This is a genomic window from Paenibacillus campinasensis (assembly GCF_002272015.1).
Taxonomy (GTDB): domain Bacteria; phylum Bacillota; class Bacilli; order Paenibacillales; family Paenibacillaceae; genus Paenibacillus_AQ; species Paenibacillus_AQ campinasensis.
Genome location: NZ_NPBY01000079.1, coordinates 1 through 52,212, shown reverse-complemented (window position 1 = coordinate 52,212; position 52,212 = coordinate 1). Strand labels below are relative to the sequence as shown.

The 52,212-nt window shown below is 51.3% G+C and carries 82 protein-coding genes (1 of these 82 only partly in view); 7 read left to right on the top strand and 75 right to left on the bottom strand.

Translation table 11 applies throughout. From position 1 onward, the window contains the following. The 12 genes from CHH67_RS22675 to CHH67_RS22625 form a co-directional block, all read right to left on the bottom strand. Positions 1 to 651: the 5' portion of a phage portal protein gene (locus CHH67_RS22675; protein ID WP_244908306.1), read on the bottom strand. 912 nt of this gene lie to the left of the window's left edge; the window shows 651 of its 1,563 coding nt (coding positions 1–651); it begins with the start codon at positions 649 to 651; the stop codon falls past the left edge of the window. A gap of 20 nt (positions 652 to 671) precedes the next feature. Further along, positions 672 to 2,402 (bottom strand): phage terminase large subunit, encoded by a 1,731-nt coding sequence (terL, locus tag CHH67_RS22670; RefSeq protein ID WP_244908305.1) that lies wholly within the window; start codon positions 2,400 to 2,402, stop codon positions 672 to 674. 1,096 nt (positions 2,403 to 3,498) lie between these two features. Then, the gene (locus CHH67_RS22665; RefSeq protein WP_095267641.1) at positions 3,499 to 3,891 is read right to left on the bottom strand and encodes a phBC6A51 family helix-turn-helix protein; all 393 of its coding nucleotides are present in this window, start codon (positions 3,889 to 3,891) and stop codon (positions 3,499 to 3,501) included. Positions 3,892 to 4,251: 360 nt separating this feature from the next. Continuing rightward, a complete protein-coding gene (locus CHH67_RS22660; protein ID WP_095267640.1) occupies positions 4,252 to 4,698 on the bottom strand; it encodes a hypothetical protein in 447 nt (148 codons plus the stop codon). A 34-nt stretch (positions 4,699 to 4,732) separates the two neighbouring features. After that, on the bottom strand, positions 4,733 to 4,906 hold the full coding sequence (locus CHH67_RS26355; RefSeq protein WP_179292207.1) for a hypothetical protein: 174 nt from the start codon (positions 4,904 to 4,906) through the stop codon (positions 4,733 to 4,735). Then, positions 4,899 to 5,399 carry a hypothetical protein gene (locus tag CHH67_RS22655; protein ID WP_144029310.1) on the bottom strand — a complete coding sequence of 167 codons (501 nt, stop codon included), beginning with the start codon at positions 5,397 to 5,399 and terminating at the stop codon, positions 4,899 to 4,901. The genes CHH67_RS26355 and CHH67_RS22655 overlap by 8 nt, the downstream gene beginning before the upstream one ends. After that, on the bottom strand, positions 5,353 to 5,565 hold the full coding sequence (locus CHH67_RS22650; protein WP_095267638.1) for a hypothetical protein: 213 nt from the start codon (positions 5,563 to 5,565) through the stop codon (positions 5,353 to 5,355). The genes CHH67_RS22655 and CHH67_RS22650 overlap by 47 nt, the downstream gene beginning before the upstream one ends. A gap of 132 nt (positions 5,566 to 5,697) precedes the next feature. After that, positions 5,698 to 5,886 carry a hypothetical protein gene (locus CHH67_RS22645; RefSeq protein WP_095267637.1) on the bottom strand — a complete coding sequence of 63 codons (189 nt, stop codon included), beginning with the start codon at positions 5,884 to 5,886 and terminating at the stop codon, positions 5,698 to 5,700. Beyond that, entirely contained in the window at positions 5,883 to 6,098 is a 216-nt protein-coding gene (locus CHH67_RS22640) for a hypothetical protein (protein ID WP_095267636.1), read from the bottom strand. The genes CHH67_RS22645 and CHH67_RS22640 overlap by 4 nt, the downstream gene beginning before the upstream one ends. A 281-nt stretch (positions 6,099 to 6,379) precedes the next feature. Further along, on the bottom strand, positions 6,380 to 7,045 hold the full coding sequence (locus tag CHH67_RS22630; protein WP_095267634.1) for a hypothetical protein: 666 nt from the start codon (positions 7,043 to 7,045) through the stop codon (positions 6,380 to 6,382). A gap of 18 nt (positions 7,046 to 7,063) precedes the next feature. Next, positions 7,064 to 7,228 carry a helix-turn-helix domain-containing protein gene (locus CHH67_RS26035; protein WP_144029309.1) on the bottom strand — a complete coding sequence of 55 codons (165 nt, stop codon included), beginning with the start codon at positions 7,226 to 7,228 and terminating at the stop codon, positions 7,064 to 7,066. Between the two features lie 12 nt (positions 7,229 to 7,240). Then, positions 7,241 to 7,645: a hypothetical protein gene (locus CHH67_RS22625; protein WP_095267633.1), complete on the bottom strand. Its 405-nt coding sequence runs from the start codon at positions 7,643 to 7,645 to the stop codon at positions 7,241 to 7,243. Positions 7,646 to 8,024: 379 nt separating this feature from the next. On the opposite strand from CHH67_RS22625, the gene CHH67_RS22620 reads away from it, so the two are divergent. From CHH67_RS22620 to CHH67_RS22610, 3 genes are all read left to right on the top strand, one after another. Continuing rightward, positions 8,025 to 8,309: a hypothetical protein gene (locus tag CHH67_RS22620; protein ID WP_095267632.1), complete on the top strand. Its 285-nt coding sequence runs from the start codon at positions 8,025 to 8,027 to the stop codon at positions 8,307 to 8,309. A gap of 215 nt (positions 8,310 to 8,524) precedes the next feature. Then, complete coding sequence (locus CHH67_RS22615) at positions 8,525 to 8,833, top strand: hypothetical protein (RefSeq protein WP_095267631.1); 309 nt, start codon at positions 8,525 to 8,527, stop codon at positions 8,831 to 8,833. A gap of 155 nt (positions 8,834 to 8,988) precedes the next feature. Continuing rightward, positions 8,989 to 9,618 (top strand): pentapeptide repeat-containing protein, encoded by a 630-nt coding sequence (locus CHH67_RS22610; RefSeq protein ID WP_179292206.1) that lies wholly within the window; start codon positions 8,989 to 8,991, stop codon positions 9,616 to 9,618. Between the two features lie 136 nt (positions 9,619 to 9,754). On the opposite strand, the gene CHH67_RS22605 is transcribed toward CHH67_RS22610, so the two are convergent. The 4 genes from CHH67_RS22605 to CHH67_RS22590 are packed head-to-tail and all read right to left on the bottom strand — an operon-like array spanning position 9,755 to position 12,478. Continuing rightward, positions 9,755 to 10,270 (bottom strand): hypothetical protein, encoded by a 516-nt coding sequence (locus CHH67_RS22605; protein ID WP_095267629.1) that lies wholly within the window; start codon positions 10,268 to 10,270, stop codon positions 9,755 to 9,757. After that, the gene (locus CHH67_RS22600) at positions 10,267 to 10,983 is read right to left on the bottom strand and encodes a DNA-methyltransferase (protein ID WP_095267628.1); all 717 of its coding nucleotides are present in this window, start codon (positions 10,981 to 10,983) and stop codon (positions 10,267 to 10,269) included. The genes CHH67_RS22605 and CHH67_RS22600 overlap by 4 nt, the downstream gene beginning before the upstream one ends. Beyond that, positions 10,983 to 11,387, bottom strand: a complete 405-nt coding sequence (locus CHH67_RS22595) for a sigma factor-like helix-turn-helix DNA-binding protein (protein WP_095267627.1) — start codon at positions 11,385 to 11,387, stop codon at positions 10,983 to 10,985. Before CHH67_RS22595 ends, CHH67_RS22600 begins: the two co-directional genes overlap by 1 nt. After that, entirely contained in the window at positions 11,387 to 12,478 is a 1,092-nt protein-coding gene (locus CHH67_RS22590) for a DNA-methyltransferase (protein ID WP_179292205.1), read from the bottom strand. The genes CHH67_RS22595 and CHH67_RS22590 overlap by 1 nt, the downstream gene beginning before the upstream one ends. A gap of 81 nt (positions 12,479 to 12,559) precedes the next feature. Here CHH67_RS22590 and CHH67_RS22585 point away from each other — a divergent pair, with 81 nt between their 5' ends. After that, the gene (locus tag CHH67_RS22585; protein ID WP_095267625.1) at positions 12,560 to 12,892 is read left to right on the top strand and encodes a hypothetical protein; all 333 of its coding nucleotides are present in this window, start codon (positions 12,560 to 12,562) and stop codon (positions 12,890 to 12,892) included. Here CHH67_RS22585 and CHH67_RS22580 read toward each other — a convergent pair. The 21 genes from CHH67_RS22580 to CHH67_RS22490 all read right to left on the bottom strand — a co-directional run bounded on the left by CHH67_RS22580 (position 12,889) and on the right by CHH67_RS22490 (position 28,502). Then, entirely contained in the window at positions 12,889 to 14,043 is a 1,155-nt protein-coding gene (locus tag CHH67_RS22580) for a phosphoadenosine phosphosulfate reductase family protein (protein ID WP_179292204.1), read from the bottom strand. The two genes, CHH67_RS22585 and CHH67_RS22580, sit on opposite strands and share 4 nt — an antisense overlap. A 201-nt stretch (positions 14,044 to 14,244) precedes the next feature. Continuing rightward, a complete protein-coding gene (locus CHH67_RS22570) occupies positions 14,245 to 14,817 on the bottom strand; it encodes a nucleoside/nucleotide kinase family protein (protein ID WP_095267622.1) in 573 nt (190 codons plus the stop codon). Further along, positions 14,814 to 15,026: a hypothetical protein gene (locus CHH67_RS26925; protein ID WP_095267621.1), complete on the bottom strand. Its 213-nt coding sequence runs from the start codon at positions 15,024 to 15,026 to the stop codon at positions 14,814 to 14,816. The genes CHH67_RS22570 and CHH67_RS26925 overlap by 4 nt, the downstream gene beginning before the upstream one ends. Beyond that, positions 15,026 to 15,403 (bottom strand): hypothetical protein, encoded by a 378-nt coding sequence (locus CHH67_RS22560; RefSeq protein WP_144029307.1) that lies wholly within the window; start codon positions 15,401 to 15,403, stop codon positions 15,026 to 15,028. Before CHH67_RS22560 ends, CHH67_RS26925 begins: the two co-directional genes overlap by 1 nt. A gap of 30 nt (positions 15,404 to 15,433) precedes the next feature. Further along, positions 15,434 to 15,889, bottom strand: a complete 456-nt coding sequence (locus tag CHH67_RS22555; protein WP_244908304.1) for a 3D domain-containing protein — start codon at positions 15,887 to 15,889, stop codon at positions 15,434 to 15,436. A gap of 2 nt (positions 15,890 to 15,891) precedes the next feature. Then, positions 15,892 to 16,695 carry an FAD-dependent thymidylate synthase gene (thyX, locus tag CHH67_RS22550; protein WP_095267618.1) on the bottom strand — a complete coding sequence of 268 codons (804 nt, stop codon included), beginning with the start codon at positions 16,693 to 16,695 and terminating at the stop codon, positions 15,892 to 15,894. A gap of 69 nt (positions 16,696 to 16,764) precedes the next feature. Next, positions 16,765 to 19,080, bottom strand: a complete 2,316-nt coding sequence (locus CHH67_RS22545; RefSeq protein WP_095267617.1) for a ribonucleoside-diphosphate reductase subunit alpha — start codon at positions 19,078 to 19,080, stop codon at positions 16,765 to 16,767. 3 nt (positions 19,081 to 19,083) lie between these two features. After that, complete coding sequence (locus CHH67_RS26350; protein WP_179292203.1) at positions 19,084 to 19,233, bottom strand: hypothetical protein; 150 nt, start codon at positions 19,231 to 19,233, stop codon at positions 19,084 to 19,086. After that, positions 19,230 to 19,454, bottom strand: coding sequence for a hypothetical protein (locus CHH67_RS22540; protein WP_095267616.1), 225 nt, complete (start codon positions 19,452 to 19,454; stop codon positions 19,230 to 19,232). The genes CHH67_RS26350 and CHH67_RS22540 overlap by 4 nt, the downstream gene beginning before the upstream one ends. Continuing rightward, positions 19,447 to 19,989, bottom strand: a complete 543-nt coding sequence (locus tag CHH67_RS22535) for a crossover junction endodeoxyribonuclease RuvC (RefSeq protein ID WP_095267615.1) — start codon at positions 19,987 to 19,989, stop codon at positions 19,447 to 19,449. Before CHH67_RS22535 ends, CHH67_RS22540 begins: the two co-directional genes overlap by 8 nt. Continuing rightward, a complete protein-coding gene (locus CHH67_RS22530) occupies positions 19,967 to 20,188 on the bottom strand; it encodes a hypothetical protein (RefSeq protein WP_095267614.1) in 222 nt (73 codons plus the stop codon). Before CHH67_RS22530 ends, CHH67_RS22535 begins: the two co-directional genes overlap by 23 nt. Continuing rightward, on the bottom strand, positions 20,188 to 20,973 hold the full coding sequence (locus CHH67_RS22525; RefSeq protein ID WP_244908302.1) for a hypothetical protein: 786 nt from the start codon (positions 20,971 to 20,973) through the stop codon (positions 20,188 to 20,190). The genes CHH67_RS22530 and CHH67_RS22525 overlap by 1 nt, the downstream gene beginning before the upstream one ends. Positions 20,974 to 21,383: 410 nt before the next feature. Then, positions 21,384 to 21,518 carry a hypothetical protein gene (locus tag CHH67_RS27135; protein WP_280523066.1) on the bottom strand — a complete coding sequence of 45 codons (135 nt, stop codon included), beginning with the start codon at positions 21,516 to 21,518 and terminating at the stop codon, positions 21,384 to 21,386. Beyond that, the gene (locus CHH67_RS22520) at positions 21,518 to 23,644 is read right to left on the bottom strand and encodes a DNA polymerase (RefSeq protein WP_095267612.1); all 2,127 of its coding nucleotides are present in this window, start codon (positions 23,642 to 23,644) and stop codon (positions 21,518 to 21,520) included. Before CHH67_RS22520 ends, CHH67_RS27135 begins: the two co-directional genes overlap by 1 nt. Before the next feature lie 128 nt (positions 23,645 to 23,772). Then, positions 23,773 to 25,143: a hypothetical protein gene (locus CHH67_RS22515; protein WP_095267611.1), complete on the bottom strand. Its 1,371-nt coding sequence runs from the start codon at positions 25,141 to 25,143 to the stop codon at positions 23,773 to 23,775. 2 nt (positions 25,144 to 25,145) lie between these two features. Continuing rightward, positions 25,146 to 25,391 (bottom strand): hypothetical protein, encoded by a 246-nt coding sequence (locus CHH67_RS22510; RefSeq protein ID WP_095267610.1) that lies wholly within the window; start codon positions 25,389 to 25,391, stop codon positions 25,146 to 25,148. Continuing rightward, a complete protein-coding gene (locus CHH67_RS22505; protein WP_095267609.1) occupies positions 25,391 to 25,816 on the bottom strand; it encodes a hypothetical protein in 426 nt (141 codons plus the stop codon). Before CHH67_RS22505 ends, CHH67_RS22510 begins: the two co-directional genes overlap by 1 nt. Positions 25,817 to 25,861: 45 nt before the next feature. After that, entirely contained in the window at positions 25,862 to 26,635 is a 774-nt protein-coding gene (locus CHH67_RS22500) for a single-stranded DNA-binding protein (protein ID WP_095267608.1), read from the bottom strand. 320 nt (positions 26,636 to 26,955) lie between these two features. Further along, positions 26,956 to 27,480 carry a hypothetical protein gene (locus tag CHH67_RS22495; protein WP_095267607.1) on the bottom strand — a complete coding sequence of 175 codons (525 nt, stop codon included), beginning with the start codon at positions 27,478 to 27,480 and terminating at the stop codon, positions 26,956 to 26,958. Beyond that, positions 27,477 to 27,650, bottom strand: coding sequence for a hypothetical protein (locus CHH67_RS26345; protein ID WP_179292202.1), 174 nt, complete (start codon positions 27,648 to 27,650; stop codon positions 27,477 to 27,479). Before CHH67_RS26345 ends, CHH67_RS22495 begins: the two co-directional genes overlap by 4 nt. 189 nt (positions 27,651 to 27,839) lie before the next feature. Then, the gene (locus tag CHH67_RS22490; protein ID WP_095267606.1) at positions 27,840 to 28,502 is read right to left on the bottom strand and encodes a sigma-70 RNA polymerase sigma factor region 4 domain-containing protein; all 663 of its coding nucleotides are present in this window, start codon (positions 28,500 to 28,502) and stop codon (positions 27,840 to 27,842) included. Positions 28,503 to 28,577: 75 nt separating this feature from the next. On the opposite strand from CHH67_RS22490, the gene CHH67_RS27240 reads away from it, so the two are divergent. Continuing rightward, on the top strand, positions 28,578 to 28,847 hold the full coding sequence (locus CHH67_RS27240) for a helix-turn-helix domain-containing protein (protein WP_095267605.1): 270 nt from the start codon (positions 28,578 to 28,580) through the stop codon (positions 28,845 to 28,847). 66 nt (positions 28,848 to 28,913) lie between these two features. Here the strand turns inward: CHH67_RS27240 and CHH67_RS22480 are convergent, their stop codons facing one another. The 7 genes from CHH67_RS22480 to CHH67_RS27130 all read right to left on the bottom strand — a co-directional run bounded on the left by CHH67_RS22480 (position 28,914) and on the right by CHH67_RS27130 (position 32,943). Beyond that, positions 28,914 to 29,888: a toprim domain-containing protein gene (locus CHH67_RS22480; RefSeq protein ID WP_179292201.1), complete on the bottom strand. Its 975-nt coding sequence runs from the start codon at positions 29,886 to 29,888 to the stop codon at positions 28,914 to 28,916. Continuing rightward, positions 29,878 to 30,039: a hypothetical protein gene (locus CHH67_RS26340; RefSeq protein ID WP_179292200.1), complete on the bottom strand. Its 162-nt coding sequence runs from the start codon at positions 30,037 to 30,039 to the stop codon at positions 29,878 to 29,880. Before CHH67_RS26340 ends, CHH67_RS22480 begins: the two co-directional genes overlap by 11 nt. Before the next feature lie 49 nt (positions 30,040 to 30,088). After that, a complete protein-coding gene (locus CHH67_RS22475; RefSeq protein ID WP_095267603.1) occupies positions 30,089 to 31,423 on the bottom strand; it encodes an AAA family ATPase in 1,335 nt (444 codons plus the stop codon). A gap of 3 nt (positions 31,424 to 31,426) precedes the next feature. Further along, complete coding sequence (locus tag CHH67_RS22470; protein WP_095267655.1) at positions 31,427 to 32,113, bottom strand: ATP-binding protein; 687 nt, start codon at positions 32,111 to 32,113, stop codon at positions 31,427 to 31,429. A 74-nt stretch (positions 32,114 to 32,187) separates the two neighbouring features. Beyond that, entirely contained in the window at positions 32,188 to 32,679 is a 492-nt protein-coding gene (locus tag CHH67_RS22465; RefSeq protein ID WP_095267602.1) for a YopX family protein, read from the bottom strand. Continuing rightward, positions 32,666 to 32,812, bottom strand: coding sequence for a hypothetical protein (locus tag CHH67_RS26335; RefSeq protein ID WP_179292199.1), 147 nt, complete (start codon positions 32,810 to 32,812; stop codon positions 32,666 to 32,668). The genes CHH67_RS22465 and CHH67_RS26335 overlap by 14 nt, the downstream gene beginning before the upstream one ends. Further along, positions 32,809 to 32,943 carry a hypothetical protein gene (locus CHH67_RS27130; protein WP_280523065.1) on the bottom strand — a complete coding sequence of 45 codons (135 nt, stop codon included), beginning with the start codon at positions 32,941 to 32,943 and terminating at the stop codon, positions 32,809 to 32,811. The genes CHH67_RS26335 and CHH67_RS27130 overlap by 4 nt, the downstream gene beginning before the upstream one ends. Positions 32,944 to 33,249: 306 nt before the next feature. On the opposite strand from CHH67_RS27130, the gene CHH67_RS22460 reads away from it, so the two are divergent. Next, positions 33,250 to 33,465 carry a helix-turn-helix domain-containing protein gene (locus tag CHH67_RS22460; RefSeq protein WP_095267601.1) on the top strand — a complete coding sequence of 72 codons (216 nt, stop codon included), beginning with the start codon at positions 33,250 to 33,252 and terminating at the stop codon, positions 33,463 to 33,465. 172 nt (positions 33,466 to 33,637) lie between these two features. Here CHH67_RS22460 and CHH67_RS22455 read toward each other — a convergent pair whose 3' ends face one another. From CHH67_RS22455 to CHH67_RS22380, 17 genes are all read right to left on the bottom strand, one after another. Further along, complete coding sequence (locus CHH67_RS22455) at positions 33,638 to 34,045, bottom strand: hypothetical protein (RefSeq protein WP_095267600.1); 408 nt, start codon at positions 34,043 to 34,045, stop codon at positions 33,638 to 33,640. Then, positions 34,008 to 34,436 (bottom strand): hypothetical protein, encoded by a 429-nt coding sequence (locus tag CHH67_RS22450; protein ID WP_095267599.1) that lies wholly within the window; start codon positions 34,434 to 34,436, stop codon positions 34,008 to 34,010. Before CHH67_RS22450 ends, CHH67_RS22455 begins: the two co-directional genes overlap by 38 nt. Beyond that, on the bottom strand, positions 34,429 to 34,827 hold the full coding sequence (locus CHH67_RS22445) for a hypothetical protein (RefSeq protein ID WP_095267598.1): 399 nt from the start codon (positions 34,825 to 34,827) through the stop codon (positions 34,429 to 34,431). The genes CHH67_RS22450 and CHH67_RS22445 overlap by 8 nt, the downstream gene beginning before the upstream one ends. A 5-nt stretch (positions 34,828 to 34,832) precedes the next feature. Then, on the bottom strand, positions 34,833 to 34,967 hold the full coding sequence (locus CHH67_RS27125; RefSeq protein WP_280523064.1) for a hypothetical protein: 135 nt from the start codon (positions 34,965 to 34,967) through the stop codon (positions 34,833 to 34,835). A gap of 23 nt (positions 34,968 to 34,990) precedes the next feature. Beyond that, positions 34,991 to 35,224 carry a hypothetical protein gene (locus CHH67_RS26605; RefSeq protein ID WP_218832078.1) on the bottom strand — a complete coding sequence of 78 codons (234 nt, stop codon included), beginning with the start codon at positions 35,222 to 35,224 and terminating at the stop codon, positions 34,991 to 34,993. Beyond that, entirely contained in the window at positions 35,188 to 35,355 is a 168-nt protein-coding gene (locus CHH67_RS26600) for a hypothetical protein (protein ID WP_218832077.1), read from the bottom strand. Before CHH67_RS26600 ends, CHH67_RS26605 begins: the two co-directional genes overlap by 37 nt. A gap of 173 nt (positions 35,356 to 35,528) precedes the next feature. Beyond that, positions 35,529 to 35,837, bottom strand: a complete 309-nt coding sequence (locus CHH67_RS22430) for a hypothetical protein (RefSeq protein WP_095267595.1) — start codon at positions 35,835 to 35,837, stop codon at positions 35,529 to 35,531. After that, on the bottom strand, positions 35,834 to 36,151 hold the full coding sequence (locus CHH67_RS22425) for a hypothetical protein (protein WP_095267594.1): 318 nt from the start codon (positions 36,149 to 36,151) through the stop codon (positions 35,834 to 35,836). The genes CHH67_RS22430 and CHH67_RS22425 overlap by 4 nt, the downstream gene beginning before the upstream one ends. Positions 36,152 to 36,201: 50 nt before the next feature. Continuing rightward, positions 36,202 to 36,828, bottom strand: coding sequence for a GIY-YIG nuclease family protein (locus CHH67_RS22420; RefSeq protein ID WP_095267593.1), 627 nt, complete (start codon positions 36,826 to 36,828; stop codon positions 36,202 to 36,204). A 66-nt stretch (positions 36,829 to 36,894) separates the two neighbouring features. Then, positions 36,895 to 37,284, bottom strand: coding sequence for a hypothetical protein (locus tag CHH67_RS22415; protein ID WP_095267592.1), 390 nt, complete (start codon positions 37,282 to 37,284; stop codon positions 36,895 to 36,897). Beyond that, entirely contained in the window at positions 37,284 to 37,658 is a 375-nt protein-coding gene (locus CHH67_RS22410; RefSeq protein WP_095267591.1) for a hypothetical protein, read from the bottom strand. The genes CHH67_RS22415 and CHH67_RS22410 overlap by 1 nt, the downstream gene beginning before the upstream one ends. Next, positions 37,655 to 38,095: a hypothetical protein gene (locus CHH67_RS22405; protein ID WP_095267590.1), complete on the bottom strand. Its 441-nt coding sequence runs from the start codon at positions 38,093 to 38,095 to the stop codon at positions 37,655 to 37,657. Before CHH67_RS22405 ends, CHH67_RS22410 begins: the two co-directional genes overlap by 4 nt. A gap of 592 nt (positions 38,096 to 38,687) precedes the next feature. Continuing rightward, a complete protein-coding gene (locus CHH67_RS22400; RefSeq protein ID WP_095267589.1) occupies positions 38,688 to 39,218 on the bottom strand; it encodes a hypothetical protein in 531 nt (176 codons plus the stop codon). A gap of 21 nt (positions 39,219 to 39,239) precedes the next feature. Beyond that, positions 39,240 to 40,097, bottom strand: coding sequence for a DUF3102 domain-containing protein (locus CHH67_RS26920; protein ID WP_244908301.1), 858 nt, complete (start codon positions 40,095 to 40,097; stop codon positions 39,240 to 39,242). Positions 40,098 to 40,333: 236 nt separating this feature from the next. Next, positions 40,334 to 40,684 (bottom strand): hypothetical protein, encoded by a 351-nt coding sequence (locus CHH67_RS22390; protein WP_095267588.1) that lies wholly within the window; start codon positions 40,682 to 40,684, stop codon positions 40,334 to 40,336. Beyond that, positions 40,671 to 41,450, bottom strand: a complete 780-nt coding sequence (locus CHH67_RS22385; RefSeq protein WP_095267587.1) for a ParA family protein — start codon at positions 41,448 to 41,450, stop codon at positions 40,671 to 40,673. Before CHH67_RS22385 ends, CHH67_RS22390 begins: the two co-directional genes overlap by 14 nt. Positions 41,451 to 41,543: 93 nt before the next feature. Next, positions 41,544 to 42,458 carry a helix-turn-helix domain-containing protein gene (locus CHH67_RS22380; RefSeq protein ID WP_095267586.1) on the bottom strand — a complete coding sequence of 305 codons (915 nt, stop codon included), beginning with the start codon at positions 42,456 to 42,458 and terminating at the stop codon, positions 41,544 to 41,546. Between the two features lie 420 nt (positions 42,459 to 42,878). Here CHH67_RS22380 and CHH67_RS22375 point away from each other — a divergent pair, with 420 nt between their 5' ends. Next, positions 42,879 to 43,262 (top strand): YhjD family protein, encoded by a 384-nt coding sequence (locus tag CHH67_RS22375; RefSeq protein WP_095267585.1) that lies wholly within the window; start codon positions 42,879 to 42,881, stop codon positions 43,260 to 43,262. Between the two features lie 14 nt (positions 43,263 to 43,276). Here CHH67_RS22375 and CHH67_RS22370 read toward each other — a convergent pair whose 3' ends face one another. The 14 genes from CHH67_RS22370 to CHH67_RS22305 form a co-directional block, all read right to left on the bottom strand. After that, complete coding sequence (locus CHH67_RS22370) at positions 43,277 to 43,765, bottom strand: DUF4352 domain-containing protein (RefSeq protein WP_179292198.1); 489 nt, start codon at positions 43,763 to 43,765, stop codon at positions 43,277 to 43,279. Between the two features lie 103 nt (positions 43,766 to 43,868). Continuing rightward, complete coding sequence (locus CHH67_RS22365; RefSeq protein ID WP_095267583.1) at positions 43,869 to 44,084, bottom strand: phage holin family protein; 216 nt, start codon at positions 44,082 to 44,084, stop codon at positions 43,869 to 43,871. 1 nt (position 44,085) lies between these two features. After that, positions 44,086 to 44,775 carry an N-acetylmuramoyl-L-alanine amidase gene (locus tag CHH67_RS22360; protein ID WP_179292197.1) on the bottom strand — a complete coding sequence of 230 codons (690 nt, stop codon included), beginning with the start codon at positions 44,773 to 44,775 and terminating at the stop codon, positions 44,086 to 44,088. Between the two features lie 4 nt (positions 44,776 to 44,779). After that, entirely contained in the window at positions 44,780 to 44,977 is a 198-nt protein-coding gene (locus CHH67_RS22355; protein ID WP_095267654.1) for a BhlA/UviB family holin-like peptide, read from the bottom strand. Beyond that, on the bottom strand, positions 44,964 to 45,203 hold the full coding sequence (locus tag CHH67_RS22350) for a hypothetical protein (protein WP_095267582.1): 240 nt from the start codon (positions 45,201 to 45,203) through the stop codon (positions 44,964 to 44,966). The genes CHH67_RS22355 and CHH67_RS22350 overlap by 14 nt, the downstream gene beginning before the upstream one ends. Beyond that, the gene (locus tag CHH67_RS22345; RefSeq protein ID WP_095267581.1) at positions 45,203 to 45,604 is read right to left on the bottom strand and encodes a hypothetical protein; all 402 of its coding nucleotides are present in this window, start codon (positions 45,602 to 45,604) and stop codon (positions 45,203 to 45,205) included. The genes CHH67_RS22350 and CHH67_RS22345 overlap by 1 nt, the downstream gene beginning before the upstream one ends. Positions 45,605 to 45,616: 12 nt before the next feature. Next, positions 45,617 to 46,717, bottom strand: a complete 1,101-nt coding sequence (locus tag CHH67_RS26595) for a pyocin knob domain-containing protein (protein ID WP_218832076.1) — start codon at positions 46,715 to 46,717, stop codon at positions 45,617 to 45,619. Between the two features lie 3 nt (positions 46,718 to 46,720). After that, positions 46,721 to 47,284 carry a putative phage tail protein gene (locus tag CHH67_RS22335; protein ID WP_095267580.1) on the bottom strand — a complete coding sequence of 188 codons (564 nt, stop codon included), beginning with the start codon at positions 47,282 to 47,284 and terminating at the stop codon, positions 46,721 to 46,723. After that, positions 47,281 to 48,363, bottom strand: a complete 1,083-nt coding sequence (locus CHH67_RS22330; protein WP_095267579.1) for a baseplate J/gp47 family protein — start codon at positions 48,361 to 48,363, stop codon at positions 47,281 to 47,283. Before CHH67_RS22330 ends, CHH67_RS22335 begins: the two co-directional genes overlap by 4 nt. After that, positions 48,363 to 48,776 carry a DUF2634 domain-containing protein gene (locus CHH67_RS22325; RefSeq protein WP_095267578.1) on the bottom strand — a complete coding sequence of 138 codons (414 nt, stop codon included), beginning with the start codon at positions 48,774 to 48,776 and terminating at the stop codon, positions 48,363 to 48,365. The genes CHH67_RS22330 and CHH67_RS22325 overlap by 1 nt, the downstream gene beginning before the upstream one ends. 1 nt (position 48,777) lies before the next feature. Then, entirely contained in the window at positions 48,778 to 49,152 is a 375-nt protein-coding gene (locus CHH67_RS22320; protein WP_095267577.1) for a DUF2577 domain-containing protein, read from the bottom strand. Positions 49,153 to 49,166: 14 nt separating this feature from the next. Next, positions 49,167 to 50,282 (bottom strand): XkdQ/YqbQ family protein, encoded by a 1,116-nt coding sequence (locus tag CHH67_RS22315; RefSeq protein ID WP_179292196.1) that lies wholly within the window; start codon positions 50,280 to 50,282, stop codon positions 49,167 to 49,169. Further along, entirely contained in the window at positions 50,282 to 50,953 is a 672-nt protein-coding gene (locus CHH67_RS22310; protein WP_095267576.1) for a LysM peptidoglycan-binding domain-containing protein, read from the bottom strand. Before CHH67_RS22310 ends, CHH67_RS22315 begins: the two co-directional genes overlap by 1 nt. Before the next feature lie 12 nt (positions 50,954 to 50,965). Continuing rightward, the coding region (locus CHH67_RS22305) for a phage tail tape measure protein (protein ID WP_095267575.1) at positions 50,966 to 52,212 on the bottom strand (1,247 nt) is incomplete at its 5' end.

Here is a 52,212-nt window from a genome sequence, read left to right as displayed (position 1 = left end):
AACGATATATCCCGGCACATAGCGCTCAACGTGAAGATATGGCGTGGCGTTGACGTGCTTGCCGAAAAACCAGCGCTTTATTTTGCCGCCAGGCTCTTCGACCCACTCGACCCACGCAACGTTCACCGCTTTGTATTTCTTGCGCGATCCGATGGACAGCTCCGGAAAGACGATATTCGCTGGCACCGCCTCGATAATCGGTTCAGGCGGAGGAGTTGGCGCATCAAGTCCGAGCGCTAGCGTCTCACTCACATCGGCCCGCGGCGCATAGTACGATTTAATCCACGAGTCACCGCGATAACCGCCGCCGATAACTAATTCGTGGACCATTTGCGTAAGATCGTTTTCCTCAACGATCGAGTCGAGGCGTTCTTGTTCGCGCGTTCCTGGTCCGGTGCCGGCTTCGTACGTTGGCGGCTCGCCCGTTAGCAAATCAGCCGGCTTCGTGAGCAAAATGTCCATCAAGTTAACCGCAATAAATAGCGTCTCAAGCTGTGAGGCGTGCGGCGTGTCTTTGAGCAATGACGTTGCGCGTTCGTAAATTTCCGCATGGCGCCCGTCGAAGATGATGCGGCCGCGTTTGTACTTCGCTAATCGCGGAAGATCCTTGGCGGGCGGGTATTGCTGCCCGGTATCAAACAGTTTCGTCAATTCGCGCACCTCCTTCGTTATTAATAGGCCCACGCGGGCTTTTTCCGTATTTTCTTTCGTCCAGTCTTCGCGATGCTTACCGCCATTTCTAAGGCGTCAGGCAAGTCGTCGTGCGTTCCGGCCGGATACATTTCGAATTGTTCCAGCAATAGCGCGTGTTTCTTCGAGAATTGAATAGCGCCGCTCTCAATATCAGGCAACATCGCCTCAATCCGGAGGTCTTTACGCGACCGCTGATGGATTTCCTTAACGCGCGTTTGGGCCGGATATCCTGCGTTCCGGAGCGCGTCCTTCAACTGCATGACGAAAAACTCCTGCGCCGCTTGTGCCTCGGCTGCGATCGCATTCGGCTGAAAACGGAGCGCTTTTTCGACGATTACACGCAAAAAAGCGTCCGGCTTAATTCGCTCACCGAACGCATCGACTACGTATTTAGTTCCGGTCTCTTTGTGCCGCGCGATCGTAACAATTGCGGAGTAGTCGCCGCGTGTTTTACCCATCGCAAAGTCAACGCCCATATAAACGTCGAATTCGCTGGTCGGGCGCGGATATTGCGTTAATAGTTCGTGTAATGTCCCGCCGTCCCAATACGTGAACGTTTCCGGATTAAAGATCATCGACTCTTCATCGACCGGATTGTTCATATACTCCGTATTGAATGCCTTAGAACCGTTATCCCATTTCCACGTCATCAGTTTCCATATCGGCTGCGCTTCCGGCCACAATACGACGGCTCCGCGATCCATTTCCTCGCGGTTCATTTCGTAAAGGGCGAGCGCATCCTTGACGCGTTCTTCTTTCGGCCTGTCCGGATCCTTATATACGAGCCGGCACGCTTCCCACAGGTCCATTCGCTCGGGCCATTCGATAATCGCGCGGTAAACACGCGATTTAAAGTCCGACCGGTTATATAAGACGTCAACGAGTAACGCCTCGTGGTGTACCGTTGTTCCCATGTAGATAAATGCCGTTTTCTTGCCGCGTGGATCTCCGAGTGGTACGACGGTTTGCGAGAACCAGTCCTTTAACTTCTTCCGCAATTCCGGCGTGGCTGCGTTAGACTTGATATCCTCGAGGTCATCGCAAATAATCAAGTCCGGCCGCACACCGTTCCAGTTCCGGCCCCGAAGCGCCTGGCCGGTCGATGCCGCCTCTACCTTCGTTAGCAACTTTTTCGTACCGTCTTCGCGCGGCTCCCAAGCGATGAACTCCGAGCTGTTATCCTTTACGTTCTCCTGTTGTTTCGGCGAGAGTAACGGACCGAAGTCCGCCCGCAGCTTCGCGTTACTCTTAAGTTGCATCGCAATCCAATCGAGGTTAGCGCTCGAAACCGCCGGCGTCTCCGAAATGATGATTTCGTATTTGCGCTTGCGGTAGCAGATTTCGCGGATCGGAAATGCTTTTGATAAATACGTCGATTTCGCGTGAGATCGCGGCGCCGCTTCCGCTACTTTATCGTTGGTATGAACGTTCGACACATCGTCCATTAGTGCGCAGATTTCACGGTGAAACTCAGGCGCTTCGTCATACGAGGTGATATCGAATCCGTCCCAGTTGCCATCGTTGCCGGGATTCCGCGCCTCCGAAAAGTATTCGAGCGCAAACTCGATTAGGTTCGTTTCGCAGCGGTGAATCCGTTCAAGGCGCTCATACTCAGACAAAACCGCTATACTTTCGGCGACATCGTCCGGGTGAAGGGCGCTCAACTCATCGTCAGTCAGACTTTTAACAACGACGACCACCGGTTCCATTTCGTTGATTTTAGCTTCGCGTTCAGGTCGCGTTAACCATTTTCCGTTAACCCAGGCGATAATGTGCGCCCTCCTTTCGTTTTGACGTGATTTTGCCGTGGAATTAGCGTTCTACGACGCTGGATGACCGTTTATACTCCGAAAATGCAAAAACGCCTAAATCCACGGTCAGATTTGGCGTGAGGTATATGTTATTGAGGAACGATGTAAGCTGCGTCATGTTTCAGCGATGGTTTTAAACACTGCCGAACCCATTTGTCGTCATCGCTTAGCGGTATCATCGATACTAGTGCGGTTGGGCGCGTTTCGTAGTGTCGTTCACCACAGAACGCGTATCCGTAAGGGAACGCACGTATACGAAAACTACGGGTTGCCGGCGGAAATAATGCGTTAAACGTCTCGGCTTCCGCTTTACTCTGCGTAATAACGAGTACGTATTGAGTCACGCGTCAACACCTCCGTAATATTTGCGTCGATTTAGCGATAATTTGCGTCAGATGACCGTTAACCCTATCGTAAGGCTAGGACGCCTATTTCCCCGTTGAAATTAGCGCACAGATAGATACATGCGTCGGCGAGTCCGAAAAGTCAAACGTTATTTTTGGTGCGCGGATTTTTCGGAGGCCAGAAAGCGGCCCTCGAGGGTACCCCCTTGGGGGCTTCACCGCGTTAAAGCGTCGGGGCGGAGAACGGGCATTTTCGTAACCCCTACGTTATGCATCGTTTATGCACAGACATATGTACAAAACTCAGGTTTTGAACAATAGTCGTGTCCGGGAAGCCGCGCCACTACGCCATTCTTTCGCGCTGTATATTTTTGCGTTATGCATAGTATATTCATTCCCAGTTATAAACGCCGGAAAGCCGCATTACTACGCGATTCCTACGATTTGTAGCTGGTAAATTATACAGCGCTTAGAGTGACCGTATCCAGGCGGTTATTCACCGGTTATGCATACGTGTACTGACCGCCTCGACTGCCGATTTCGAAAATTTCCGGAAGGCTGCGCGCCGGAAGCGTCTCGTTGATAAAATGACCGTTTAGACATGGATGGACACCGCGCCCCACCGAGTTCCTACCTATTATAATAGAACGTCATTCCTTCGCATGTCCATCGTCTTTCTTTAACGCAGCTATACGCTGTTTCAACGCCTCGATATCGGTATTTCCGCTATCCTTCGAATCCACCTCGACTCGATCCGTCAACATATCGTTAACCTGTAACGCTAACTTCGCCATTGCCGCATTTCCATCGCGTATAGCAATCTCCGCCAGCGACTCGACCAACTCCGGCAGCTTATGGCTATTGTTCCGGATGATAGCGCGCTTCAACTCGGCATCGAACGTCTTATCCTTACGCCACTGCTTCAACGTATTGAGGTGAACGCCGCATATTCCCGCAATCTCTTCGTATGTCTTGCCGCCCTTATTCGGAATAGACAACCATTCGATTGCAACGTATTGTGCTGCGTTTAATTGTTTCGCCATATCAACGCACTCCTTTCGTTAGTATAATAGCGTAGGTCAACCCTTCGACTTTGCCGCATATTAGCGTGAACATTAGCGTTAGCCCTCCGTTTATGTTAGCGCAAAGGCTAACGTTAGTATAAGCGTTTTTGTATTGACTACATGAGAGACTTCTTTGAGTGGGCTTCATGATTGTTCTTACTCATATCCTTGCGGATATTCGTTGTCGCGAGTCTAATCTTTTATTTATTACAACTTCCGCAAGGTTCAATGAGCGAAGCGAATTTAACCGATGCGGTAATGTTTTGTTTGTTCTTACATGTTCGTTATTATACGTTTGTTCTTATTACCGTCACTCTCCGGTGAATTAGGTAATTCACTCTACAGTGATTTAGGTAATTCACTCCTCGGTGAATGACCATATAATTCGTCCAATCTGGCGCGAATCTCGGCGTCACTCAGCTCGGTATAATATTGCGGATAATACAGTTTATCGCGCTTGTTCGACGTATAATCAAACGCAGATTTAACGAGTCCGACCGCCTCCAAAACGTCGCAAAGAGGTCGTATTCTATTGCGTCCAATCCCCGTTTCATCCGCGATTCGCTGCACGGAAGGGAATGCGCTCATATACCGGTCGTTATCCGGCTGTCCGTTAACTAGCGAAAGCAGATACGTATAAAGCGCCGCAATATGAGCGTTGCCTTTGTCGTACTCCCTTGCGATCGGAACGATTCTGCGAAATAAATCATGCGGAACGGGCGCGTAATGGCCTCGCTCCAGACATTCGGACTTTCTGCGTAATGATTCCGTTGCCAATTCGTTCATACTCCAACACACTCCACTCCACGTAATTTAGCGTCTACTTAATCGCTGTGTACTCGTCTAATGCGCGTCTGACTGCGTCATCTTTCGCGAACAACCAGAACCGGCCGCCTGTTTTCTCGTTAATGCCCACGCAAATATATCGAAGCCCTTTCGCGCGCAAAAAGTGAAACATTGCTGGCGAATAGCAGTATAAGTAAGCGTTACTCATCGTAATTCCTCCCATGACCGTAAAGGTTGACGAAGTTGATTGGCGACTCTATATCGCGCTCTTCTCCGTTGTCCAGAACGACTTTTCCACTTTCGTTGACTTCGACTGCTTTACGTAGCGTTTTGAAGCTGCCCCAATATCGAGGGCTAACGTTCATTGCGGACCTGGCAATGTTTGTCGCATCCTTCTTATATCGTGCGAAAACATATATCGGCTCGCCCGCGTTATTGAGGTACGAGAACATCCGCTCTCTTTGCGGACAAATCCATTTCCTTTGCGATATGTCGCTCAGAATATCGTGAACAATCTCGCGTACATCATCGCGGCCGAGGCCGTAGACCTGCTTCGGTGACGTGCTTCTCGATATCTCTATCGCGGCCTTAGTTAGAAATCGCTCGTAGGCTTCTTCGCCTAGTTCTGTAATTATTCCGAGGTCAACCTTCGTTTTAACGTAATACTCTACGTGCATCAGAAACGTCGTTATTTCCGCCATACTCAACCACTCCATTTTGTTTTATTTGTACCGCCTCCAACTCACGCAATGCCTGCGTAGCTTTCTTCGCCTCGCGCTGGATCGCTTTGAGTCCGCGGATAGTCGCGGCGATGTCCGTCTGGTCAATCGTGAGTCCTACGTTTAATTCGCGGATAGTGTCCGCCACTTATAACGCCTCCTTCGCAAAATAAAACGCCAGCCTCCAAAGAGATGGCGTCCCAGGGCTTCATAACGTATAGGTAACTGAACGGGTAAAATATACGGTAAATAGCGCAAAAAAGACGCCGATTAGGGCGTCTCACTTGTTTTCAGCATCATATCCGCCGCGATTATGTGCGGAATCGTATACGAATGTTAGAATCGCGTCTAGCGCTTCCTCTACGTTCCCTCCGAATCTTGTCTGTAGTTCATACGATTTCTTCGCTTCCTCAATAATTCGCTGTCTGTATTCCTCCGGTGACAATTCCGAAAGTATTATTCGTCTCATAGCGACATTATCCCGATCGGCCGGTCCCAATCGCACATTTCCGACTCGTCCGTAATCTCTTCGTATCCGTCCACGACATCCCACGTTACGATAAATTCGTTGCCGTCTTCGTCTTTTCCGTGCGCCTTGTACATCGGTCGCTCGCCCGCCACTCCGTCTATGTACGGGTCTTGCGTTAGTGTGATCGTCTTTCCTTCGAATGTTACCGTCATTTTAATTCGCTCCTTTATAAGTTGTTTTTGCGCCGTCTCTTGTTGTTATCATCATTATAACACATAATTAATTGCATGTAAACAATTATATTCTTATTCGTTTACTTGACGCATACTCCTCCAACTCCGACCGTAGATACAGCCGTGTTTTGCGCAATTCTCCAAACTCGACGAATGCTTTTATCTTGCCGGCCTGTACCGATTGATTAAACGCAGACACGGATTGTCCGGTTATAGACCGCGCCTCATCCTGCAACACCAAATTTTCCTCGATCCATTTTTTAATCACGCTGCTGTCCATTTCTCTCCCCCAACGCCTTAATATACGGACTGTAATATTCCTCCTCCGCACGCCTACGCATGGAAATCGCCTTTCCTAATTCCGTAGACATTCCGAGGTATTTTCGCTTACCGTTCACCGTTATATATGCCTCGTAGTATTCGCGACCCTTGCGTACGCGCTTGTGAACTCCTTTATGACCGGTCCCGCTGTCCGATCGGACTTTCTTTGTTAATAACGGTACCTGAACGCCGTCCACCGTATAGTCGTTCGCCAGAATTTCGCGTGCATTAGCCGCTTGCTCCGGCCGCAAACATCCGCACGATACCGTTTCCCCACGTCTCAAACTTGTCGCATTCGCGACAAAATCATCGGTTCCGCAATCACATCTACATCGCCACAGTGCGGATCCGCCTTTCGTCGCACCAGAACGCTCTATGACCGTTAGTTTTCCAAATCTTTTGCCAGATAAGTCGAGCGCATTGGCTGGCGTTTTCTTACGAAGACATCCGCATGACTTTTTTTCGCCGCGGATAATCTGTCCTGTCGTGGCGAGCGTGGTTTCTCCGCAGTCGCAGGCGCAAACCCAGGCGGATTCACCGTACAGTTTTTTCGTGTGTGGCGATAAGACTGTTAGCATTTCGTACGTGTCGCCAATCTTTATCATAATCTCCCCTCCCTTAATTTAACTTGTTCCAGGTTTAGGTTGATTTTTATCTAGTATCCACGTTTTACCTATGCGAATACATTTAACCTTACCGTCACGACACAATCGTTTGATATGGTCTTGCGAAAGGCTCCAAAGCTTAGCAGCGTCTTCAGTTCCCATAATATGATCAAGTGGATTCATATCTTGCCCCTCCTAGTCTAATAATGCGATAACCTGTGCATTGCGTATGCGAATTTCATCTTCATCGAAATGACCATCTGTATATGAGGATGTTCCGGCAATAATTACGCGTTTACCAGAACCATATACTTTGTTTTGATCAACAGCTTGATTGATCTTAGAAGCCAATGCTTTAATGTCCTCATCATCATAGAAGAAAAAGTTAAAATCGAATGTGTCGACGCGAGTGGCGCAAGTTCCGTCGGCGGTTTCTCCTGTTGTATAGTAGGACGATACATCGTTTTCGAAGTCATGCTCATAAGATTCGCGGCAATCGTCACCAACGTTGTAGTTTTCATCTTCGCAAAGCAAGCGAATACCAACGTGTTGGTATTTATTCTCAAAGATTTCTTTTGCAATAGCTTTGAATTTTTCCATGTACGATCACTCCTTTATCTTTACGCCCGTTGTCGGGCTTGTATATAATATAGCACGCCCGACAACGGGCGTCAACTGCTACCCTCAACGAAATAGCGGACGTGCTGAGCAAGGACAGGAGTACGGTATCACGTTGGCACACGGAAGCAATCAGACGCTTATCTGTTGCTTTAGATCCACTAGCGCGAGATGAAAGAGAGATACACAATTTGGACTTTATGTTAAACAGACATGCCTGACGGCGGGTTTTTTGTTGGAAAAATAAAAAAAATATTAAAAACAGTGTTGACATCGTCATACAGCTGTAGTATGATTGAGTCATACAAGAGGACGACATAAGACCTGACCGAATGGCAGGCAGTTGGAAAGGATGACTGAAATGAAAACAATCAAACTGCAATTTGTAGAAACGCAAAAGAACGACCGGATGACTAAGGATACATACGTAATTGCTGATTCAGATTACAGCGTAACGGAATTTTCGTTCGTACATGATGCAGTTGAGTATGTGTTGCCTGAAGGATATTCGGTAGGAGAAACAGTAACAGGGGAAATCGCAATATTCGATCATAAAAACGAACACTGCGAATTAGATGCTTATGGTGTCACGCCACGACTTTCGTCCATCACAGGCCAGGTTCTATTGTCCAAAGCGTCAAAGTAATACCGCCCCTTGTAGGTCTATCGGACGCTGCTGATATACTTGGATGGGATCGCCGCAGAGTCCAGACATACATAAGCAGAGGGGCGTTCCCGGAGCCGGTGCAAAGGTTATCTAACGGGCCTGTATGGACCCGTGAACAGATTGAGAATTACCGAGATTCGCGAAAAGAAAACGGTCGGTGATTAAAATATTATTCAAGTGAAGGAGATGTCAAAATGAAAATCGCATTCATGCACACTAACGGTTACGACGCAATACTGCTAGAAAACGGAACTTGGTTCCAGCCTGAACCGCACCATGTTTCAGCGCTTCTCAATATCAAAAGTGAAGAAGGTTTTGTGGATTGGAATGGTAGCGAATTGTTTAATGAAAATGACGTTCCGACAGAAGTCGAATCTTGGGTTAACCAAGGAGCAGTCCTAGTGGCTTACTTTGATAGCGAAGGGCTATCCATTGAAGATCAAGAGGTTTGGAATGAACGCATAGAGTTTTATGGGGTAGGAGAGGCGGCGAAAGAATTGTGATGTGCCAAAGCAAAAGCCGGGGAATGCGCCCCGGCTGATGCAAAGAAATATTAAAGTAAGACAATCCACGAACCCGCAAGGAGTCCGACATATCTGTATCGTACTCCTTGACAAAAAATATGTCAAGCGCCAACAGGTGCGGAAGGAGAATTATTGTGAATGATAAAATTCAAAAAATTATTGATCTCCACATGAAATGGAGGTTTAAAGAGCCTGGCGGCGTTCGTGCCGATTTAAGCGGTGTTACCTTGTCTGAGGTTGATATCAAAAAAACCTACAACATAAAGAATAGATTCGACAAATACGATTTAGCCGAAGCAAATTTTCAAGGTGCGGATTTACATGGATCAAACTTTCGAAGCGTTATGGTTTTTTGCTCAGACTTTACCAATGCTAATCTATCTTATGTAGACTTTCGCGGAGCAGATATGGGGAATGTGGTTATGGACGGTGCTGATTTACGTCATGCACAGTTCCAAAGAACGAATTTTGGAGTGTTTGTCAATTTGAAGTATGCATCATTTGTTGGTGCAGATTTGCGTTCAGTCAATTTTCGCGGAGCAGATCTAAGCTGTGCCGACTTTACCAATGCTGATTTAAGTGGAGCAATATTGACTAATGCAAAACTGATCTCTGCAAATTTTGAAGGTGCCAATCTAAGCGGAGCAGATTTTGAGGGGGCAGACCTCGAAAGAGCTGATTTTCACAAAGCTAACCTTAATGGAGCAAACTTTCATAACGCTGATCTCTATAGAGCAGATTTTCATACGATAAATATTTATTAACAAAAAAACCCTCACCAGCCACAACGGCCAGTGAGGGTTTTTCCAATTATGTCTTAATAATAGCATGTAATTAATTATATGTAAAGAGGTTTTTTAAAATAAATGCCCGCTGAAATAGTCAGCGAGCGCAAGTGTTTTAACGATATTTAATTCCGCGGCACTGTACGAACGATTCCGTCAACTCACCGCCATTCTCGTACAGATTATACTCGGCGGTCGTCCGCGTGGCCGTATCGCGTTTATACTGTTCCGCGCGCTCTTTATTGCGGATTTTGGCCGCCTGGTCAACGAATATTGATTCGTACGTACTGCGCTTGCGGCGTTTTGGCACGCGGTAGTCGCGGCCGTCCGTGCCGATTTCTTCCGCCATTTTGAACGATGTCTCCCGGTCGTGACGGACGTCGAGCTGCCACGTACTCATAAACGGATACTCATTCCGCGTAATCTTGTCCGGATGGCGATCCGTCAGTTCCTCACGCAGAATATAGTCGGTCAAGCGCTCGAGCTGCGCAGGATCCGGTGTCGCGCCGTGTTCGCTGATATATCGGTCGATTAACGCCTGTACAGTCGCCATACGCTCGCCGCGATCCTCGATTTGGCGCGTGATAAGATGCGTTACCTCTTCGTTAAATTGCGTTTTATAGTCGTTCATACTACGTCCTCCTTCGGAATGGCTAGCGAGTCCAATCGCATATTAGCGGCGGTAACGTATTCCGTCTCGATTTCAAATGCGGCAAAGTTACGACCAGTCTCCACGGCAGCCACGCACGTCGACCCGGTACCTGCGAATCCGTCGAGGACAATACCCCCTTTATCACTTGAGTTTCGAATGAATATTTTCAATAGCTCCGTCGGCTTTTCCGTTGGATGAGTAAGCTTGAGGCTCGGAATCTTTGCGCAATCTATGACATCAGGAAGTCGTTTCTCGCGAAGCAGCGATCGCCCCTTATGTCCGAACAGAACTAACTCGTGTTTAGGACCGTAAGAACCTTTGAGATCGCCGGTACCGTGGACGTTTTTGTTCCAGACGATTAAGTTTTTAAGTTTGAAATACTTTTCAAACTCTGTTTTAAAGAAATCGATATGATGCCAGCTGCAGAACATATAAATGGCGGTATCTTCCTTAAGAACACGGTAGCACTCCGCGATATAGTCCGCAATTAAGCCGTTACTGTCCCTGTCATTGGTGATATGTTTAAATCTTTCGTTTGCGACGCGACGGTTACTGCGGTAATTCATAAGGTAAGGCGGATCTGTAACGATTAGGTCAATACTCTTGTCCGGAATCATCCGCATTCCTTCGATACAATCGCGTTGGTAAATCCGATTTAATTCGATGCCGCCGAGCAGTTTCTTTTCCGCCATTAAACCGCCTCCTCTTCGATTTCTTCCGCATCCGCATACTCAACGCTAACCTCGCCGTATTCCCACCGCGCAAACACCGCCGCAATCGCCTCGGCAGCGCGGTCAATCGCTTCGCTAACGTTCTTTTGCGCGATCCCCATGATTTCCGCCGCCTTCGCCTGCGTAAGATCCCGACCGTACACCCACGCAATCGCCTCCGCCTGGCGATCGGTTAGGCCGGCGTTATAGATTGCGCTGTGTAAATCGATTAGTATGTCGCTGGCCGCCGTGTCGCCTTTATAGCGTCGCTCGCCTATCCGGTGGCGATCGCGGAGCAGCGCCTTAACGCCGGCCGCGTCGTTGAGAGCGTATTTTACTTCGTATGCTCGCGCCTGTTTTTCCGTATCCACTTTAACTGCGCCCATTAGACCGCCTCCTTCGTGCGTGCATTTGCGATATCTACGTATTCCGGTTCACGTTCAATTCCGACATAGCCGAAGCCCTCACGTTTGGCCGCGACTAACGTACTGCCGGAGCCGGCGAACGGATCGAGTACGGTTCCGCCTGGTGGCGTTACTAAACGGATGAGCCACGCCATGAGTGCGGTCGGCTTGACGGTTGGATGCGTGTTGCCTGCGCCGCGGTCCGCCTTAGTCGCCTTTTTGCAGACTTCGCGCGGAGTGACGTTGAAATACGGGGAATAAAACGCGTCGTCGTCCGTTGTGACGCAATTTGCGGGGAAACGTCCGGCTTCGTGCTGTTTAGTCGTTCCCGTTCCGAAGGAAGTAACGCCCATCGCCTTGCTGGATGAGTACGACATTTTATCGTCCGTAGCAATCCGGCACCCATCGATATTAATCGCACCCGTTCCGTACTTCTCGACCGTTTCGGCCACGGTCCCGGCGAGCGGCTTACGCGCGACGATAATCGGTTCGTGCGCGGGCTTGAGTGCGGTTCCCCATCCGTCCCATTTGCGGGCGAGTTCGGATTGTGGCGAATAAGGCACATAATCCGGGTGGTCCGACCGTAACTCTCTGTTTTGGTTTAGCTGTACGTTTTGTCCGGCAACGTTGAAACCTTGACCACGCGGAGCCAACACGCCTGCCCGTTTATCAAACGCCTTGCCAACGTCCATACTCTTCGGAAATCCGCTAAAATAAAGCCATTCGATAACATCCCGGATCCCGAAACCTCCGAGCCTGAGCGCAATCGTCATTAAGTCTTGTGTGCGCGTTCCGGCGAATACTAGCGCATGTCCTCCCGGCTTCAACACGCGGAATACCTCACGCCATAAATCCGGATGCGGCACGAACGAATCCCACGATTTCCCCATGAATCCGCCGTGACCGTGGTCGTACGGCTCGCCCGCAATCCATTTCGTCAGGACTTCGGTAATATTCGGCTCTTTCGATAATCCATACGGTGGATCGCAAACCACGCTATCGAAAAACGCGTCGGGATACTGGCGCAGGACCTCCGTACTGTCGCCGCATAATACAACGTTAATTTCCGTCAAATCTAACCGCCTCCATATCGTTTACTTTTCGTTCAATTTACGTATAATTAGCGATAGATCCCCGTTAAAGGAGTGATAACGATGCACCAACGCTTTAATATCGAAGAAATTCCGCTCGTCAACTTGTTCGTCGCAACGGACAAGCAGCGCCGCCTGCGCCTGTCATCGGACATCATCGCGCTGTATGACTTACGCAACGGCAACCGCGTCACGCTAGGCTACGACCGCACAGCGCAAGTAATCGCGCTCCGGCTCGCCAGTTCTGCGTCAGATCCGACCGCAGCCAACGTAGATAAACGCGGCTACGTGTCGGCGGCGCATTTCTACCGTAAGACGCAGATACCACAAGAGGCGCGACGCTACGTATTCATTGCGGATCAGGACGGTTGGCTGCTGTTTGGGGCGGAGAATTAAGCGCGGCGCTTCTTCACGACGCCCACACCATCGAACACACACGGCTTGAGTTCGATAATATCCTCGAGCCGATCGAGTATCGCTTCCTCCGTCTTCTCCGTTATGACGCCGAATCCGCTCATCTCTTCGAACAACTCATCGCGGACCTTTTCGTCCATTTCGGCGATTAACACGCGTGCAAATCCGAGCTGAAAGAGCATTGAGCGGTAAGTCTTCGGAAACACTTGACGCAGGTAACGGAGATAGCCGCGTTTAATCGGTATCGGGCACGCCTGGCAGCCTGTCCGCGGCATAAATACGTTAAATCCTTCGGCCGACAACCGTTCGGCTTCTTCGCGCTTAACAACCGTCTCGGCTCCGGTAAATCGGTCGTCGATGACCGCGTTGAGATCGTATAGCGGATTGTACGGGATATCGTATTTACGTACGTATTCCCATACGTCTTCCTGTCGGCTGTTTCCGTAGTTGAATGAGTCAGTCATAGAAGTCCACCATAGAATCGGCCGGCACACCCACGTTTTCCAAGTATGCGATGAGTAGAACAGGTCTGCGTCTCGCCGGGCGCTCATCCACCTTTGGCGGCTCTCGCCGGCTCGAACCCCATTGAACATTAAGTGCCATCCGTGATCCTTAATCGCCTTTTTCATCGGCCGGTGCTTAAGAGACCCGCAGCACTTCTCGACGACCGGTTCTTTCTTGCCCTCCTCGCCGCTACGATCTCCTTTACGCTTAAATAACGAGTCAACACCGTTCTCTTCGTATATCTTCTTAAGAGTGGTCTCAGGCCGCGCTTCGATCGTATTAAGTCCCCATAGTTCCGTCATTTCCTTAGCGTATTTGCGAGTTTGAGGGTACTCATTCAGCGTATTGTTCCAAACGACGTCGAACGTCACCCCCAGGTCTCGCGCAGCCCTGCGAACAAGATGCAACGTTACGATCGAGTCTATACCGAAAGAACACGAGACCACTATGCGCGCTTCCTTGCCGTGCTCCTCTACGACCTTACGGATGGCGGAAAATATGAGAGCCAGCGCGTACTGCTCCTTCTCTTCGAGCGTCGCCGTGTTGTGGAACTCTTCGTTCTCAATCGTAATTTCCTTCGGTATTCTCGGCTGCTCCTTAGTCAGTGTCCGGTACACGTCTAAATTCAACTTACCGCCTCCTATTGCGGAGTTTAGGACGGATGATTGCCTGTTTCACCCGTCGACTCCGGTATATTTTTGCACTCTACCGTATTCCCTTCTGAAAGCAATTGCCCGCGCTCTAACACCGTCCTATCATCGTATGGCGCGCCGTTTAGCGCATCTATCCTCCCGTAAAAGTAGCCGGCTTTGTACGCGTTCCGGTAAGAATCAAGCGGTGACATCGCGCATCCCTCCGATAATCCCGTCAACTTTTGCGTATAAATCCGCCAGCGTGCCGTCGTTTACGATTTCGTAGTCAACGGCGAAACTGTCGACGTGGCTTTCGGTGTCGTGAGTCAGGTCCGCCAGCGCGAAGTTGTCGGCGGACTTAATGGCGCGATCGATGCGGAGGGCTTCCGGTGCTGTGACGCGGATTATCGTATAGCCTTCCGAGCGGCAGCGGTCGAACTCGTTAGGCTGGCGGAGGTCGCTGATCACGGCGCGGAACGATCTTAGCCCGTACATTTCCGCCCAATAATCCTCTAAATACTCGCGGCCATTGATGCGTTCGAAACACTTCCGCACCCATATGTCCGGGTCACGTTCGCGCATCGTCTGGCCGAACCATTGATAGCCTTCGCGCGGCTTCGTCTCGGACGGACCGAATAATTCGTGATAGTAGCGCTTGAGTTCGTCACCAAACGCGAATTGCGTATAGCCGTAATTTTGTGTCAAGTAATCGGCGACCGCGTTCTTACCACTGCGGAGTAAGCCGGTAATTGCGATGTGGGGATACGTCATTCGGCGGTCACCTCCGTCCATTTTCCGTCAGCCCGTACGGTAAATAATGCGGACGGCGTGGCGCTTACTTTTGCGACCGCGTAGTGGCTGGCGAACGGGCCGCCGTGATGATACTTGAGCGCGAGTTTAGCGTCACGAATACTTGTGTACGCCTTGCTGTGCGCTAATTCTCCGTTATCCCTTCGAATGATGACGTACGTATCGATCATCAGGCCGCCACCTCCTCGCGGCTGTCGTCGATAATATAAACCTGGTCCTCGCCTATCCATCCGCTATCGTGCGTATGTTTCCACGCCTTACCGTAAATTCCGTCCTCTTCGTAATGGCGCTTAGTCAACGTCGTCTCCCATTGCGCATGTGCTGCGTACGGCTTAACAACGTCACCAACACGCGGCTCCTCGTCGATTTCGAGCGTAAACCAGTCGCGGTAAGACTTACCGTCGCTATCCGGCTCAATTGTAAAGTAATTGCGCGAGCCTCTGTCGTCAAAGACTACGTAACACATTTCGCGGAAACCCATCGTTTCTTCTGCGATTCGGTACCGTTTGCCTGCCGTAAAACCAGAACCGCTTTGATTCCGTCGCAAATACTTCTTCATATAATCGCTCCCTATTCGTTATTCAGCGCCCGACGCGCCGTCGATTCGTACCTCCACCGTTTGCCTTCCGAATTGCTTCGCGTCGTGTAAATTCGCCATCAAGACGTCAACTTTGCGCCCCTTAATAGCGCCGCCCGTGTCGAGAGCGATCGCATCGATTTCCGTGCCGTCAGCCAGGCGGATTGTCAGCGTTGTGCCCATCGCAATAACGTCTGGATCAGTCGCAACGACTCGTCGCCCATCGACCGTAATGTGTTGGCGCACATCTAGGCCGGTTGCGGTTATGCCGGTGCATCCCGTGTCGCATAGAGCGATATACGCGGTCGCTTCGAACGTGCGCCACTCTTGCGTTGTTTCAGACGGAACCTTATCCGGAGGGGTCCGGTGATTGCCTGTTTCACCGGATACCGCCGTTACCGCGCTCGTGGCCTCAACGCAGGTCAGTGCGATAGATATAGCGATGGCTGCCGTCAAGATTACTCGGATGTGACCGCCTCCTTTTCGCTAAAATATGGCGCGAGCCACGGATCAACCTTTACGATTTCGTCGCGAATCTTAACCGCTAAGTCTGCGATTTCCCATTGAGCGCCGTTGCCTGGCCGTCTCTTCGCGTAGAAATCGAGGAACGTGCGGAGGTTTCCGGTCATGACGAGATTGCAGGCGGCGGCATTCGGGAGGACCATGCGCGCGTCTTCCGGTGGGACTCCGGCTTCGCGCAGTCTGTCGTAAGTTTCCTGCGCAACGGCCATCGCATCGTCGAATATCTCTTGCGCTGGTGTATTCGCTTTTAGCCCGAGCCATTTCGTGTAACTTTCGTAATAGACGACCGTCTTGTTCGGATCCTGTATACTCGGCGGCGTCACGTAATCCATTCCGCCGATCTTGTCCGCGCTCCCCATCCGTACATAGCGCTGACTCTGCACGCTGAACGATATGTGGCGGTGACGTGTGAGCTGTGCAAGGAGCGCGCGGCTAACGCCTTCGATCGCGAACGTATACGTGATATGCTCGAGCGTGGACGTATGGCCGCTGCGTGTTATGTGACGGAATAGCCGATCCGCATCCGTGCCGCCTTCGCCATCTGACGCGGCATTACCGAAATACTTGGCGCCCTCCTTTGCGACGATTTCCGTCGGCTTAAGCGGTGAGTAACACGTACGGATTGCGGTAAGGGCGACGGCTGCGCGTTCGTTTGGAACGTGTTTCGGTGCGAGCGCCGTTAGGACTTCGTCTGTAAATTCGTCTGATAACACCGTGTGTGCGATTAGCTTAACGTTCAATTGTCGACCTCCTTCTTTGTGTGATAGTGCTTATGAACCGTGACAATGTTGAAGCCGTGGATTCGTTATTTAGCTGGCGCAACTCTCACATTCTTCAATCGTTAGTGCGCGGCTCCGGATGTAGTACGTACTCTTAATTCCGGACCTCCACGCGTCTAAATGAAGCGCAAGGAATGCGCTCGCCTTAATGTCCGGTGTCACGTAAAGGTTGAATGACTGCGCTTGGTCAACGTGTTTCTGCCGTACGGCGGCCGCCTTAATCGACCAGTGTTGATCGATAGTAAACGCGGTTTTGTAGTACCACATCGTAGCTGGCGAGAGATCCGGCGCAGGATTAGCGATCTTATACGTTGTCTTTTCCTCGTACGACAGCAGCTCGTAAATTGGGTCGATGCTGGCGGTCGAGCCTGCGATAATGGACGTTGACCCGTTAGGTGCGATCGCGAGCAGATACCCGTTGCGAATACCGTGCTGGACGACCTGCAGCGTCAATTGCGCCCACTTATCGGACTCTTTGACGGACTCGGCGTTCTCATCGATATAGCCGCGTTTAACGAAATACTCTCCGCTATGCCATTCGCTACCCTCGAACGCTGGGTATGCGCCCTTCTCTTTCGCCAGGTCAGCGCTTGCCTTAATCGTTAGATACGCGATGTCTTCGTACAGGCGGTCGTTATATGCGACGGCTTCGTCCGACTCCCAGCGGATACCTTCAAGCGCGAGTAGATGGTGGAGTCCGAACGTACCGAGTCCGACTGCGCGGTACTGTTGATTCGTATGTTGCGCCTGCAGGATTTCGATATTGTTGATATCGATAACGTTATCGAGCATGCGGACCTGAATCGGAATTAAGCGATCGAGTACGCTGGCCGGAACAGCTCGTGCGAGGTTAATCGACGACAGATTGCATACGACGAAGTCGCCTGGGACTTTCGTGATTACGATTCGCGTCTGGCCGTCCCTCATAACGAGTTCTTCCGACTCGGTTACGGTCGGTGATTGGTTCTGCATGATTTCCGTACACAAGTTCGAAGAGTAGATCATGCCGCGATGACTGTTCGGATTGGCGCGGTTAACCGTATCCCGATAAAACATGTACGGAGTCCCGGTCTCAAGCTGCGACTTCATGATCCGTTTCATGATATCGATTGCCGGTACGGTAATTCGCGGCAACAACGGATGAGCAAGCGCTTCGGCGTACTTCTCGCGGAACGAGCCGGCGCCGACTTCCTCATCGTAAAAGTCTTCGAGGCCCCATCCGAAGAGTGACCGGACTTCGTGCGGACAGAATAGCGCCCAATCGCCGCGCTTCTCCACCGTTTCCATGAAGAGATCCGGAATGCAGACGCCGTGGAAAATATCGTGCGCACGCATCCGCTCGTCTCCGTTATTCAGCTTGAGGTCGAGGAACGCGAGAATATCCTTATGGAATACGTCGAGATAGACGGCAATTGCGCCTTTACGCGTGCCGAGCTGGTCAACGCTGACGGCCGTATTGTTAAGCTGCCGAATCCACGGAATGACGCCGCTTGACGTGTTTTTGTGGCCGCGAATGTCCGATCCTCTGGCGCGCACCTTGCCGAGATAAACGCCGATGCCGCCGCCCATTTTCGAAAGGCGCGCCACGTCCGTATTGGAATCGAATATGCCTTCAAGCGAATCGTCGACCGTATCGATAAAGCACGACGATAACTGGCCGCCTGTTGCTTTGCCCGCATTCGATAGCGTAGGCGTTGCGACCGTCATGTACAGGTTCGACATCGCCCAATACGCTTCTTTGACGAGATCCAGGCGCTTGTCGGCCGGTTCATTTTGCATAAGGAACATCGCGATCACCATGTATCGTTCTTGCGGTAGCTCCATCACGCGTCCGTCGAAGTCCGTAGCGAGATAGCGCTCCTGCAGCGTCAGCAATCCGATATAGTCGAACAGTAAATCGCGCTTATAATCGATACATTCGCCAAGCTCCGCAATTTGTTCCGGCGTGTAGGCGGTCAACAATTCCTCGCGATAGACGCCCTTCGACACTAATTCGCTAATCAGCGGATAGAACGCGCCATACGGCCGGTCGCTGTACGCCTTGTATCGCCGATTGACCGCGGCCTTCTTATATAGCGATGTCAATAACGCACGGGCGGCCGCGAACTTCCATTCGGGCGCCTCCTTCGTTACGAGTTCGAGCGCGGACATTGCGAAGGCTTGCGTAATCTCTTCGCCTGATACGGATTCGGTGCGCAGCTTGGCGTTAACACCGCGAAGGAGTTGCGTTTTATCTACGCCAGCCAGACCGGAGAGAATCCGGTCGGCAAACGTGGACAGGCGGGCAGGGTCGAACGTTAGACGGCGGTTGTTTGGCTTCGTTACATATTGCGGTGTGCTCGTGATATGTCATCGCTCCGTTTCGTATTTTTCTATTTGGCGCTCAATCTGCGCGAGTCTTGCGTTGTATCTTGCGACTTCCTCTTCGTGAATGCGGATCACTTCGATGAGCCGATCGCGTTCATAGTGGAGATAATTGACAATGTCGGCGCGGGTCATCTGTTTCTACGCCGTCTCTCGCGCTTGTTCGCTTCGACTCCGGACGCGATACCATAAGCGATAAGACTGATAAGCGCAATTACTAAGGCGAGCGCCAGGCCACCCCAAAACGGCAGCGTCACCCACCACCAGGACCAGTCGATCACGCCAGTAAGCTTCAAGGTCACGAATACAATACCGAGGAGTCCCAAAATACCGATACCTCCACCTTGATTATCCATTCACATTACCTCCGTCTATTAGATTTTCACGTATCAGATGCGCAAGCACGATCGCCGCCGCATCACTTTCATCGTCCGTAGCGAACTTGTAGTCGTCAGGAAGCCGGCATATTCTCCGGACGGCCGCGGCCACTTCCTTTTTATCCGCGCTGCCCGAACCGCACAACGTCTTCTTAACGGTTGGTGGCGCGAGATTGACCGTTACTTCAAGGCCGAGACGGGATAAGGCGCGGTCGACTGCGGACCAGGCGCCGTGAACCTTATCGTTCTGCGCGAAGTTTCTGGACGGCGGCCATATCTCGCGGACTATCGTAGTTAGGCCGGAGTGCTTGCGGAAGAAGAGTAGCGCGTGCGCTTCGATAACTTCGTACCGCAATGGCTGCGCCTCGTCTGCGACTGTCTTAACGTTGGATGTCGCTATGAGATGCGCCTGCCTGTTGCGCACCTCAATAACGGCAAATCCCGGTGATGTTAGCGATAAGTCGAGGCCGGCGTGTAGCTGCGGCGGTTCTTTACTGCGCGTTGTCTTCGCCAGATTTCTCCGCCTCCTTTTCGCCTGTACCTAGCGCCCCAGCCAAGAATCCGAGCGCCGCAAGGACTCCGACTACAACACGCTGCAGGAACGGTTGATTCGCGCCAAAAATTAGTTCGAACACGAATACGGATCCAAGCGCGGCACCTCCGCACAGTCCGACGTATATAAACCCGTTGATAATTCGATTAAAAATTCGCATTAAGCCGCGCCTCCCTTTCGTAGTTCCATGATTTCCGCAAGCACTCCGGCCGCGTTCCGTTTCTTCCAGTCAGGCAGTCCCGACCGTTGAATCGCGCTTACCTTGCGTTCGATCTCCGCGACTTCCTCGTCCGTTAAGGTGGTCGCGATTCTTCGTTTGAAATCGTTGAACGTCCACTTACCGATGTCGAGTTTCGGAGGCTTGCCGGCTTCGGCTGCCGCCACAATTGACGCGAAGTGGTCGAGTACCTCGTCGCGCATCTCATCCGTAATGTGCAGGCCGAACACCGCGATATCCGGATTCTTTTCGAACTCTTCTGGCGTCATTTCCCACGCCTTCCGCGAACCGTTTACGTAGAGGATGACGTAGTAGTCAACGTCGTACATGATCGAATAACAGACGCACTGCTTAACGTGGTCTTCCTTCGCGCCGTTACGCATGGAATATCCGGATGTGGCTGCGTATGTCGTTTGTTTCGATTTGACTTCGAGACCAACGCGTAGCACTTCGCCGTCCTCCGAGACGTAGCGCATAATGCCGTCGCAGGTTCCGTAAATGGCGAACTGCTTGCCGTCGTGTTCGATAACTGCGTTCTTCTTCGCGAACTCCTCGAACATCGGCTCGCCGCGGTCGTTGCGCTCGAATTGGAACGGTGGATTTTCGCCCATATGTTTCTCCGCGAATAAGATGTCGCGCTGAATGATATCGCCGATCGCCGTTCCGATTCGAACCTGGCGCCCTTGGTGCGGCGGCCTTTCACCTGACTCGCGCTTTGCTCCGAGCATCTTTTCGTATAGGCCGCGTGGATCAGCGTTGGCCGAGGACGGCGAGAAGTACGGAATGCCTCGCGGCGGCCATACCTTGCGCTTTTTGTCAGTCAGGTAATCGGCATACCAGCGATGAATTTGCGCGTCGAGAGCGTCGTCGTATACTTCGGGTGCCGAGTGCCAGGCGTTGAGATATTCCGTAAAGTCTTGCGCTATTTTATCCGCGATTGATTGCGTAATGAAAACCGCCTCCTAATTTGTGATGATTACGTTAAACTTCGCCTGCGAGAATATCCGCACGAAGTCCTCCGAATATTTTCCGCCTACAACTACGCTCCCGTCTCGCGACTTTGTGCAGAAGAATATGTCGCCAGGTTCGCGCCGGAAAACGTAGGCTGCGTGGTTATCTAAGCGGATGTGCGTCGCCACTACGTCGCCTCCTTCGAAATTACTTTCCACCCGTACGCCTCGTACGGCTCCCATCCGCAAGGGCAACCGTGGTCTCCGTATTCGTCGTCAAGTGTGCGGATATCGCAGCGGCATTTCGGACATTGGTACGTCATTAGGCGCCGCCCTCCTTCTGCCGGAACCATTCATCAGGCGTTACGCCCTTACCCCAGCGCTTCATAATCGCAATATCTGTGCCGTTGGCGACAGTACCCCACCGATAGGATTGCGTCATAATGCGTTCGATCGTCGCGATATCCTCACGCGTAAAGTCTTCGGGGATTTCGAATACCAACTCGTCGTGAATCGTTCCCCAAAGCGCCCATCCTTCACGCTTTTTGCATTCCTCGTGCGCCTTAATCATCGTCACTTTCGTCTGGATGGCGGAGCTTCCTTGTACGCGAGCATTCGTTCCCTGGCGCATAGCTCGGTTAATCTTAGCGTTATGTTTGCGCCACTCATCGTATTTCGGATCGTTCCACTTTCCGTACGGGATGTTTTTGCGCTTGAGTTTACCGTCGGGCAGGCGACGTTTCCGCTGCTGCTTATCCGCCCAAACGAAACCGTACTTCGCGACATGCTCCTCGTTGGCTTTAAGCCACGCGGACAATTTCGGCATTCCGCTGAACAGTTCTTCCTTGAACGCGGTAGCTTCCGCCTTCTTGAGTCCGAGCATCTCCGCCAGCGAATAGTCGCTCATACCGTACAATGTCGCGAGCCATACGACCTTCATCGCCGTACGTTCGGGCGTATCCTCGCCGTTTGGCAACTTATTGACTTCGTGATAAGGACGCTTGTAATACATGCTCGCCATGTTTGCGTAGGGATCGATTCCCTTTTCGAACGCTTCGATCAGGACCGGCTCGCCGGATAAGTACGCCGTACAACGAATCTCCTGCGCCTTAAAGTCTGCGGATACTAACACCTTACCATCCGGCGCCATGAACATCTTGCGCGCCTCATACGGCTGGTTTTGAACGTTGAACTGATTCGAATCCTCCGCGTCCTCATCCTTTCCGGAGCTGAATCGGCCGGTAACAGTTCCCATCGGATTAAATCGTGAATGCCAGCGCTTGGTTGTCGGATTCTGCTTCGTCGGCAGCGCGTCGATATATGTTCCGCTGAGTTTCGTTATCTTGCGGTATTCCAGGAGGAGTTTGATCACCTCGTATTTTTCCGCAAGTGGCTTTAACGTTTTCTTAGCGTCCATATTCGGGAGTTCGCGTCCGATCGATTTCGAAAGCGCAACCTTCATCTGCGGCGGAGAGTTAAGGTTAAGCTCGCCATCTCCTTCGTGATATGGCGATAGTTCAGCGAGAAGTTTGACGTGTAGTTCATCCGCACGCTTCCGCAACTGCTCCCCGTACTCTTTCGCGAAGTCCAAATCGAGGATATATCCGTTAGCTTCGAGGTCCACGATTACGTAGAGCAGCGGAACCTCAACCGTTTCGTAATATTCGAGTACAGTCGGAAGTGAGGCGAAGTGCTTGCGCTGGAATTGGTAGAGGCGCCAGGTCAAATCGGTATCCTTTGCCGCATATGCAAGCGCAATGTCTAACGGAATCTCGTTAAACGGCGTCTTACCGAATAGTTCCGCGAACGTGTCCGACTCGACTCCGAGATATTTTGGCGCAAGGTCCTTTAAGCGGAACGACGGCTCGTTTTCGTTAAGTAAGTGCATCGCGGTCATCGTATCCCATTTAACGCCGCGCAGATCGTAGCCGTGCCGCCTGAACATTGCGATATCGAATATGGCGTTATGGAGAATCTTGCCGATGCCTTCGTCGTAAAGGAACCAGCGCAATTCGTCCAGAACGTATTCTCGCGAAAGCTGTTCGCCCTCATCGTGCATGACCGGAATGTATACGTGCATACCCGTCTCGGCGAGCGGCGGTATGCTTACGGACGGCAGCGTTAGTGATATGCCGACGATTACGTCAGTGTATACGTCAACGCCGGTTGTCTCCGTATCGACCGCCACTTCCGTTTCATTCCGAAGCCTTTCGTTGAGTCGCGCCAGTAACTTCTCGCTGTTAATCAGAAAGTAGTTTTTCGGCGTATTCTCGACCATTTCGCGGAGAGTGTCTGTACGCATCTTCTCGCGTAGATCCTCGTAAATCCGGAGTGCTTCCGCTTTGCTAAAACGCTTGCCGGCGCCGGACGGATGTCTGCCTGTAACACCCGTCTCCATAGCGCTCTTAACCGCAAGCAATTTCGCTCGGTCTGCGTCCGAATTTTTCATCGCGAGGATACGTTCCCATGCGTCTTCTAACGATTCGGATGCGTCTTTCTTCCGCTTGGCCGCCGCTTTGACTGCTTCGCGCGCTGTCGCTTTCGCTGCGCTGTCGTCCGGACGATTAAGCGAAAGTTTTATTTCGATATGTCAGCGCCTCCTTCCGAAAGGTCAAAACGCTGCCCGACGGGAACGATTAGTTTTACTGTCGATCTGACTACGACGTAGTAACTACCAGAAGTAGCACGCACACCGAGCAGTTCGGATCCTAAGTACTCAACGCTGCCTGAAACAACGCCATCTTCGCGATGTTCCCCAGCAACAAAATCACCTCGCCTAAACTCGCCGACCTTCCGTCCGATCGCCGCCCACTTCGCTTCCTCTTCGATGCGTGCGACTTCCTCTGCGCTGATCTTTTCGATGTTCTTAGCGGCAATGTATCCGTCCCCTCCGTAGGTGATGCGCTTAACAGCGAAGTCAAACTCCGAATAAGAAGGCTCGTCTCCAGTAATCTGAACGATATGTCCGACGCGGTGTTCGAAGTTGTCAGCGATGACTTTGGCGTAATCACCTACGTTAAACGCCGGCTTCGGCTTCGTTGCCTCTTCGTATTCCTCACGCGTCACCTTGCGGAGTGCGTCTGCGTTGCAGTATCCGACAAGACCGTCCTTTCTCCGCACGCTGAGTACGCTGACTCTATCTCCATTGAAGGCGACCTCTACGTAATCCCCGACGAGGAAGCCACCCATCGCGACCGATTTACGCGGGTCGACCACTACCGCATAGCCGCCATTTACAAACTCGCCGATTTTAACGGCCTTTCTTGCGGCCTCGACTTCCGCCTCGGTTGCGCGGACCAGCGATTCCGCGTATTCCCACCCGCGGTACTCTCCGCTGAGTGATTCGATTCTGAACGGAGCTGCCGTCTCGTCATATGCGACGATCTTAACGATTTCGTTGCGACTAACGAGGCCGTTAGTAGCGGCGATAACTTTCGCGTAATCACCAACCGTGAGGCGCTCAAGCTGCGGTGCTGGTTCGCCGCGATTAACCGGTTCAAGGACGACGTACTCCTTGTCATTAACGATGACGTCCTTTCCACCAAACTCGGCCATCACGCGAAACGCGTCTAGTCGTGACTTAACGGTCAATTCTGCCTCGTTTCCGTACGGATCGGCGGCCGACCAACGATCGACAATCCTGATTCTCTCGCCTGGGTTGGCTTTACGTTTGACCTCACGGTAACCAACAGCCAGCTTTTCATAGACATCGAAGTCAGTACAGCCAAGGTCGAACTCGTCGCCATCCTCATCGGCAATTTGCGGATCACCGTGGGAATCAATCCGAGTGACTTCGTAAAACCCACCGTCAATTACGTAGCCCGGAACGTCCTCATCCGTAATCTTAACGACGTCCCCCGCCAATGCTTCGCGATCCACTTTCCGATACTGCACGCCTTCAATTTCGACAACCTCATTCGGATACTTAACGTTAGTCAATTTCGCCATATTTAATCGATCTCCCCTCGGATATTAATCGTTCCCATTGCGTTAAATGTTCGCAAGTCAGCGTATTCCTTTGCGCAGTCGTATCCGTACCCGTTATGCAGAGTCTCGCCGTCGGGTGTACGTTTGACCTCGTCACCAGCGTAAATCTCGCCGTCACATTGCGCACAGTTGGCGACGACGGCCGGCTCATCTGGCGGGCGGAAACGGTCAAATATGTCAGCACGATAGACGCTGCCTTTAACGTTCATTATGCGCTCTCCTGTTCGTAGATCGACCGATTGAGGGCGAGAGGCAATTCGATCCACCTCTCGGAGGCACGCGCCTCAGATGCCCAATACTCTCCGCACAATCTATTCTCGAAAATAAACACACGCGGCGCTTCACCTTCGATCACCCAGACACCAATTATCAGATCGGCGTCGGCTCGATCGTAGGCCGTCCCGTTACCTTTCTTCGCGTATACAACTAGATCGCCACCGCGGTCCATCCGTTGCCGAATCGTTTTGACTTGAATCTTCGCGAACTCTCCGCTAACTGGATCCGTCGCAAGGATGTCGTAGGCTTCCGCCGTTTTCGACTCGTGTACGCGCCATCCGTTCGCCAGGAGCGCAATCTGCGCCACTAACTCCGAATACTTACCGACAACTTCGCTAATATGTGCCGTATAAATCACCGCTTTCTGTTTATTTGAAGGAGGGGAAACGCTGCGCCCCTCCGTTCAGAATCCGAGTTCTTCCGTTGTAGGTGGCGCGTCATCGTCCGTTGGCGTTGCGTCAGTGCCTTCGCCTGGGGATTCCGAAGACTCTCCGACAGGAAGTACGGACTTTTCGATGTGGTCCGAATCGGCTTCGTTCAGCAGCGCGATGATATCGTCCTCTTCCCGGAAGTTTGCGAGTTCTTCGTACGGGAACGCGAATCCGATAAACTGCGCAGCCTCGGCCGGTACTTCTGCGTCGCCAGATTCGAGAGAATACGACTTGCCGTCGGAAGTCTTACCGATTTTGATCACGTCGCCGACAATCGTGTAATCCTTGTTGAACTTCTTCGCAGCCTTTTCGAGTTTGTCGTAGTCGCCGATCAGGTTGTTCACGTGGAACTCCTTAACGTCCAGAACGCGCCACGTCTTATATTCGAGATCAAACACCGGAATCATGAAGTAAAGTTTCCGCTTGGCCTTCGCTTTGCACGAGATGCAGGCGCCGCCGTTCGGCTTTTGATACGCGGCAAAATTAGCGCCGACTGCTTTCGGAGAATGGAGGCACGTATGCTTCCGTACATATGTCGCCCGCGTCGCGAAATCTCCGTCCTCGTGGCAATAGTAGAAGAACCAACTATCGGGATCCGCAAGCATTACGAACTGGCGCCCGTCTTTCAGCTCGGCTCCAAGACGAACATATCGCGTGACTCCTTCCGGCAGCCCATCGTTAAGACCGTTCCCTTTCGGAGTGTTGCGTTCTTCCTCGCGCTTCTTCAATTGATCGCGAATGGACATTCGATCACTTTCCTCTCGTTTATTTAGTTTTGCGGAAGGATTGCGCTCGTCTGCGTGTGCACTCCGCAGATTTGCGTCTTACGCTTCGGCAAGGTGACGGCGGATCAACCGCGGCCATCCTCTCTACGCGTCCGGAGGGTTATGTCCGGTGGTGCGCGGCTCCTTCCGCTTGGGCACGACTTTCCTGCGCCCGTGACGCGGCAATAACGGTGAGTCGGCGTGTCTCACATCTGTGTTAACTGCGCGTGGTGTCGCAGCCTGGCGGGAACCTTTCCGCCCTCGTTATTACCGCGTAGCCGACGCAGGAACATCGGCTTTATTCATACGACATACGCCGCAACCGCCTTCGCGATCTTCCGTTTTTCATGGCGTATTTTCTCGATATCTTCGTTTAATTGCGTCAAGTATTCGTCAATGGCGGCAATACGTGCCTGCATCGCCAGTTTAACGGACTGACTACGCGATTTCTCAGCGCGAAGGAGACAGGCGGCGCGTTCCACGTTGAGTTCGAGGCGAGAGAGATGGTTACGCTTGACGGTTGCGGATTCTTTTCGCTCAATCTTGCGCAGCTCTCGGTTAATTATCGATTCAACTTTTTCGCGAACACTCAGCGCCCGGACTTCGCTAGGATAGATCGTTACGACGCGATCCTCTCTAGCGTCAAGAATGAACGTGACGTGTTTACCCGCGAACAGGCGACACGGGTTTCCTTCTTCCGATATAATGTCCGCGACGAATCGAGCCTGGCGAAAGCCTGACCGAATCCATTCCTCCGCAATGCGCCTATCTACGCGGAAACGGCTGATGGCGGCATCGATCGCGTGTTGAGTTACGGATATCTTCATCCGACGCGCACCCCTTTAAGCGGGATGTCCGACGCGAAATAATCCGCGATATCTTCGTGCTCTTCGACGCCTCCGTTGTAGATTGCGTCAACAATGCGTGCATTTTTCGGATAATTTCTTTTATTTAGCGAAACCTTTGCGTTAGCAGTACGTAGAATAATTCGAGACATGATTAAGAACCCCTCTCAATTAGTTGACAAGCCTAGAGAAAGTGCGGTATAATTCCAATTGTGAAAATGTTTGAATTACAATTTATTACAGAACGTAGTAAACAACATGTTTCATGTTATAATAAAATGGTAATACTGTTGTAGAAGGTTTGACGCTTTGCCTGAGTGCCAAACCAACTACGGGTATTATTAGGCCGTTAAAAACTCGCGTCTTATTCGAACACTATCCGGCATATAATCGGTGATATCACCGTGGATATTTCGGTCATAGCCTCGAGCAAGTCGACGCAGCTTACGGTCTACGGTGTTACGTTGGAGGCCGAGCGATTTGGCGATCGCATTCGGAGTCTCTCCACGCTTAATCCTTTCGATGACTGCAATCATCGTAGGGTCTAACAGAATCTTGGCCGATTCGAGAAGGGAATCAATCAGCTGGCGCTGGTTGGTTCTCTTCTTTTTTTCACTAAAAATAGCTTCACATTCCACGTTTTCTTCCGACCTCAGTTGAAGCGTTGGCGCGCTTTCGTCTTTGTCGGAATCGTCATCCAGGTAGCGGTCAATCCATTTTCTCCGACTCGATTCGGACCGAATTAGGTCGATTCTCGCATTTCGGAGACTGGTTCGCATTGTGTGTGCAAAGTCCCTGATGTCAACGTCTCCTGATATTCTCAGGAACACATCGTCGAAGATCGCGTCGGCATCGTTGACGTCCCTATGCCCCATCACTGCCAATTTACCTCGATTTGGTGCGAGGAATGTCTCTCTGGCAAGTGTGTACAGGTCGTTGAACGAATCGCCGTCAGGGTTCAACCTGTATGCTTGGAATGCTTTATTCAATTTTTCAGTTCCCAAAATCTTCACCTCTTAGCTTTGTTTTCGCCTTACACTTACTTAGACGGACGCCAATCTTAAACCGTACACTTTTACATGAAAAATATGCTAAAATATTTTCGGACACACTTTGCATCTTGGAGGAGCGCATATGGTACCAGTTGCCGTGCGCTGCCGTATATCCGATCCTGCTCACGAAAAGGCTGGTCGCTTGGTGAACTCGCACGACGCATAGGTATCAGCAAATCGACGCTATCTTCGTACGACACCATTCGAACTAAAAATATGCCACTACGGATAGCCCTTGCTATATCAAACGCGCTCGAGTGCAGCCCGATCGATCTTTATATCTGGAAATGGCGGTAGCGCAAGACGTGGGAACTTTTGGTTCCTGCGCGGCTTGCCTGCCCCCGATTGTGTACACGCCTTCCATTATATAACACGCTTGGATATATTGTCGATATATCTTGCGTTTTTGTAACCAGAATTTACCGCCGATAGTCCCATTGATTGCGCGAAATCATTTACGTCTTTCACATAACGCGGTGTTAATGCGCACTCCAATCGGACTAGGCCGCGCAGATCACTCGCGATACGATTTCGCCACGCACGCCCCGCCTCGTCGTTGTCGCGGAATATGACGACGTCCTCAATCGGTGACCTCACGATCATATCGCGCTTGCCGGCGTTCCAGGACGTAGCGCCACCGGTCGCAATCGCGGGTACGCCCGCCGACATGAGCGTCATAGCGTCAACCTCCGCCTCCACTAGCGCTACTCTACGCAGCCGCCTCGCATATACAACGTCGATGCCGTACAACATTTCGCGGATTGGCCGTCCGCCCTTTTCGTACCAGAAGACCTTCGTATCGACGCGGCGGTACTTAATCGCTCCGAGGCTGCCGTTTGCGTTGAACCACGGAATGACTATCGCCTTCCTCTCGCGGTCGTATCCGATACGCATGAGCCGCTGGACCGGCTCGCTAATGCCGCGCTGGCCTAGATACGGATGGCGCCATTTATAGCGGTCGAGGATGCGCATATCTAGCGGCCGGTAAATGCGGCGCTCCTGCGTGAGTTTCAGCGGCTTAAGTTGCGGAAGTGAGTCGGAACTTGTTTCCGGCGAGCTGTACTTATATCGCAAGTACTCAAGCGTTTCAGCCGTCGTCTCGTTGCGCAAGAAGGCGAGCAGTTTAACGATGCCGCCGCGTTGCCATTCCGGATCCCTTGCGCCTGGATCGCCCCAATAGCCGGCCTTTGCGTCGGCCGTGTCCGCCGTGTAGACGTAGAATGACGGGGTGCGATCGTAGCGAAACGGCGATACGGCGATTAGGCGGTCATGCGTCCAGGTGGCGCGCTCCCATTCGAATTGTTCGAGTTCGGCGCGTACGTCGATGTTAAGCGTCATACGTATCACCGTCGATGTATCGCGCCACATCCGCATAAGCAAAACCATCTGTAATTGCCGGGTGCATATACTTCTTCCAAGCGTCCTCGTGTGAACAATTAAAAAGTCCGGCCAATTCTTTCACGGCATTAGCGACGGATTCGATCGTCATGTTTTCGCCTCCCTTATATATCTATACAAGTCGTCCGCAAAATCACACGCTAGAATGAAAATTGACTTGCGGCATCCTGACCGGTTGGGAACTCGCATAAGACACCGTAGTCGAATAACGCGATTAAATCTAGTACGAAATCCTCGCCTCCGTTCCGCCCCTTCTCGCAGCCAATTCGCGCAATTCCTTCTTTCTCAACGCTATCAAACGAGAAAAGTACAGTTGCGATTGCTAACAGACGCTTTGTCGTCATTACTTGGTCGCGCGTAGGTAGATGTAGTTCTCGAACCCCATCGTCACCAGACTGCTTCCTTTCGACCGTCGCCTGCACGGTATAAAATCCGATAACATCGTGGTCACCTATGATGTTTTCGAATCGAGTAGCCGCGTGTTCGGCCGCCCCGCCTGCCGTATTATTTGCGTTCCTGCCGTAAACGTCTGCTAATCCGTAGAATGGGTCGAGGACTACTGCGTCAACTTTAACACGACTTAGTTCCGCATCCAGATCGTCAAGTGTTCGTGTCAATCCCTTGTCGCTCTTTCCTTGAAAATACAACTGTCCCGGATAATACGAGTCTAGTTGCTCAACCACCTCAAAGAAACGGTCGCGCACAATATCTTCAAGCTTGCCCGAAAGAATGTCGCGGTTGGGAATGCCAAGCTTCCGGCCTAAATTGTCCGTGAACGTCTCGTCGATCGCGGTGATTACCGATACAAGTCGCGCCACCCACACATACTCCTTAACCTCGTATGACTTTACGAGAACGCGCGCAGCTTGACGCAGAAGGCTATCGACAATGCGAATAAGAAGATACGTCTTTCCTCGCCCTGACTCGGCCATAACGCCGTATACATCTCCGGTAAAGAATCCACCGATCTCCTTTGTAAGAGACGGAAAGGGCGTGTCGTAACGTTTGAAAGAGCGTCCTTCTTCGCGCTTTCGGTACTCGGATAGTAGCGATGTTTTAATATCTGTCAAATCGCGCCCTATTTTATCACGAACGGATGTTCCCATTTTAATAGATTCGAGCCTCTCCTGCAAGGCAGAAATTACCGATTCTGTGTCGGAAGAACGGTACAGAGACGGGAACTCTTCGTTTATTAACTCCGCCAATCTCTGCTTTCCTTCGTAATCCTTAATTTTTCGCGCGAGGTACTCGTATGAGTCATTAACGCCTGGAACGTACACGAAATCAGGAAAATGACTGACAATTGTTGCGTAGCTTGGCGCGTTACCTCCGTTCTCTTTCGCGTAATCCAGCACGAATTTAACAACGCTACTCTCAAGCGGCGTGAAGAAACTCTCCGGACCGATTCCGTACTGCGTGAACGCGGCCACGTTATTCTCGTCGATCACTTTCGATACGAACAGTTCGCAATTCATCCGTTATCTTCGCCCCCTTTTCGATTTGCCTTCGAACGGCAGCTCCTGGCACATGTCGCGGATCCGGTCCGCAATCCTAGCGTCAAACAATTGCAGTGTCTCAGCCATTGGAATATTCGATGTGTAGACCGTCGGCAGGCCGTTAGCCACGCGCTTGTTAATAACGGAGTGGAGATCCGCACGGAAAGCCTCAGTTGCGTCACGCACTCCGATATCATCCGCAATTAGGAACGGAACGGCTTCCGCAATTTCCATCGCGCGATAGTAACGAGATGCGGCCGGTTCTGCCTTTTCTCTCGGAACCATCGGACGTGTGAACCTGTTATAGTCACGCTGCCATTCGTTAATGTCCCAGTAATAACCTGGACGCTCAAGCGGCGTTGTTCCGCGCTGCAGGCTTCCGATATAGTGCGCGGTCAGGTATTCGTTGAGGAGCGCGGCCGCCGTCGTCGTTTTGCCCGTTCCCGGCTCTTCACTATAAAGGTACAGCGACTTAATGCGGTAGTCCTCGTCAAATTGGCGTTTGAACGTCGCGACATACGCATCGATCGCCCGGTATATCTTCGCCTGCCCTTCGCGAGCTGGCGAGTTGGCGACGGTCAGATGGCGGTAGTCAGCCGGCAAGCCCGCCGCACCAATACGGCCGCCGTCGCCCGTGTAGCCGTGTAGCGCGATATACGACGGACACATCCGGTTACATTTGTCCGTGTCGGCGAGCGTACAGGGTCCGCTTAAGATACAACTAGCGCTGTGTTTAGCCAATACTATTCCTCCTCCTCCTGGCCTGTGTCTTCGTGAATGTTTCCGATGACTTCGCAATCAGAAGGGTATATTAAATCCTCGCCCTCATATCCGAACGTCTCGTCCTTAAGCCAATAGACAGGAAACCTATCCATGACAACTACGTCCTTAGTTCGTGAGTATTTGTACGTAATCCAACCTTCGTCGTCAATCTCGTGAGAAATGACATCTTCATCTTTTAGCCACTCTTCGAAGTCTTGGATGTCGTTTTTGTCCGCGAATCCATTATCGATTATGTGTACAATATCTCCCTCATAAATTTCCATACTATTGCGATCTTTCAATCCGGTGTATTGACCTACTGTTTTGGGATCCACTCTGTACCAAAATTCTGTATTGAAGTATTCGTCCGTAAAGTCAACAATTTCTCCGACTATGGCGTCAGTTCCGATCAGATTTCCGTACACCCATTCGCCGTTATCTACGCGCTTTCCGCGGAATTTAATCTCTCGCATATCCGTTCCCTCCGTTCGTGACGCGTAGATAATTGCGTATCCATACGCGACGTAATCGTTTGTTGTTGCGTGACATATCCGCCAGGAATAAGAAGATGCGCGGCGGGCATTCGATGAAATCTACGACTTTCATTTCCGTTCCACCTTTACCATTCGTATTATTGCGGTCATATACGCAGATAACCGCCTCTGCCGGTACTTGTTGCGCGTAGGCGTCGCCGCCTTTTTCTCCGCGAAGTCAATTCGGTCAATTAACGTTTTCATTACGTCGTCTCCTTTAACGCGAAAATAACCTCGCGCTGCCTTGCCGCAATTAGAGGACGGCAAAGCTATCGCCGGATCTGCGCAAGAGGTACGCCGGAATCCGTGATCGTATGAGCGGAGGTTTTGAAACGTGGACGGACGGTCGGGGAGTGTCCGTATGTGATGCGAGGGATGGCGCGAGCGGCCTTTGTGTGGTTTACACCATAGAGAATACGCTATGACTACCGAGAAGTCAATAGTTTATTTTGAAATATCGTCAATTGTTGTTGTGTTCGACTAATGATAAAATAAAAACGAGGTGAGAATATGCTACGACCTAGTTTTAAGCCGCTTAAACGTACCTTACTAGATCGAGATATCACGGCGTCCGAGCTTCGCGAAGCTACTGGTATCGCTCCGAGTACATATACGAAGATGAATAACGGCGAGTTCGTCGCTCTGCAGGTTATCGCCCGTATCTGCGAATACCTGGACTGCCGCATTGAAGACGTTGTCGAGTTCGTTGAGGATCCGGCCAGTTAAGCTCGGCTGCCGACGTAGTAGAACCGGCCGTCATCCCCGCGACATACTAGCGGACGATCGCAACTATTGCACGCATAGATGTCGCATTTGTCGCGATTCCAATCGGGAGCATTGAGATTAGCGAGGTGCGGTCCGCAATCACATCTGACGTATAGATATTTCACTATCCGCGTCATAGCCACGAAATAACCTCGTCGATATCCGGCGCCTGGCTCTCCGCAGCCTGGCGTCTTTTTCGCGTCTCCAATTCGGCCAGCACGCGCGGCATTATGCGCGGCAACATATACGTCAGCAGAAAGCCGGCCGTTAATTGCGGATAGTCAGCGCTCGGCCGATACTCCGCGAAGGCGCGCTCGATCGTTTCGCGTACAGCCTCCGCGCCGTACTGCTTAAGATTCCGCTTGATTACGCCTTGTTCGTACGTCCACGATCTCGGCACGTATTTCTCGACCGCAAACTTCTCCGCGTTTAATTCGATTACCATTGCGTGCACAGTCGCCGTATTCCAATGCTCGAGCGGCAGGTTGCGCCAGTCCTTGCGCTCATCGGCCGTTATTTTCTTGCGTGGACTTTTCGCCATTACTTAGTGCCTCCTTTGCGTCGTTAATTACGTATTCAACGGCGGACGGTGCTTCCGTTATCGTCAGGTATCCCGCGCTAATCAGTCCGAGTAGGTTCGCAAGTATTCCGCCGAGCTTCCGGTTTTGCTCCATATGGCCGACGCATTCCCCTTCGAGTTCAGCGTTAAGTAAATTCGCATCCTTCGCCTCTCCGCGCCAGTAGTCGCGATCCAGCCGCAGCCTTTCGAGTTCCTGGACGTCGTCAATTGCGCCCTCCGATTCGTGTTGGATGAACGCCCGCAACCGTTCGATTTCCGTCTGTGCCTCGCGATACTTGTCCTCTAGCGGACTGTACATAGCGCAATAGAAGCACCATTCACCTTCGATATGACATACGCACATATTACTCATCCTCACCCACCTCCGGAACAATTTTACCGATCTGATGGCGCACATACCGGCGCCTATAATCGCATTTATAATCCGTCTCGTTCGGCGTAATCATGTCGATTGCCTCGCGTAATAATTCGATGAGCGCTCCGACTTGTTCCTCGGCCGCCATTGCCCTCCGTATAGCTTCCGGCCAGCCTTCGCGCGCTTCTGCGATGAATCGCTTATCATCTTCGTAGGGTTCCTCGCCTGCTAATCCGCGATATTCTGATCCGAAGTGACAAACGTATCCTCCATCACCGCGTAGAGTATCGTTGTCTACTATATCCGCCAGCCATTCCCAAGGCCCGTCTGTCGCCGCCTCGCATATCGCCAGGTCTGCCGCAAGGTCACGCTTATTTTCCGTTGTCATTCCGCTCATCCTTTCCGCCCGTAGTGTCTTAAAATACCGTCAACCGTCCGCAGCTCAAACTCGGCATCCAACTGGCGCTCGATTTCCTGCGCGATCGCTGCGGCTTCCTGCCGTTGTTGTTCCGTTGTAAGTGCGTTCATATATTCGATTCCTCCTTTACGTTTTATGCGGCGTACATTCCCGCCAAAGTTGCTACGCCGATTACTGCAATTGCGAGACAGACAGCGAACGTTATCCACATATTTCGCTCCGACCGATACATCGACACTTCGTCCGCTAGCGCCATGAACGCGGCCCAAGCAATAATAGCGGCCAAGACCGTAACGGCCCAAACGATTACTTCCGCGAATACAAACCAGTTCATTCCGCAGACACCTCCGTAATCTTGCCGTCCCATGCGTCGAACGCTACGTATGAAGCCTCGCGTGTTTCCTTACGAGTTACCTGCGCTTCGACATCGCGGATTAATTTCTGAACGATTGGAAATACGTCTTCAACGGTCGTTTCCCAGTACGATTTCTCCTGCACTAATACGCAAGCTAGGCGAGTACCGCCGAATAGTTTTCTGCGCAATTCATGCCGATAGACACGAAAGTTCAGTCTGTATAAGTCGACGAGACCAGCGTAACTACGTTTGATAGTGACTTCGTACTGCCGTCCGCTAGGCGCCGTCACCGGAAACTTCGATAATTTTACGCCCATTATTCGCCCGCCTCCCGTTCCCATTTGAATTGCGTCATCTTAACGCCATGTTCACGCGCTCTTTGTAGCGCCTCATCTAACGCGGCCTGCCGTCTGGCTACGAGTTCCTTTGCGCTTTCTAGACTCGATTTCAACTCCATGATTTCGTCAGTCAAGCGCGCCTCTTCGTTCTCAAGTTCGCTAAATTCGGCCGAAATTGCGTCATATTTCTGGCACTCTGCGCAGACATAATCGCCCATTGCTGACGTTTTAAACTCGGCTTCCGGCTTCATTTCGCCGCATCCTCCGCAATGTTTCGCCTCGCTCATTCCGCCGCCTCCCGTTCCTCAATAACGTATATTTGCCCGCGCTGCTCAACGATTTCGTACTTTGTCGCGTCGATAACGTGGCCTGGGCGGAGCGTGACTTCGTGGCGGATTGGGTCGCGAGTCATTACCGATCCGAGGAATAATATCGTGAACCAGACGACTCCGAACGCGAATACTATCGTGCTGATCCGTTCGCGGTCCCTTATGGAATCCGTCAGGCCCCAACCCGACAAAATAACGAGTCCTAAGAATATAACTGCGCCAATAATTGCCACTACACTAAATCCGCCGCCTGTCGTATTCAAAACGTCCATTTACCGTTCACTCCTTCGCTCTTATATATCTATACGGAAGCCGCGCGGAATCACACGGTCGGTACTTCTATTATCAGGGTATCAAGTTCGCGAACTATGAGAGATGATTCTTCCTCGCTTAACAAGCCCTGCACGCATTTAATCGCTTGTTTAAGGGCAACCACCTTTCTTTGGCTGGGCGTTAGGATTTCCATTACTTCAACTGCGGCCAGTTTATTCAAATCATTCACTCCTTTTCTCGCTTTACTTGTTCTGCTCCCATTAGGTTGGTGATCTGAGGGCTTAGATGGGTGAATCATTCTCCATTCTTGTATCAGATCGGTAATATCGGATTCCTTAAACGATTCAGAGTGAATCCTAGAATAAAAACTCTGATAATCCGTACTTGCTTCGTTAAATATAGGCTTGAGCGAGTCAATCAATAGATATTCTTGTGAAATGTAGTCTTTAATAGGCATTTTAATCACGATAACCTTGTACGCAGCTACTGCAAACCTTTGGCGACCTGTGTACACCAGGTGCTGTTTTAGTCTGCTTTGTAACTTGGTTGCGCGGCCAACATAAAGAACGTCGTCTTCTTGAGTCAGGATTACATATAGGCCAGAGACGTTAGGTACATTGTCCAGCTCATCGACCGTGTAGTGTAGTGAATTTTCCGGGACTCCAGGTAACCCCACAGTTAATCACTCCCCTTCTCGCTAATTTTAAGCGCCATTTCAGCGCCTTTCCTCCGTACCCTTCCGTTAACCCTTCCGGCCGTCCAGCGCGTCTAAATCGTCGCTAAAATTCGGTGTCAACGCGACACTAATCGCGAACACCAATTGCTCCGTCGCTTCCGCATAGATTGCGAGTGCCTCCGCCAATGTCTCGGCGCGACTAACGTCCGTATCGCGCAGGATAGCCGCCTGTACTGCCGCCTTGAGACCGTCGCTATTGAGCGAATAGTATTTGAACTCGCGCCATTCCTCACGGAGAGCCGGCGCTGATCCGTCTGCAGGCGGCTTGTAGCCGGGCGCTTTCGTAGGGTCGACGATGTGGCGGCGCAATAGAACGAATTGCGATGCGTCGGAACGATCGGTCGCGTCCGTTGTCAGCCGATAGTTTTGCGTGATGGATGCGTTTAACTTCGTCATTAGGCGTTCACTCCTTCGATTTTGATGCCGAGCGTGTTGAGCGTATCGAGAACTCCGTCGGCGTACGCATCATCTTCCTCATCGGTCACGCCCGTAGTGTGATAACGATACATTTCGCGGATCGCAGCGTGTGCCTCGCGTTCCAGTTCCTCCGCGGACTTCTCGACAGCATAGCCGTTGATTAGCGCGGATAGGAGTGTGTCAAGCGAGATCAGACGCAATACTGCGCCGCTTACTCCCGCGAGTGTAAAATCGTCGTTTCGTACGTCGATTATCGTTCCGTTGCAGGCGCCTTGCTTGCGCGCAGTTTCGATCGCATCCGCAACCTCCTTCGGAATAGTGGGCAGCGTGACCGCGATTTGATTATCGTTCATATTATCGTCTCCTTTCGAATAGATTCCGCACAATGGCGGAGCATGGCGTCGAGTTCCGCGTATGTGATATCGTGGCTCATATAAGAATCGCGGAGAGCGTATTTGTACCAGCTCAACGTAAAGCCGGTCGGTTTGTATACGAAGTTTGGCAGCGCGGCAATATCGTCGTCATCGCCCCAATAGTACGGCATGATAACGAAGACGTCCGTTTCATACTTGAGGTGAGTGCCCCCCTCATTTCCGGTGATTTTGCGGCAGTAAACGTCCAGATGGTCCGAAATATGCGGCGCCCACGCACCGTTATCGACCCATTCGACGGGATAACCGTATCCACTAAACCCCATAGCGCGTAAATGTCCGCAGAAATCGTCTTGCCATTCGCGAGGTACTTCGCATTCACCGCGCGAGTTACCAAACGCCCAATTACCGAGTTCCATTCGCAATCCCCTCCGTTTATGTAGTTTAGTGCAAACTTTTCGGTGCATTGAAAATTTATTCTTGACAAACGTATAAAGTCGTGATATTTTGTCAAATCTTTTAAAGAACTTAAGATCTTAGAATCTTTAAAAGATCTTTACTCAGTTATTCACTACGTTCATAACTTCGTACCGAACGGGATAACAAGCGATCCCATTCGGATATAGAATTATCGGCGCGTATGCTCTTTGAAGAGAAAAGACAATAGCCTGATCCGGCCGATTTCCGTCGCGCCACCGATTCCCCGCCGCCATCATCTACGTTATTGCCGATCTTCACCGTGGATTTAGCCGTTTTACCTGCGATCGGGTCCGTTTATGCCATCCGGATATGACAGCGGCTAAATCGACGGTAATTTTACGGTAAAGCGAAGGGACCGAAAATGTCCCACGTGATGATGGCGGAAATGACGTAATCTCTTCGGTTACTTTTCGTTAGTGTAGAATAGTGCAAATACGGTATCATTCCGTGCATTTGAACGGTATGACCTGTTGGCGCAGATCCTCCGTTATGATGCGTCGTTCAAGCGATTGCCTGTTTCGCTCGAACGCGTTATTTTATCGAGAACTTATACGACTTAGCGTATTGAAAAACGAAGTCAGGATCGAGATACATTAACGCAGTGTCCATCTTTCGGTATGGATATTTGCCCTCATCTCCGCGTTTAATCTCGGACGTACGTTCTCTATGTTTGGACGTGATATAAACGCCTGTGTCCGCCTCTAAGTCCGTATAGAACGGTCTCAAACGCGCTGGATGCGGGTCCGCCATCTTTTCATATAGCATTGAGATAATCTCCGACGCCTTCTTCTCAAAATCGAGTCCTCTAACCCCTTTAGCTACAGGAAGGGGCTTCAACTGCGGGAGATCGTTAGTCTTCAACTGAGATACACTTGCGCTGATCGTCTCAAGTGCTTTTGTCAATTTTTCGTTCTGAACCATAAGCCCCGCCATTAATTCCCGCATTGGCCTGACTTCTTCTCGAATAGACATTGCGGACGCTGCCACAATGCCTTGGATTGCGCCCATTGCCTCGTCTGACAGACCTGCCTGGCCTTTTAAAAAGCTAACAACACTACTCATTTTTAATTTCCTCCTTTAAATTTAGATATTAATAACTCTTGCGCCGGTTTTTGCACTGTCGATAACATCACGCATCGTTCTCGAAAATTCATACATTGCGTCAATCGCCGCGTCATAGTCCTCGATAACTGCGCCATGCATTCGCTTTAGCTCTCCGCTAAACTGCGCCAGGAATCCGTATTTCTTCATTAGCGCCCGTGCTTCGTAGCTAAACGTCTGCAATGACGCGGATATGTCGGAGATTCCGTCGATACGAGCAACGCCTTCCTCGTAGATTTCGATGTCTCCGAATTTCTCCTCATATCGACGCAATCGATCCGCTGCAGATTCGTCTAGAACCTCGACATACTCGGTTCGAACTTCAACACGCGGCGGCTGCCTTTCGAGTGCTATACGTACGGTTTCGTAATCGCCGCGCGCTTGTTCGGCTCGCTTTTCCGCCTTCTCACGCGCCTCCCTTTCCGCCTTCAACGCTGCCTTAACCTCGCGCAGCTCCCGAACGGTCATCTCATCGACGGTCTTCTCGGCGCCAGTTGACGGGATTGTATGCGGCTTAGAAACGAAGTCACTGCGGTCGATGTCGGACGGGAGTGATAGCATTTCGAATATTTTACCGATCGGAATAGTTGGAGACGTCGCCAAGTTTCCGAACTGCTCGAACGCTCTTATAAACTTTTGCGCGGTGCTGTGGTCGATCTCGATTTCCGATAACCATCGCATCCACTGACCGTGCGCCAGATCGTTCTCCTTAACGTGTTTCAAACGCCGGCCAATTTCGAATATCGCTTCGCCTGCTACTCGCTTGTATGCGTTGATCTCCGCCGTTATCGTTGGGAGATCCGCTGACAATCGCGTATCCTGCGTAACTACTTCGCTCAATGTTATCGCCTCCTTTCGCTCTCCTACCGACTTAGACGGATGCCGATCGGAAACCGTACACCCTGGCGCAAAATTTTCCGCTCACATACTTAGACAGTCGCGGAACGGAAACCGTACAGAAGTCCGTAAAATTTTCCGCCTTCATGCGTTATGACACCGCGATCGGCCAGACCGGACACTTCACGCAAAAAAAAAATAACGCCCACCTCCGAAGAGATGGGCGTTTATATGAAGCGTTATTTCAACCGGCCTTGGCTGCGGTAATATTGTTCAAATAGTGCGTTGGCAATTTCGGTCATTGCGCCGCGCTTACTTTTCCGGATGTCTTCGTTAATTAACTCCGCGATATCATTTCGGATATAGAACGCCTTTGTCGTATGCGTTTCGCGAATGCCGCGTTTAGGCTTAGCGATAGGAACAGCCGTGATATTAACGTTGACACTGTCGTTTTCGTTTGTGCTAACATTAACGTTAGTATTATCTTTATTGACGCCTTCGCCGGTCGGTAGAAAGTTGTCATATACAACCGTGTTGTCGACATCAGTTTCTGGCTTTTTCATTAGTTTATTATAATCAATCTTGGACACGTCCCATCAACTCCTCAACAAATAATCGATACTGCGCGACGGCCTGGTTAATTTCGCTATTATCAAACAGCCCAGTCATTGCAAGACGGCCGGCTGCAGCGTTCCGTGACAAGACAGTATTAAAGCACATCTCGCCATATGTGTCCTGAACCATGCCTATCAAGTATTTATTATCGGATCTACGCGCGTCAATCAATCCACGTAGAATACCCGCGACGGCCATGTTCGGAGACACGCGCTCCTTGACGTGCCAACACGTTTCGAGGAACCGGCTCAGCGCAGAATAGCAGAACTTACTCGCTTCGAACATTGCGATGACATAATCGGAGGCGGCGAGAGCGACCATCGTCTGGTCGCCGAGCGCCGGCGGCGTATCGATGATTATGTAATCGTAGTTATCGCGTACCGGTGCGAGCGTATTCGCCAGGATCAGCGAACGGTCTAATGCATGTGTCGCGTGGAAATCGCTATAAAGCCAGCGCGAGAAAGTCGCCAGCAAGTCCTCGGCCGCGATCAGATGCAGATTGTCCGAAACCGTATGTACGAAGTCGGTTGCGTTTTGCTCCTTCATCGCCTCAAGTATCGTGTTTCCGCGGAACTCAACGACATCACGCTTCGTCAACAGCTCCGTTAAATTTCCCTGCGAATCCATGTCAACGGCCAATACGCGGTGGTTCTGCGACAACAAGTACGCAACGATGCCGCTTGTGGTCGTCTTTGAGCTGCCGCCTTTTTGTATGCCAAACGATAATATTTTCGCTGTCATATGCGTTTACCACATCCCTATGGTTAGTATTAACTGAATCATAGCGCAAGGATTAACAAAGTGTCAATGCTAACATTAACACTAACATCATCACTAACTCAACGCTTTACGCAAATACTCGTCCAGTAAGTAATCGCTTAAAACGCTGTAGAAGTAGCCGCCAATGCCGTCGTCTGTTGCATTGCGGATTTTCCGACGCTTGTACTGACGCACAACATCGCGCCAAGCCTGACCGATCGTATCCCAGGATGTGTTAGCAAGACTAAAGCAGTTTTTCTTAATTGCAACGCAGGCCGTCTTCCAGCGCGCAGCGATGACGTGCGGGGATCCGTCATAATACGGCTTCATGAGCGCGACAAATTCGTCTGGTACTGACTTTAAAATTTCCTCCGCGTCTGATTCGTTATTATCGATATTTATCGAATTAGAAGATTTAACTTTATTGCATGTAGTATCTTTATTCGGTTTTATGTTTGTATTGGAGTTTGTATGTAAATCCGTATGTACTTGGCGGCGATCGGCGGAAACGCTTGTCCGGCGCGGCTTCTCGGCCTCTTTTTCGGTCGCTGACGGTGTTTCATTCGCAGGTTCATGCGCCGATTCCATCGACGTTGATTTCACCGATTCACGAGACGGCAGCGCGGCCATTTCTGCGCCGACAAAATCGCGATTAATGACGTACACACTATGCGTTTGGCCGCCGCGTTTCGTATGGATCGTATGGTGTACGGTGAGGATGCCGGTCTCTTTCAGCGCTTTGATTGCGCGATTCACCGACGAAAGGGATACGCCGGCCTTACGTGCGATTTCTTCGCGATAAAGCCAGCATACGCCTATAAAACGTTTGGCGTGGAGCTTTATCGTATTGAGGACGGCCTCGGCTGCGGATGTGAGCTCGTAAGTGGCCGTAAACATGGCGATCGTGGCGTTTAATTCGTCCACGTTTGTAAACGATTGATATGCGGAAAATTTTTCCCAATATGCAGATTTAGACTTAAACTTAAACATAGAAAAACGCTCTCCTTTGGTTTCCCTACAAATCCAAAAATTGAGCGTGTTTAAGTCTTCCGTTTCCACTTGTTATGTGATATACTTGTCCCATAACTAAAGATTTACGGAAGTCCTTACTACGCGGGTCTCAATCCCTTTTGGGAACCTTTAAGTGATAAACTTTGGTCGGTGAATCACTTATCGGTATTGGGTTGTGATCTTTTTGGATAGTGAGGGCTTCTTTGTTTTATTGTCGAAATCTCTTAATCTTGTAACCTAGTATAACATAGCCGGAAAAAGTTGCCCACAGGTATTTTTGAAATTGTTATCCACATGTTGATAAAACAAGGAAAAGATTGACTCTTTGAACGATATTAATGATTTTGCTATTGTGAAATATTCATATAGTGAGAAATTCATAATAGGAGGTTGGTGGTTTTGTACCCACCTTTTGTACACTCAACCGACCACGCAGTCGTTAAAAGGTACGTCATGCTGCCGCTCATATTGACGGCGTTTGAGCGCGATAAAGGAATTATCGAAGGTTCTGGCGCGTTTAAAACGCCTGGACCGTACGTAGCTATGATTGAGGCGGCAATGCGGCGAGTCGGCGCTGACATACGCGACGTTAAACGGGAGCTCCGAGAGCGTGGGATTAAGGTACACACGATCGATAAGACGGATACGCGGATTGAATCGAAGTTTGTCTGTCGCGGATATACCGGTAAGTTTAGTCTGCTTGACGCTTACATGGCGGCGGAGGGCGGCGAGCTGATGCGCGCTTACTTGCGAGGAGAGAACGTAGAAAGACCGCCAGAATAGCGGCGGCCCTGCGTTTATAGTCCGATTTCAATCGTTTGATATTTCGCTTCATTTCCGAATGACTTATCGACGGCCGCCCGGATTGCGTTCGAATTAACGGCGGCTTCCAGTCCGTACGCGTCCTCTGGAACCTTGAACGTTACTTTCCCTTCGGATTCCATGCCGGGATTTAGCGTTCCTTTCGAAATGCGATCGGAGTCGTATTCGTATAGTTTACCTTTTGCGTCGCGCAGACGGACGGTGCCGGCGTACAGTGTCTCCGCCTGGTTTCCGTGATTCTTAACGCGAAGGTGGAGCGTAACGGTATCGCCTTTGCGCGTTGCGTCCGTTATCGTGTAGCCGAATGGCCCGTCGATCAGTTCGTCGCCGATTCCGTAAGTCTTTGTGGGCTGCGGCGGCTCGTTCGCGATATCTATCGATAAAATCCACGCCACAACCGGGATTAATACTAAAACGATTACAATTGCGCCGATTATATTGCCCTTGGTCAGTTGTAACTTCAAGTGAATACCCCCTTAGTCCAGATAATACCATAAAACGAGAAAAGCGCCCACTGGCGAAGTGTCTACGATTGTATACGTATCGACTCCGCCAGTGGGCGCAATTTTATTCGTCTTTATTTTCGCTGTCTACTCCGTCCGCATATCCCTCCGCCAGAATGTACGCAACGCAAGCGCCGACCGCACCGATCACGCCCGTCACCTGCAGCGTTACGTTTTCGCCGGCACCGGACGCGGCCAATACGCTAGTCGCAAACGCGGCCAGCAGCGCCCAAAACTTCCGCGAAGACAATTTCCGTTTCCAATCGATTTTACCGTTCATATTACGCACGCTCCTTCGTAGTGATCGTCGCCAATTTCGCCTTGTTATCCCACGTAATCGTCGCGTCCAACGCCTCGCCTACACTGCGCAGAGGTACGTAAACTGCCCCGTCGATAATCACACCGTTTTTAATATCCTTATTGTTAACCTTAACGTTAGCTTTTGCGATTGGCATATCGCTAACCTCCGTATTCAATTCTTTCAGTCGGCCTTGTACGGCGGCCTTAAACGCATACCAGCCGGACCATGTACCGTCGTTATACATCAGTCGTGGACATATCTTTCCGGACCAATCCCAATGCCGGCGCAATCGATCAACGCCCCATCCGCGCTCCTTCAACATTTGCGCAACCAAAGTCACCGCGTTATCGAGCGTCTTCGCATAGTTGCCGCTTTCGCATATCTCTACGCCGATCGATGTCCGATTTCCGGAAGTAACGGCGCTACCGTCGCCGGCGTGCCATGCGTTTTCGTTTAACGGAATACACTCGATAGCTTCGCGCTCGTCTACGACAATGTGAAACGATGCCTGGCGCGTGTTCGATGGGTTCGTCAGCCAAGCGCGTTCGTTCGCCGCGGTGCTTTTTTCGTTACCCGTATTGTGGATCGTAATGGTCGTCGCGCTCATCGCGTAGCCCGGCCGCCTCTTACACGGCGTGGACTTCGGAATATGATCCTTACGGTAGTTCATACCGTCACTCCTTTTCGCGAGGAAGCCGCTCTTTCATATCGCGCAGCTCCGTTATGATTACGTCATACTTTTCGCTGAATTTATCGAGCAAGTCCTGCAGCCGGCCCTCGCGTTCCTTATTCGTCTTCATAACGTAAATAAGGAGCCATACGAATCCAACCGCGAATGGCCCCTGTGTAACGAAATATTTAACTAGATCCATCTCCGCCAATAGCGGCAGCCTCCTTTAACGCCACCGTCGCGTCATATTCCTCCTGCGTAATCCATCCGGATGCGAGCGCGCGATCGAGCGTAATATTATCGTACTCAACGGCCGCGTATTCCTTGACCGGCTCAACGTAATTAGCGAAGATTTCCGGAAATGTCTTCGTTCCGTGGCGGTAGATTGCCGTTGCGTATGCGATTTTTAGCGAGTTGATTATCGCCATTATGCGCCACCTCCTGCGGCAAGTGTTTCCCATACGTCGATGATAGCGAGATTAAGTGCGGCCGTTTCCGATTTGAGTTCCGCGACTTGTTGCGTGAGTGGCGACTGGTAGACGGGCGGATCAGTTGGCGCGTTCGGATCTGGATATGCGAACTCAATTTCGCCCGTGTCCGGATTAAATCGCCAACTGGACGCGGTTGCGAACTCTTCCGAATATTGTCCGGGTTCAAACGTGGTCATTTCGATTGCGTCCGGATCGTACGGTTTCAGTTCCACGTAGACCGCGAAGTCTTCCTCTTTGGTGGATTCGATGCCCGCCGCCATTTCTCCACGTTGTGCGACTATGTTTCCGGTTGATTTAACCCAAAAGAAACGTCTGCCTAGTGGTTCAATTACTTTCATATTTTCGCCTCCTTAGACGCCGAATACGATATAAGATGTCGTAGTGCCTCCGGTCCCGTTAACGCCATCAAAACTCACGGAATTTGTTCCAAATACGACATTGGTTAGAGTTTGTATGTTGCGTTCTTGCTCAAACCCGTATCCGTACAAAAAGGCACTTAAATTACTTCCGATATTTGTAGTTCCGTTGGTATTGTAAGCGATAACGTACCCGTACGCCTCAGCCCGATATCCGTTACTACTGGTTAAAGTTTGCGCTCTTCCGTACACCATTAAAATTTGCGGTTTGAACGGCAGATTCGAAATGGTCCTTGGACCGACGGTGTTTGGAACTGTTCCCGTCGCCACCTGTATTCCCGTCTTAATCTGCGAAATCTTATTCGCTAATACTGCAAAGTCGTCGCTCCCTGACGCTGGAACTCCCTTGCCGCTAATGGCGGAAGCGACCGCATTTTTCCCGTTAGCGACAGATTGAAAAAGCTCCTGCCAAGCACTCCATGTGCCGTTTGTGCAAGTGCGCTGGTAATAGGTGTTATTGTTAAAATCATGTGCTTTCTGAATAGTCCAGGCACCAGGATTTGATGAGTGGGATTGTACTTCGATATAATACCATCCGTTTCCGGGTGCATTAATTAATCCAGTCCCATCATAAAATCCAGTTGTTCGAATATTGTTGAGATTTGTTCCAGCAGCTAAAATCAGACTTGCACCTGAATCAGTTGTCAACCTTTGTTTTTGCCAGGTCTTCCCGTCTACGTAATTCTTCGCATTCGTCTCTGCAGCGTTAGCTTTCGCTTGCGCCCCTGCCGGGGTCTCTGCCGCATCAGCCTTCGCTTGTGCCGCAGCTGCAGCGTTCACGCCTTCGGTTCCTCGATCGTAAGCCCTCCGGACCGCGTCCGCCGTTCCTGCCTGCGTTTTATTCGTACTCGTCACGGTATCGTTAAGCTGCACAACGCCCTTCTGCGTAGTCGAAGCGTCCGGCACCGTTACGCCGTCAACCGCGTCTTTAACCGCCGTATCCACCGCATTCGCGAGCGCGTTCATGTCACGCGGCACATCAGCCGTCATGTTCTCGTCAATTAGCGGCAGCCCTAAATTAGGTGTTTGCGCCATATATTACGTCAACCCCCGATTATAAATTTCTCCGTAAGTTTTACCCGTCGCCGCTACTTCGCCATATGTCCGCCCGCCTGACGCCAATTCCGCATACGTATAAAAACGGAATACGTATTCAATCGCAAGGTGAGCCGGAGTAATGTCGCGTACGGCCGCCTTAAGCTCGTCGATCTGATCCGGCACGCCCATCGTACTAACAAACGTGATTATGACCGTGTAGTTCGGCGCGTCCAGGCTTACGTCTACGTCACCGTCCGCATAGGCGGTCGCGACGTTATCGATTAATTCCGCGGTTACTGTACCGATGCCGCGAAGTCGACCGAGCAGGATCTCGCGCCGCTGAGCGTATGTTTTCGTCGTGTCCGTCGGCAGTCCGAAAATGCGCTCCCAATGCGCAAGCCCCCACGTTGCCGTCTCGATAAAGAATTGCGCCAGCACGTCGTCAATGCTCGCGTAAAGTCGTTCGATTTCTTCGGCCTCGCGGTCGAGAATATTCGTAGCGACCGGCATTTCGATGTAATACTTCGGCACATAATCGCGCATTCGCTTATCTACGTCGGTCATGTCGTCACCACCACGTCACCTAATACGGCCACCTCGCCGTCTGCGATTTGAACGTTCGCGTACGCACCATTAACGAGGAGGTTCTCGTAGTCAATTACGTTCGGTATGTCGAGAATCGCGTTAGCAATCCGCGTCACCCGTACCAACGGATCCACGAAAGCCAGCGATTCCAAATACGCCTTCACGCCGGCTTCAATCTGCGCTTTGACTTCGTCGACAGTCGCGCCGGATGCGAGCGTAACCTTAACGGAAATGTTGATCGGCACTTCTACCGCGCCGGCAACCGTACAAATCGCGCCAACAGGAGCGACGCCCTGGCCCGTTCCGTCCTTCGTTGGATCGATGTAATTCTGAACCGCCTCAATAATCGTTGAATCCGGCGCGGTCTTGTCATCGTCCAGGAGAACGACCTTAACCGTTCCCGGTCCGCTCCATATCGGATAGACCTTCGCGTCACTCACGCCCGGAACTTCAAGCGCCCATTGGCGGTATTGATTCGCGTTGCCTGACGTTGCCGGACGTCTTGCCCGTTCGAAGTATCGAGCAAGTAATGACGCATCCGATTCCGCATCGACGCCGCCTTCGAAAAAGTCCGCATTCGTAACGGTCACAACGCCGGCCAAGTCGCCGAGCAGCGTATCGATTTCGCCGGCCATTACGTTTCCATTCGCGCCACCTTCTTGCGCTTCTGCCGCAACCGTAACGCTGCCGCCTGCGATTGTGCCTGGCGCCTTGGTCACGAAATAGACCGGATTCTCGCCGCCTGTTGACGTGACTGTTCCGGCCGGAATAACCGTGCCGTCCTCGCCGCTGAACGTTAGCAAGCCGATCGACTTGACCGCAGGCTTACGCGTTAGTCCGTATTCCTTGGCGCGCATATCGAGCCACTGACCGGAAGTCGTGTCCGCAAAGCCGGCCGCAAGCACAACGTCTAACTCGACATATGCGCGCTCGATTTCGATAGCTGCCGGCGCCGTTAGGTCGTATGTGACGGAGCCTTGCCGCTTGTCGATGTCCGGAGGCGACGCGTCGAGCATGCGCTCTAATATGACCGCCGCTGTCTGGTCCTCAAACGCCATTAAATCGTCACCTCCATCGGAATAATGTCATCGTTAATCTCCACGAAAAAAGACACGTCCAGGCGGTCGCCTTCGCGTGTCAATGTGAAATCATATACGTCATCAACGCGGTCATCGTAGATTAGCGCCTCCTCGATAACTCGCGGTATTTCCGTTTCTAATAGTTCGAGCGATACGTCGGAGCCGATCAAGTCGTCGAGTTCACAACCGTAATCGTCATCGTAAATAGCGAACCGGTAGCGCGCCGTTCGTATCGCCTTAACGATGAACTGCTTTATCGCTTCGGTTCCGTTGATTGTGCCGCCGATAACTCCGTTTTCGAAATCAAGGCCGTACGTTTTGAGCGGCTGCTCATCGGGCGTTTCATCGATTTCTACCTCGGGAACAATTGGCTGTAGAGGACTCAGCGCCATACTACACGCCTCCTATCCGGTCGAGAATCACGTACACTTGCGCGGTTTCGTTCGATGCGACGATAACGCGGTCGCCGACCTCGAGCGCCGGCTTAAGCGTTACCTCCACGTCTTCGGCCGCAAATGTTACGGATTGGCCGTCGATTTTAACGGTGCCGCCGCTTATCGTGGCTTTGCGCTTATGCTCCGTCAAGTGTTCGCAAATAACAACGTCGTCCGCGTCGAGTTCGACCGGCATGTTATCGATCTTAATACGCAGATCAGGAGGCGCGGCCGTAACGGTGGCGAACTCGATATCGACGTCTTTGTTGTAGCCGATGTCCTTTATCAGCGCCTTAAACTGGCTTATTCCGCTGCCTTCGATTAATTGCGTCAAGGTTTCGCGCCTCCTTATCGGTTGCTGATTGATTCGATGAATAAGTCTGTTGCGCTTTTCTTCTTCGGTTTCTTTTCCGACTTGGTCGTCTTGGCTGCAGCTTTCTTTTTCTTCTTCTTGGCCGCCGCCTTCTTGACCGGATCTTCTTCGTACTCCAATTTCGGCAGATCATCCGTTTTAGACAACGTTACCTCCATCAGATGGACGCCGTTCTGGAACGTATGAGTGTCCGCGTTAACATAAAAGCCGCCAACCAGGTCCGTCATCGATTCGAAAGCATAAACGGCGGTACCAGCGATAACTTCCGTGTTGCCGATTGCCTCAACCGATACGTCCTCCGTCACTTTCGCGAGGTCCTTTAGGCGTTGCTTTGCGAGCTGCTCTAACGCGGATTTCTTGAGGTCCGAACTCGCGGTTTCGAGGTGCTGCATCGTTCCGTAAGTCTTCGCCATCGTTGCGTTCGTTTCGAGTACCGTAATCGGCTTCTTATCGTCGCCCCCGATGACTTTAACGGAAGTACGCATATCTTCAATCGAACGCGTCCGACTGGCCATCGTGATATTTACGCCATCCTCAAGCATCCAACGGACGACGGCGTCCTTTTTCTCGCGCAGATTCATCTTGCCCTCGCGCGCATATAAAAAGAACTTCCGGCCGTTCTGTTTGCGCGTCTCCGTCAACGCGGTAACGATCATATCCCAAAGCGTCATATTGCGCAGGATCAGCTTTGGAATGACGAATCCCGTCGCCGCCACATCACCGACCGGAATATCGAACGCCTTGCCGATTTCCTTTACGATGGCCTGCGCGGTCATATTGACGAACTTGCGCGTATCAACGTTTTTCGTGAGATAGACGTTCTCATCGTGCGCCGTAAGCGATGCGTCGCCGCGGTCGTTAACGGTGTAATCGAATATGATTCCGCGGAATAGACCTTCCCCGTTCGCATAGAAACGGATCTCCTTGCCGACTTCGATTTCTACCGCCTGCTCTTCGCCGTCTCGCGTATTGGATAGCGATATCTGCAGCGTGCGGTGCGGCTTCGCAACGTCTCCGGTCCATTTAACGGTTTTAACAAGTGGATCGAGGTAGTATTTACCGTCGTACAAAACGCGTATTGCCGTCGCCATTATGGTATCACCAGCTTTTGTCCCGGCTTGAGTACGTTCGGATTAGCGCCGATCGTCTTTTTATTCACGTCGTATATCTTGCGCCAATTGTTTCCGTTGCCGTAGACGGTCGCGCTAATTTTGAACAGAGAGTCGCCGGATTTTACCGTATAAGACGACGGAACCTGGCGCGTGTTTGGACGTTGGGCGGCCGTCGTTAACTTCGGCGTTCCGTTTGCCTTCGTGCTGCCGGCGCCCTTTTTATCGACTTTCAAAAAGACGTACTCTTTAAGATCAAGCGTAAAGTAAATATCGCCAGGCTCGCCGCCGCGCTCCTCGTACTCGAAATTACGAATCGTTACGGCCGTATTGATCGGCGTATTGGTCACGATGTACCGGACCGGCTTGCCCGACCGTTGCCATCGTTCAATCATCTTTACGTATTCCCACGGATCCTTTAGCCTCGGATGCTGACAATAGGAGGCGTTATAATCACGCGGAAAGAACGAAGACATCGAAAACTCCTTTAGGCGGCCGTTACCGATAATGGTGTACTCGCCGATATTGGAGACGTCGATGTCTTCGAATCCATGCAAAGAGACTGCGGAAATAGTCGGCGGATTAACCGGAAACCATAGTACCTCTTCGCCGTTATTAAATTTAAGCCAAAATTGCGGCTTTCCTCGCGCCATGTATTCGCCTCCTTATTGCGACATCTCGTACGCAAGTTGTCGCGCAATCTTTTCGATATCCGCTTCCTCGCGCACATAAAACGTATTGCCCGTGATGACTACGCCGCCGGACCCACCGCCAATTGCTCCGCCTTCGCCGCGCCATCTCTTCGCCTCTTCGCGTGTAAGAACCGCCTCGCCTGCGTGGAGTCGCGCCGGATAATTGTTGTACGGAACATTGCGGAGACCTCCCGCATGCGGCTTCGGATCGTCTTCACCGAAGAAGAAATCCGCAGCAGTATCGAGCCATCCGCCTTCGGACGTCCAATTCTTAACCTTACCGCCCAGTTTGTCCATGCCCTGCTCAACAACCGCGTTAGATGCGCCGACGCCTGCGCCGATTACAGCGCCGGGAACACCGCCGACAACGCCGCCTGCCCCGCCGTAGAATACCGCGCTTGCGACCGGGTCGTTTTTGATTGCGGAGATGATACCGTCAACCAAACCCTTACCGATTTCAAGTCCGACGGCAACGATAGCAGGTACGGCTTCCTTAAGTGCAGACGCTAGGAACTCGGTTACTTCCGCTACGATCGTGCGGAATTTAGCGGCACCGCTTGCGTCCCACCACGCTCGGAAATCGCCCATAAGCGTGTCAAAAATCCATTTGACTTTGCTTTCGAGATCCGGCAGCTTTTGAAATTCAGGATTCTTCGTAAAGTTGTCCTCGAGGTACTTTCTGGCCTTGGCGACCATGTTCTCGATGCCCTTCACGATTTGAGGTCCGTACTGGTCGATCAGATCGGCCGCACCGTTTGCCATCTCTTTGACTATCGGAAGGAGTGGCGTCATGCCTGCGATTTGCATCGTCTCAACTGCGCCTCGGAACTGTTCAACCGCACCGGCCGCGTTATCCATCTTCTTACGCGCGACATCGAGCGCCGTAACTTTCGACATTTCATCGCGGAACTTCTCAACTCCCTCTGCGCCTTCCTTGTACAAGATCGTAGCCGCCCGCACTGCGTCCGTACCGAACATCAGCTTTAACGCATGTTGCCGCTCTTGGTTCGTCAACTTCGACATGGACTTGCGCAGTGTGCCGGCGATTTCGTTCAGCGACTTGATGTTACCGGCTGCATCGAAGAATTGGTTAGATCCGTCCGCTGTTACGAGTCCTAACGCTTCGAATAGTGCGATTTGGTCTTCGGTTACCGGTTGTAGCGTTTGGAGCATCGTTTTCAACGACGTACCCGCGTCCGATCCCTTGAGTCCGCGGTTAG

Coding starts and splice junctions, on each gene's coding strand:
- CHH67_RS22495 (WP_095267607.1), bottom strand. CDS start 27,480: ATGAAGATATCCGTAACTCAACACGCGATCGATGCCGCCATCAGCCGT.
- CHH67_RS22625 (WP_095267633.1), bottom strand. CDS start 7,645: ATGGAAAAATTCAAAGCTATTGCAAAAGAAATCTTTGAGAATAAATAC.
- CHH67_RS22475 (WP_095267603.1), bottom strand. CDS start 31,423: ATGAATTGCGAACTGTTCGTATCGAAAGTGATCGACGAGAATAACGTG.
- CHH67_RS26595 (WP_218832076.1), bottom strand. CDS start 46,717: ATGGCGCAAACACCTAATTTAGGGCTGCCGCTAATTGACGAGAACATG.
- CHH67_RS22450 (WP_095267599.1), bottom strand. CDS start 34,436: ATGAGTAATATGTGCGTATGTCATATCGAAGGTGAATGGTGCTTCTAT.
- CHH67_RS22400 (WP_095267589.1), bottom strand. CDS start 39,218: ATGAGTAGTGTTGTTAGCTTTTTAAAAGGCCAGGCAGGTCTGTCAGAC.
- CHH67_RS22360 (WP_179292197.1), bottom strand. CDS start 44,775: ATGAACTACCGTAAGGATCATATTCCGAAGTCCACGCCGTGTAAGAGG.
- CHH67_RS22515 (WP_095267611.1), bottom strand. CDS start 25,143: ATGGCGAAATTGACTAACGTTAAGTATCCGAATGAGGTTGTCGAAATT.
- CHH67_RS22465 (WP_095267602.1), bottom strand. CDS start 32,679: ATGCGAGAGATTAAATTCCGCGGAAAGCGCGTAGATAACGGCGAATGG.
- CHH67_RS22645 (WP_095267637.1), bottom strand. CDS start 5,886: ATGAGACGAATAATACTTTCGGAATTGTCACCGGAGGAATACAGACAG.
- CHH67_RS27125 (WP_280523064.1), bottom strand. CDS start 34,967: ATGAACGCACTTACAACGGAACAACAACGGCAGGAAGCCGCAGCGATC.
- CHH67_RS22365 (WP_095267583.1), bottom strand. CDS start 44,084: ATGAACGGTAAAATCGATTGGAAACGGAAATTGTCTTCGCGGAAGTTT.
- CHH67_RS26350 (WP_179292203.1), bottom strand. CDS start 19,233: ATGACCCGCGCCGACATTGTCAATTATCTCCACTATGAACGCGATCGG.
- CHH67_RS22415 (WP_095267592.1), bottom strand. CDS start 37,284: ATGACGAAGTTAAACGCATCCATCACGCAAAACTATCGGCTGACAACG.
- CHH67_RS26355 (WP_179292207.1), bottom strand. CDS start 4,906: ATGAGTAACGCTTACTTATACTGCTATTCGCCAGCAATGTTTCACTTT.
- terL (WP_244908305.1), bottom strand. CDS start 2,402: ATGGAACCGGTGGTCGTCGTTGTTAAAAGTCTGACTGACGATGAGTTG.
- CHH67_RS22345 (WP_095267581.1), bottom strand. CDS start 45,604: ATGAAAGTAATTGAACCACTAGGCAGACGTTTCTTTTGGGTTAAATCA.
- CHH67_RS22480 (WP_179292201.1), bottom strand. CDS start 29,888: ATGACGCTTAACATCGACGTACGCGCCGAACTCGAACAATTCGAATGG.
- CHH67_RS22330 (WP_095267579.1), bottom strand. CDS start 48,363: ATGGCGTTTGAGGACCAGACAGCGGCGGTCATATTAGAGCGCATGCTC.
- CHH67_RS22600 (WP_095267628.1), bottom strand. CDS start 10,983: ATGGCGGAAAAGAAACTGCTCGGCGGCATCGAATTAAATCGGATTTAC.
- CHH67_RS22405 (WP_095267590.1), bottom strand. CDS start 38,095: ATGGAACTCGGTAATTGGGCGTTTGGTAACTCGCGCGGTGAATGCGAA.
- CHH67_RS22630 (WP_095267634.1), bottom strand. CDS start 7,045: ATGATAAAGATTGGCGACACGTACGAAATGCTAACAGTCTTATCGCCA.
- CHH67_RS22425 (WP_095267594.1), bottom strand. CDS start 36,151: ATGGACGTTTTGAATACGACAGGCGGCGGATTTAGTGTAGTGGCAATT.
- CHH67_RS26340 (WP_179292200.1), bottom strand. CDS start 30,039: ATGACGATCGAATCCGTCGCTAATGCCGTGAAAGAATTGGCCGGACTT.
- CHH67_RS26605 (WP_218832078.1), bottom strand. CDS start 35,224: ATGGGACGGCAAGATTACGGAGGTGTCTGCGGAATGAACTGGTTTGTA.
- CHH67_RS22455 (WP_095267600.1), bottom strand. CDS start 34,045: ATGGCGAAAAGTCCACGCAAGAAAATAACGGCCGATGAGCGCAAGGAC.
- CHH67_RS22585 (WP_095267625.1), top strand. CDS start 12,560: ATGCACCAACGCTTTAATATCGAAGAAATTCCGCTCGTCAACTTGTTC.
- CHH67_RS22570 (WP_095267622.1), bottom strand. CDS start 14,817: ATGACGTATCCCCACATCGCAATTACCGGCTTACTCCGCAGTGGTAAG.
- CHH67_RS27135 (WP_280523066.1), bottom strand. CDS start 21,518: ATGACGTACCAATGTCCGAAATGCCGCTGCGATATCCGCACACTTGAC.
- CHH67_RS22335 (WP_095267580.1), bottom strand. CDS start 47,284: ATGACCGACGTAGATAAGCGAATGCGCGATTATGTGCCGAAGTATTAC.
- CHH67_RS22445 (WP_095267598.1), bottom strand. CDS start 34,827: ATGACAACGGAAAATAAGCGTGACCTTGCGGCAGACCTGGCGATATGC.
- CHH67_RS26345 (WP_179292202.1), bottom strand. CDS start 27,650: ATGTCTCGAATTATTCTACGTACTGCTAACGCAAAGGTTTCGCTAAAT.
- CHH67_RS26335 (WP_179292199.1), bottom strand. CDS start 32,812: ATGAAAGTCGTAGATTTCATCGAATGCCCGCCGCGCATCTTCTTATTC.
- CHH67_RS22615 (WP_095267631.1), top strand. CDS start 8,525: ATGAAAATCGCATTCATGCACACTAACGGTTACGACGCAATACTGCTA.
- CHH67_RS22470 (WP_095267655.1), bottom strand. CDS start 32,113: ATGTGTCCGTCGTATATCGCGCTACACGGCTACACGGGCGACGGCGGC.
- CHH67_RS22380 (WP_095267586.1), bottom strand. CDS start 42,458: ATGTTTAAGTTTAAGTCTAAATCTGCATATTGGGAAAAATTTTCCGCA.
- CHH67_RS22595 (WP_095267627.1), bottom strand. CDS start 11,387: ATGGGCGCAGTTAAAGTGGATACGGAAAAACAGGCGCGAGCATACGAA.
- CHH67_RS22525 (WP_244908302.1), bottom strand. CDS start 20,973: ATGCTCGGAGCAAAGCGCGAGTCAGGTGAAAGGCCGCCGCACCAAGGG.
- CHH67_RS22350 (WP_095267582.1), bottom strand. CDS start 45,203: ATGGCGATAATCAACTCGCTAAAAATCGCATACGCAACGGCAATCTAC.
- CHH67_RS22310 (WP_095267576.1), bottom strand. CDS start 50,953: ATGGCGCGAGGAAAGCCGCAATTTTGGCTTAAATTTAATAACGGCGAA.
- CHH67_RS22655 (WP_144029310.1), bottom strand. CDS start 5,399: ATGGCGGAAATAACGACGTTTCTGATGCACGTAGAGTATTACGTTAAA.
- CHH67_RS22315 (WP_179292196.1), bottom strand. CDS start 50,282: ATGGCGACGGCAATACGCGTTTTGTACGACGGTAAATACTACCTCGAT.
- CHH67_RS22510 (WP_095267610.1), bottom strand. CDS start 25,391: ATGAACGTTAAAGGCAGCGTCTATCGTGCTGACATATTTGACCGTTTC.
- CHH67_RS22410 (WP_095267591.1), bottom strand. CDS start 37,658: ATGAACGATAATCAAATCGCGGTCACGCTGCCCACTATTCCGAAGGAG.
- CHH67_RS27130 (WP_280523065.1), bottom strand. CDS start 32,943: ATGAAAACGTTAATTGACCGAATTGACTTCGCGGAGAAAAAGGCGGCG.
- CHH67_RS22540 (WP_095267616.1), bottom strand. CDS start 19,454: ATGGATAATCAAGGTGGAGGTATCGGTATTTTGGGACTCCTCGGTATT.
- CHH67_RS26035 (WP_144029309.1), bottom strand. CDS start 7,228: ATGAATCCACTTGATCATATTATGGGAACTGAAGACGCTGCTAAGCTT.
- CHH67_RS22500 (WP_095267608.1), bottom strand. CDS start 26,635: ATGTCCATTCGCGATCAATTGAAGAAGCGCGAGGAAGAACGCAACACT.
- CHH67_RS22520 (WP_095267612.1), bottom strand. CDS start 23,644: ATGAAAAATTCGGACGCAGACCGAGCGAAATTGCTTGCGGTTAAGAGC.
- CHH67_RS22605 (WP_095267629.1), bottom strand. CDS start 10,270: ATGAACGACTATAAAACGCAATTTAACGAAGAGGTAACGCATCTTATC.
- CHH67_RS22530 (WP_095267614.1), bottom strand. CDS start 20,188: ATGCGAATTTTTAATCGAATTATCAACGGGTTTATATACGTCGGACTG.
- CHH67_RS26925 (WP_095267621.1), bottom strand. CDS start 15,026: ATGATCGATACGTACGTCATCATTCGAAGGGATAACGGAGAATTAGCG.
- CHH67_RS22640 (WP_095267636.1), bottom strand. CDS start 6,098: ATGACGGTAACATTCGAAGGAAAGACGATCACACTAACGCAAGACCCG.
- CHH67_RS22325 (WP_095267578.1), bottom strand. CDS start 48,776: ATGGCGCTGAGTCCTCTACAGCCAATTGTTCCCGAGGTAGAAATCGAT.
- CHH67_RS22460 (WP_095267601.1), top strand. CDS start 33,250: ATGCTACGACCTAGTTTTAAGCCGCTTAAACGTACCTTACTAGATCGA.
- CHH67_RS22355 (WP_095267654.1), bottom strand. CDS start 44,977: ATGGATCTAGTTAAATATTTCGTTACACAGGGGCCATTCGCGGTTGGA.
- CHH67_RS22660 (WP_095267640.1), bottom strand. CDS start 4,698: ATGAACGAATTGGCAACGGAATCATTACGCAGAAAGTCCGAATGTCTG.
- CHH67_RS22665 (WP_095267641.1), bottom strand. CDS start 3,891: ATGGCGAAACAATTAAACGCAGCACAATACGTTGCAATCGAATGGTTG.
- CHH67_RS22430 (WP_095267595.1), bottom strand. CDS start 35,837: ATGAGCGAGGCGAAACATTGCGGAGGATGCGGCGAAATGAAGCCGGAA.
- CHH67_RS27240 (WP_095267605.1), top strand. CDS start 28,578: ATGAAAAATATGCTAAAATATTTTCGGACACACTTTGCATCTTGGAGG.
- CHH67_RS22620 (WP_095267632.1), top strand. CDS start 8,025: ATGAAAACAATCAAACTGCAATTTGTAGAAACGCAAAAGAACGACCGG.
- CHH67_RS22385 (WP_095267587.1), bottom strand. CDS start 41,450: ATGACAGCGAAAATATTATCGTTTGGCATACAAAAAGGCGGCAGCTCA.